This window comes from Streptomyces sp. NPDC058239 (assembly GCF_042882185.1).
In the GTDB taxonomy this organism is placed as follows: Bacteria; Actinomycetota; Actinomycetes; order Streptomycetales; family Streptomycetaceae; genus Streptomyces.
The window spans coordinates 157021-213399 of the sequence record NZ_JBHVWS010000006.1 but is presented as its reverse complement, the minus strand read 5'-3'; the positions used below and the strand labels follow the sequence as shown (position 1 = coordinate 213399).

49 protein-coding genes, 1 tRNA gene and 3 pseudogenes (1 of these 53 only partly in view) are annotated in these 56379 nt (G+C 70.2%); 31 read left to right on the top strand and 22 right to left on the bottom strand.

Annotated elements, in window-relative coordinates:
* Window positions 1–1375: the beginning of a S41 family peptidase gene (locus tag ACFVYE_RS10925; protein WP_389605080.1), read on the bottom strand. It extends 1916 nt beyond the left edge of the window; the window shows 1375 of its 3291 coding nt (coding positions 1–1375); its start codon is at window positions 1373–1375; its stop codon lies beyond the left edge, outside the window.
* Window positions 1376–1546: 171 nt separating this feature from the next.
* Between ACFVYE_RS10925 and ACFVYE_RS10920 the strand changes: the two genes are divergently transcribed.
* Window positions 1547–2119, top strand: coding sequence for a TetR/AcrR family transcriptional regulator (locus ACFVYE_RS10920; protein WP_383961648.1), 573 nt, complete (start codon window positions 1547–1549; stop codon window positions 2117–2119).
* A gap of 116 nt (window positions 2120–2235) precedes the next feature.
* On the top strand, window positions 2236–4467 hold the full coding sequence (locus ACFVYE_RS10915; protein WP_383961651.1) for an MMPL family transporter: 2232 nt from the start codon (window positions 2236–2238) through the stop codon (window positions 4465–4467).
* Window positions 4468–4595: 128 nt separating this feature from the next.
* On the opposite strand, the gene ACFVYE_RS10910 is transcribed toward ACFVYE_RS10915, so the two are convergent.
* Window positions 4596–4961 (bottom strand): SsgA family sporulation/cell division regulator, encoded by a 366-nt coding sequence (locus tag ACFVYE_RS10910; RefSeq protein WP_383961654.1) that lies wholly within the window; start codon window positions 4959–4961, stop codon window positions 4596–4598.
* Between the two features lie 201 nt (window positions 4962–5162).
* Here ACFVYE_RS10910 and ACFVYE_RS10905 point away from each other — a divergent pair, with 201 nt between their 5' ends.
* From ACFVYE_RS10905 to ACFVYE_RS10885, 5 genes are all read left to right on the top strand, one after another.
* A complete protein-coding gene (locus ACFVYE_RS10905; protein WP_383961656.1) occupies window positions 5163–6221 on the top strand; it encodes an energy-coupling factor ABC transporter permease in 1059 nt (352 codons plus the stop codon).
* Window position 6222: 1 nt separating this feature from the next.
* Window positions 6223–6984 (top strand): cobalt ECF transporter T component CbiQ, encoded by a 762-nt coding sequence (gene cbiQ / locus ACFVYE_RS10900; protein ID WP_383961659.1) that lies wholly within the window; start codon window positions 6223–6225, stop codon window positions 6982–6984.
* Window positions 6981–7751 (top strand): energy-coupling factor ABC transporter ATP-binding protein, encoded by a 771-nt coding sequence (locus tag ACFVYE_RS10895; RefSeq protein WP_114244991.1) that lies wholly within the window; start codon window positions 6981–6983, stop codon window positions 7749–7751. The genes cbiQ and ACFVYE_RS10895 overlap by 4 nt, the downstream gene beginning before the upstream one ends.
* A gap of 66 nt (window positions 7752–7817) precedes the next feature.
* Window positions 7818–8981 (top strand): serine hydrolase domain-containing protein, encoded by a 1164-nt coding sequence (locus tag ACFVYE_RS10890; protein WP_383961711.1) that lies wholly within the window; start codon window positions 7818–7820, stop codon window positions 8979–8981.
* Window positions 8978–9778, top strand: coding sequence for an SDR family NAD(P)-dependent oxidoreductase (locus ACFVYE_RS10885; protein ID WP_389605076.1), 801 nt, complete (start codon window positions 8978–8980; stop codon window positions 9776–9778). The genes ACFVYE_RS10890 and ACFVYE_RS10885 overlap by 4 nt, the downstream gene beginning before the upstream one ends.
* Window positions 9779–10169: 391 nt before the next feature.
* On the opposite strand, the gene ACFVYE_RS10880 is transcribed toward ACFVYE_RS10885, so the two are convergent.
* The 3 genes from ACFVYE_RS10880 to ACFVYE_RS10870 all read right to left on the bottom strand — a co-directional run bounded on the left by ACFVYE_RS10880 (window position 10170) and on the right by ACFVYE_RS10870 (window position 13214).
* Entirely contained in the window at window positions 10170–11021 is an 852-nt protein-coding gene (locus ACFVYE_RS10880; RefSeq protein WP_383961665.1) for an EamA family transporter, read from the bottom strand.
* A complete protein-coding gene (locus ACFVYE_RS10875; RefSeq protein ID WP_383961668.1) occupies window positions 11018–11515 on the bottom strand; it encodes a YbaK/EbsC family protein in 498 nt (165 codons plus the stop codon). Before ACFVYE_RS10875 ends, ACFVYE_RS10880 begins: the two co-directional genes overlap by 4 nt.
* Before the next feature lie 61 nt (window positions 11516–11576).
* Window positions 11577–13214: a penicillin-binding transpeptidase domain-containing protein gene (locus ACFVYE_RS10870; protein ID WP_383961670.1), complete on the bottom strand. Its 1638-nt coding sequence runs from the start codon at window positions 13212–13214 to the stop codon at window positions 11577–11579.
* Between the two features lie 253 nt (window positions 13215–13467).
* On the opposite strand from ACFVYE_RS10870, the gene ACFVYE_RS10865 reads away from it, so the two are divergent.
* Window positions 13468–14364 carry an aminoglycoside phosphotransferase family protein gene (locus ACFVYE_RS10865; protein WP_383961714.1) on the top strand — a complete coding sequence of 299 codons (897 nt, stop codon included), beginning with the start codon at window positions 13468–13470 and terminating at the stop codon, window positions 14362–14364.
* Between the two features lie 163 nt (window positions 14365–14527).
* Here the strand turns inward: ACFVYE_RS10865 and ACFVYE_RS10860 are convergent, their stop codons facing one another.
* Window positions 14528–16294, bottom strand: coding sequence for a dolichyl-phosphate-mannose--protein mannosyltransferase (locus ACFVYE_RS10860; RefSeq protein WP_383961673.1), 1767 nt, complete (start codon window positions 16292–16294; stop codon window positions 14528–14530).
* Between the two features lie 53 nt (window positions 16295–16347).
* On the opposite strand from ACFVYE_RS10860, the gene rsmI reads away from it, so the two are divergent.
* The 6 genes and pseudogenes from rsmI (at window position 16348) to ACFVYE_RS10830 (ending at window position 21184) form a co-directional block, all read left to right on the top strand.
* Window positions 16348–17244 (top strand): 16S rRNA (cytidine(1402)-2'-O)-methyltransferase, encoded by an 897-nt coding sequence (rsmI, locus tag ACFVYE_RS10855; protein WP_093893252.1) that lies wholly within the window; start codon window positions 16348–16350, stop codon window positions 17242–17244.
* A gap of 159 nt (window positions 17245–17403) precedes the next feature.
* Window positions 17404–17793: a hypothetical protein gene (locus ACFVYE_RS10850; RefSeq protein WP_383961677.1), complete on the top strand. Its 390-nt coding sequence runs from the start codon at window positions 17404–17406 to the stop codon at window positions 17791–17793.
* Between the two features lie 33 nt (window positions 17794–17826).
* Entirely contained in the window at window positions 17827–18693 is an 867-nt protein-coding gene (locus tag ACFVYE_RS10845; protein WP_383961680.1) for a TatD family hydrolase, read from the top strand.
* Window positions 18694–18884: 191 nt separating this feature from the next.
* Window positions 18885–19340: pseudogene (locus tag ACFVYE_RS10840) on the top strand (ubiquitin-like domain-containing protein); the annotation flags it as partial.
* A gap of 78 nt (window positions 19341–19418) precedes the next feature.
* Window positions 19419–20294 (top strand): 16S rRNA (adenine(1518)-N(6)/adenine(1519)-N(6))-dimethyltransferase RsmA, encoded by an 876-nt coding sequence (gene rsmA / locus ACFVYE_RS10835; protein ID WP_383961683.1) that lies wholly within the window; start codon window positions 19419–19421, stop codon window positions 20292–20294.
* The gene (locus tag ACFVYE_RS10830; protein WP_389605071.1) at window positions 20291–21184 is read left to right on the top strand and encodes a 4-(cytidine 5'-diphospho)-2-C-methyl-D-erythritol kinase; all 894 of its coding nucleotides are present in this window, start codon (window positions 20291–20293) and stop codon (window positions 21182–21184) included. The genes rsmA and ACFVYE_RS10830 overlap by 4 nt, the downstream gene beginning before the upstream one ends.
* 31 nt (window positions 21185–21215) lie before the next feature.
* On the opposite strand, the gene ACFVYE_RS10825 is transcribed toward ACFVYE_RS10830, so the two are convergent.
* Entirely contained in the window at window positions 21216–21848 is a 633-nt protein-coding gene (locus tag ACFVYE_RS10825; RefSeq protein WP_389605131.1) for a lipoprotein, read from the bottom strand.
* Window positions 21849–22039: 191 nt separating this feature from the next.
* On the opposite strand from ACFVYE_RS10825, the gene ACFVYE_RS10820 reads away from it, so the two are divergent.
* From ACFVYE_RS10820 to ACFVYE_RS10800, 5 genes are all read left to right on the top strand, one after another.
* Complete coding sequence (locus ACFVYE_RS10820) at window positions 22040–23857, top strand: ABC-F family ATP-binding cassette domain-containing protein (protein ID WP_383961689.1); 1818 nt, start codon at window positions 22040–22042, stop codon at window positions 23855–23857.
* Window positions 23858–23966: 109 nt separating this feature from the next.
* The gene (locus ACFVYE_RS10815) at window positions 23967–25754 is read left to right on the top strand and encodes a PQQ-binding-like beta-propeller repeat protein (protein ID WP_383961692.1); all 1788 of its coding nucleotides are present in this window, start codon (window positions 23967–23969) and stop codon (window positions 25752–25754) included.
* A 245-nt stretch (window positions 25755–25999) separates the two neighbouring features.
* Window positions 26000–27841 (top strand): PQQ-binding-like beta-propeller repeat protein, encoded by a 1842-nt coding sequence (locus ACFVYE_RS10810; RefSeq protein ID WP_389605069.1) that lies wholly within the window; start codon window positions 26000–26002, stop codon window positions 27839–27841.
* 64 nt (window positions 27842–27905) lie between these two features.
* Entirely contained in the window at window positions 27906–29795 is a 1890-nt protein-coding gene (locus tag ACFVYE_RS10805; protein ID WP_383961697.1) for a PQQ-binding-like beta-propeller repeat protein, read from the top strand.
* 215 nt (window positions 29796–30010) lie between these two features.
* Window positions 30011–30706 (top strand): response regulator transcription factor, encoded by a 696-nt coding sequence (locus tag ACFVYE_RS10800; RefSeq protein ID WP_389605066.1) that lies wholly within the window; start codon window positions 30011–30013, stop codon window positions 30704–30706.
* Window positions 30707–30736: 30 nt separating this feature from the next.
* Here ACFVYE_RS10800 and ACFVYE_RS10795 read toward each other — a convergent pair whose 3' ends face one another.
* Entirely contained in the window at window positions 30737–31024 is a 288-nt protein-coding gene (locus ACFVYE_RS10795; RefSeq protein WP_383972988.1) for a hypothetical protein, read from the bottom strand.
* Between the two features lie 15 nt (window positions 31025–31039).
* Window positions 31040–32710 carry a sodium:solute symporter family protein gene (locus tag ACFVYE_RS10790; RefSeq protein WP_383972990.1) on the bottom strand — a complete coding sequence of 557 codons (1671 nt, stop codon included), beginning with the start codon at window positions 32708–32710 and terminating at the stop codon, window positions 31040–31042.
* 224 nt (window positions 32711–32934) lie between these two features.
* Here ACFVYE_RS10790 and galT point away from each other — a divergent pair, with 224 nt between their 5' ends.
* From galT to galK, 3 genes are read left to right on the top strand one after another with little or no spacing between them, the layout of a single operon-like run.
* Window positions 32935–33978, top strand: a complete 1044-nt coding sequence (galT, locus tag ACFVYE_RS10785) for a galactose-1-phosphate uridylyltransferase (protein ID WP_383972992.1) — start codon at window positions 32935–32937, stop codon at window positions 33976–33978.
* Window positions 33975–34955: a UDP-glucose 4-epimerase GalE gene (galE, locus tag ACFVYE_RS10780; RefSeq protein WP_389605064.1), complete on the top strand. Its 981-nt coding sequence runs from the start codon at window positions 33975–33977 to the stop codon at window positions 34953–34955. The genes galT and galE overlap by 4 nt, the downstream gene beginning before the upstream one ends.
* Entirely contained in the window at window positions 34952–36118 is a 1167-nt protein-coding gene (gene galK, locus ACFVYE_RS10775) for a galactokinase (protein WP_389605062.1), read from the top strand. The genes galE and galK overlap by 4 nt, the downstream gene beginning before the upstream one ends.
* Here galK and ACFVYE_RS10770 read toward each other — a convergent pair.
* Complete coding sequence (locus ACFVYE_RS10770; protein WP_383972998.1) at window positions 36111–36554, bottom strand: GNAT family N-acetyltransferase; 444 nt, start codon at window positions 36552–36554, stop codon at window positions 36111–36113. The genes galK and ACFVYE_RS10770 overlap by 8 nt on opposite strands.
* A gap of 264 nt (window positions 36555–36818) precedes the next feature.
* Between ACFVYE_RS10770 and ACFVYE_RS10765 the strand changes: the two genes are divergently transcribed.
* Window positions 36819–37622 (top strand): LuxR C-terminal-related transcriptional regulator, encoded by an 804-nt coding sequence (locus ACFVYE_RS10765; protein ID WP_383973000.1) that lies wholly within the window; start codon window positions 36819–36821, stop codon window positions 37620–37622.
* Here ACFVYE_RS10765 and ACFVYE_RS10760 read toward each other — a convergent pair.
* Window positions 37581–38078, bottom strand: a complete 498-nt coding sequence (locus tag ACFVYE_RS10760; protein WP_382945813.1) for a MarR family winged helix-turn-helix transcriptional regulator — start codon at window positions 38076–38078, stop codon at window positions 37581–37583. The two genes, ACFVYE_RS10765 and ACFVYE_RS10760, sit on opposite strands and share 42 nt — an antisense overlap.
* A gap of 88 nt (window positions 38079–38166) precedes the next feature.
* Here ACFVYE_RS10760 and ACFVYE_RS10755 point away from each other — a divergent pair, with 88 nt between their 5' ends.
* The 3 genes from ACFVYE_RS10755 to ACFVYE_RS10745 all read left to right on the top strand — a co-directional run bounded on the left by ACFVYE_RS10755 (window position 38167) and on the right by ACFVYE_RS10745 (window position 40822).
* Complete coding sequence (locus ACFVYE_RS10755; RefSeq protein ID WP_389605059.1) at window positions 38167–38964, top strand: trans-aconitate 2-methyltransferase; 798 nt, start codon at window positions 38167–38169, stop codon at window positions 38962–38964.
* Window positions 38964–39329, top strand: a complete 366-nt coding sequence (locus ACFVYE_RS10750) for a VOC family protein (RefSeq protein ID WP_383973004.1) — start codon at window positions 38964–38966, stop codon at window positions 39327–39329. Before ACFVYE_RS10755 ends, ACFVYE_RS10750 begins: the two co-directional genes overlap by 1 nt.
* Window positions 39330–39520: 191 nt before the next feature.
* Window positions 39521–40822, top strand: a complete 1302-nt coding sequence (locus tag ACFVYE_RS10745) for a hypothetical protein (RefSeq protein ID WP_383973006.1) — start codon at window positions 39521–39523, stop codon at window positions 40820–40822.
* 124 nt (window positions 40823–40946) lie between these two features.
* On the opposite strand, the gene ACFVYE_RS10740 is transcribed toward ACFVYE_RS10745, so the two are convergent.
* Together ACFVYE_RS10740 and ACFVYE_RS10735 are read right to left on the bottom strand one after the other, a co-directional pair.
* On the bottom strand, window positions 40947–41633 hold the full coding sequence (locus ACFVYE_RS10740) for a TetR/AcrR family transcriptional regulator (RefSeq protein ID WP_093896460.1): 687 nt from the start codon (window positions 41631–41633) through the stop codon (window positions 40947–40949).
* Window positions 41630–42631 carry an acyl-CoA desaturase gene (locus tag ACFVYE_RS10735; protein WP_383973008.1) on the bottom strand — a complete coding sequence of 334 codons (1002 nt, stop codon included), beginning with the start codon at window positions 42629–42631 and terminating at the stop codon, window positions 41630–41632. The genes ACFVYE_RS10740 and ACFVYE_RS10735 overlap by 4 nt, the downstream gene beginning before the upstream one ends.
* A 276-nt stretch (window positions 42632–42907) precedes the next feature.
* On the opposite strand from ACFVYE_RS10735, the gene ppc reads away from it, so the two are divergent.
* Window positions 42908–45637 carry a phosphoenolpyruvate carboxylase gene (ppc, locus tag ACFVYE_RS10730; protein WP_383973010.1) on the top strand — a complete coding sequence of 910 codons (2730 nt, stop codon included), beginning with the start codon at window positions 42908–42910 and terminating at the stop codon, window positions 45635–45637.
* A gap of 27 nt (window positions 45638–45664) precedes the next feature.
* On the opposite strand, the gene ACFVYE_RS10725 is transcribed toward ppc, so the two are convergent.
* The 7 genes and pseudogenes from ACFVYE_RS10725 to ACFVYE_RS10695 form a co-directional block, all read right to left on the bottom strand.
* Entirely contained in the window at window positions 45665–46135 is a 471-nt protein-coding gene (locus ACFVYE_RS10725) for a hypothetical protein (RefSeq protein WP_383973012.1), read from the bottom strand.
* A gap of 123 nt (window positions 46136–46258) precedes the next feature.
* The gene (pth, locus tag ACFVYE_RS10720) at window positions 46259–46852 is read right to left on the bottom strand and encodes an aminoacyl-tRNA hydrolase (protein ID WP_327367879.1); all 594 of its coding nucleotides are present in this window, start codon (window positions 46850–46852) and stop codon (window positions 46259–46261) included.
* A 117-nt stretch (window positions 46853–46969) separates the two neighbouring features.
* Window positions 46970–47557: a 50S ribosomal protein L25/general stress protein Ctc gene (locus tag ACFVYE_RS10715; protein ID WP_383973014.1), complete on the bottom strand. Its 588-nt coding sequence runs from the start codon at window positions 47555–47557 to the stop codon at window positions 46970–46972.
* A 182-nt stretch (window positions 47558–47739) separates the two neighbouring features.
* Complete coding sequence (locus ACFVYE_RS10710; RefSeq protein ID WP_030976866.1) at window positions 47740–48714, bottom strand: ribose-phosphate diphosphokinase; 975 nt, start codon at window positions 48712–48714, stop codon at window positions 47740–47742.
* Window positions 48715–48834: 120 nt separating this feature from the next.
* Window positions 48835–50283 (bottom strand): bifunctional UDP-N-acetylglucosamine diphosphorylase/glucosamine-1-phosphate N-acetyltransferase GlmU, encoded by a 1449-nt coding sequence (gene glmU, locus ACFVYE_RS10705; RefSeq protein ID WP_389605054.1) that lies wholly within the window; start codon window positions 50281–50283, stop codon window positions 48835–48837.
* 109 nt (window positions 50284–50392) lie between these two features.
* A tRNA-Gln gene (locus tag ACFVYE_RS10700) sits at window positions 50393–50464 on the bottom strand.
* Window positions 50465–50488: 24 nt separating this feature from the next.
* A pseudogene (locus ACFVYE_RS10695) lies at window positions 50489–51348 on the bottom strand (hypothetical protein).
* On the opposite strand from ACFVYE_RS10695, the gene ACFVYE_RS10690 reads away from it, so the two are divergent.
* Both ACFVYE_RS10690 and ACFVYE_RS10685 read left to right on the top strand, forming a co-directional pair.
* A complete protein-coding gene (locus ACFVYE_RS10690) occupies window positions 51235–51477 on the top strand; it encodes a hypothetical protein (protein WP_389605134.1) in 243 nt (80 codons plus the stop codon). The pseudogene ACFVYE_RS10695 and the gene ACFVYE_RS10690 sit on opposite strands and share 114 nt — an antisense overlap.
* A gap of 27 nt (window positions 51478–51504) precedes the next feature.
* Window positions 51505–52818 carry a sensor histidine kinase gene (locus tag ACFVYE_RS10685; RefSeq protein WP_383973018.1) on the top strand — a complete coding sequence of 438 codons (1314 nt, stop codon included), beginning with the start codon at window positions 51505–51507 and terminating at the stop codon, window positions 52816–52818.
* A gap of 174 nt (window positions 52819–52992) precedes the next feature.
* On the opposite strand, the gene ACFVYE_RS10680 is transcribed toward ACFVYE_RS10685, so the two are convergent.
* On the bottom strand, window positions 52993–53526 hold the full coding sequence (locus tag ACFVYE_RS10680) for an SUKH-3 domain-containing protein (RefSeq protein WP_383978995.1): 534 nt from the start codon (window positions 53524–53526) through the stop codon (window positions 52993–52995).
* A 10-nt stretch (window positions 53527–53536) separates the two neighbouring features.
* Window positions 53537–54061 (bottom strand): YwqJ-related putative deaminase, encoded by a 525-nt coding sequence (locus ACFVYE_RS10675; protein ID WP_383978998.1) that lies wholly within the window; start codon window positions 54059–54061, stop codon window positions 53537–53539.
* Between the two features lie 302 nt (window positions 54062–54363).
* Between ACFVYE_RS10675 and ACFVYE_RS10670 the strand changes: the two genes are divergently transcribed.
* Both ACFVYE_RS10670 and ACFVYE_RS10665 read left to right on the top strand, forming a co-directional pair.
* Window positions 54364–55341: an SMI1/KNR4 family protein gene (locus ACFVYE_RS10670; protein ID WP_389605051.1), complete on the top strand. Its 978-nt coding sequence runs from the start codon at window positions 54364–54366 to the stop codon at window positions 55339–55341.
* Window positions 55342–55346: 5 nt separating this feature from the next.
* Window positions 55347–56379, top strand: a pseudogene (locus ACFVYE_RS10665) (hypothetical protein); the annotation flags it as partial.

Sequence of the window (56379 nt, the reverse complement as noted above, 5' to 3'; positions counted from 1 at the left end):
GGCGCAGCGAACGGCCGATCCCGGGGTGCGACCAGGCCAGCCAGGCGCCGTCCGGTGAGAACGCCATGTCGCGGACCGGGCCGTTGACGGAGCGGATCAGTTCGGTGGGTTCGCCGGTGGATTCCTCCTCGTCCGTGTCCAGGAGCAGCAGCCGCCCGTCGTTCGTGGCGATCGCCAGGCGCTCGCCGTCCGGGTCGGAGATCAGCTCCTGGACCCTGCCGACCTGCCCGGAGGCCAGCCGGCGCGGCTCGCGGTCGCCGCTGGCACGCGGCAGGTAGGCGATCTCGATCGCGTCCTCGCCGTCCGCGTCCGTGACGTAGGCGACCTGGCCGCCGCTGCCGAGCATCTCGGGCAGCCGGACCCGGACCCCCGGGGTGTCGGAGATCGTCCGGGCGGGGCCGTCGCGATGGGTGAGCCAGTACAGGCTGCCGCGTACGGAGACGGCGCTGGCCCGGCCCGTCTCGTCCACGGACAGCGAGTCGACATTGCTGGCGGCCGGTACCTGGTACGTACGCCGTCCGGCGCGCGGCCCGCCGAGCCGTACCTCCAGCTTCCGCGGCACCGCGTCCGGCGACTCCAGGTCGTCCACCAGCCACACATCGCCCGCGCACTGGTAGACGACCCGGCTGCCGTCGCTGGACGCGTGCCGGGCGTAGAAGGCGTCGTGATCCGTGTGGCGGCGCAGATCGCTGCCGTCGGGCAGGCAGGAGTACAGATTGCCGACGCCCTCGTGGTCGGAGAGGAACGCGATCCGGCCGCCGACGAACATGGGCGAGTCGAGGTGGCCGCCGATGCCCGGGAGCAGCCGCTTGCCGTGCAGCCACAGCCGCCCCATCGCGCCGCCCCGGTACCGCTTCCACGCGGCCGGCTCGTGCGGCGGCTTGCCGGTGAGCAGCAGGGTGCGCCGCTCGCCGTCGATTTCGGCGACCGCGATGTCGGAGACCGGCCCCCAGGGCAGCTTGCCGCCGGGGCCGCCGTCCGTGGAGACGGAGTAGGCCCAGGAGAAGTACGAGAACGGCTGATTGTGCGAGGACACGGCGAGGATCTGGGAGGCGTCCCCCGGATCGGGGGTCCAGCCGCAGACCCGGGCGTCCGTCGACCCCCAGTAGGTGAGCCGGCGGGCCGGGCCGCCCCCGACCGGCGCGAGATGGATCTCGGGGTCGAGGCTGCGCCAGGTCGTGTACGCGATACGGCTCCCGTCCGGGGAGAACCGTGGGTGGCTGACTCTGGTCCGGTCGACGGTCACCCGCCACGCGCGGCCGGGCCGCTGCCCCTCGGCAGCGAGGGGAGCGACCCAGAGGTCGTCCTCGGCCGCGAAGCAGAGCAGATCCTCGTGGAGGTGCGGGAAACGGAGATACGCGACGTCGTCACTCACCCTCCAATGCTTTCCGCGCTGGAGGGCCCCGGCAACTTGTGGTGCGGAACACAAGCGAAACGATTTCGTTTCGCTGGACGGGCGGAGTACCGTCGAGGTGTACGAAACAGTTTCGTTCGATTGACTGCTGTACGGGAGTCACGAACAGAAGCGCGAACAGGAGGTCGTCACATGGTGCGCACCCGGCTCACGCCCGAGCGCGAGAGCGAGCTGTACGCCGCCGTGCTCGACCTGCTCCGCGAGGTCGGCTACGACGCCCTGACCATGGATGCCATCGCCGCCCGCACCCGTTCCAGCAAGGCCACCCTCTACCGCCAGTGGGGGAGCAAGCCCGAGCTGGTCGTCAAGGCCCTGCGGCACGACAAGCCGGTGTCCCTCGCAGAGATCGACACCGGATCGCTGCGCGGCGACTTCCACGCCGCACTGAGCCGCAGCGACGACTGCCAGATGGAGAAGAACTCCGCGCTGATGCGGGGCCTGAGCCATGCCGTCCACAACAATCCCGATCTGCTCCAGGCCCTGCGCGAACTGCTGATCGAGCCGGAGATGACCGGCCTCGACACCCTGCTGCGCCGAGCCGTGGACCGGGGTGAACTGCGTCCGGACCATCCGGCGCTGAAATATGTACCGCACATGCTGATCGGTGCCTTCACCGCTCGGCAGCTGGTCGAGGACCGCGCGGTCGACCAGGCGTTCCTCACCGACTACGTCGACTCCGTGATTCTCCCCGCCCTCGGCGTCTGACCTCCGTCCCCTTCGCACGTCCCCTCCCCAAGCCCCACCTGACACGCCGCTCTCGTCGTCGGGCTGGTTCCTCACGCCCTTTTCCACTCACACGACCTGACCGGGAGTACGTCTCCGTGGCCACATTCCTCTACAAGCTCGGACGGCTCGCCTTCCGGCGCCGCCGCTATGTCGCCCTGATCTGGGTGGCACTGCTGGCACTCGCCGGATTCGGCGCGGCCTCCGCGTCCACCGCCACCTCCAGCTCCTTCTCGATCCCGGGTACGGAGGCGCAGAAGGCCTTTGACCTGCTGGAACAGCGCTTCCCCGACTCCAGCGCCGACGGCGCGACCGCACGTGTCGTCTTCAAGGCCCCCGACGGCCAGAAGATGACGGACCCGGCGAACAAGGCCGAGGTGAACAAGATCGCCGGCGAGCTGAAGTCCGGCTCGGACCAGATCGCCTCGGTCACCGACCCGTACACCGGCAACGCCGTCAGCAAGGACGGTTCCACGGCGTACGTCTCCGTGTCCTACAAGGTCAACTCGATGGAGCTGACCGACGCGACCCGGGACGCCCTCGAGGACGCGGGCCACACGGCGCAGAAGAGCGGGATGACCGTGGAGATCGGCGGTGACGCGCTCCAGGTGATGCCGGAGACCGGGGCCACCGAGATCATCGGTGTCGCGATCGCGGCGGTGGTGCTGGTCATCACCTTCGGCTCGCTGATCGCCGCCGGGCTGCCGCTGCTCACCGCCCTGATCGGGGTCGGCATCGGTGTCTCGACGATCACGGCACTGGCGAACGTACTCGACCTGGGCTCCACCACCTCCACCCTCGCGATGATGATCGGCCTCGCGGTCGGCATCGACTACGCGCTGTTCATCGTCTCCCGTTACCGCGCCGAGCTGGCCGAGGGACGAGAGCGTGAGGAAGCGGCCGGACGGGCCGTCGGCACGGCCGGTTCCGCGGTCGTCTTCGCCGGTCTCACCGTCGTCATCGCCCTGGTCGGCCTCGCGGTCGTCAACATCCCGATGCTGTCGAAGATGGGCTTCGCCGCGGCCGGCACGGTCGCGATCGCCGTCCTCATCGCGCTCACCCTGGTCCCGGCCTTGATGGGCTTCGCGGGCAAGCGGGTCATGGGACGCAAGGCGCGCAAGGCCGCCGAGGCGGAGAGCCGGCCCGAGGCGAAGCCGAACATGGGCACCCGCTGGGCGCGGTTCGTACTGCGCAAGCCGGTGTGGGTGCTGCTGGTCGGAGTCATCGGCCTCGGTGCGATCGCCGTACCGGCCGCGTCCCTGGAGATGGGCCTGCCCGACGACGGCTCCCAGCCCACCAGTACCACCCAGCGGCGCGCCTACGACCTGCTCTCCGACGGCTTCGGCCCCGGCTTCAACGGGCCGCTGATGGTCGTCGTCGACACCGCGGACAGCTCCGACGGCAAGACCGCCGCCAAGCAGGTCTCCGACGAGATCTCCGGCATCCCGGGCGTCGTCGCCGTCACCCCGGCCCAGTTCAACAAGGCCGGCGACACCGCGATGATCACCGTTGTCCCGAAGGACCGGCCGAGCTCCACCGAGACCGAGAACGTGGTCCACGCGATCCGTGACACGGGCAAGGACATCAAGTCCGACACGGGCGCCGAGGTCCTGGTCACCGGCTCCACGGCGATGAACATCGACTTCTCGCAGAAGATGAACGACGCGCTGCTGCCGTACCTGGCGCTCGTCGTCGGCCTGGCCTTCCTGCTGCTGATGCTGGTCTTCCGGTCGGTGCTGGTGCCGCTGAAGGCGGCCCTCGGCTTCCTGCTCTCGGTCGTCGCGGCCCTGGGCGCCGTCGTCGCGGTCTTCCAGTGGGGCTGGCTCGGCTCGCTCTTCGGCGTGGAACAGACCGGACCGATCATGTCCATGATGCCGATCTTCATGGTGGGTGTGGTCTTCGGTCTCGCCATGGACTACGAGGTCTTCCTCGTGACCCGGATGCGGGAGGCGTACGTCCACGGCGAGAAGCCCGGCCAGGCGATCGTCACCGGCTTCAAGCACGGCGCCCGGGTCGTCACGGCCGCGGCCGTGATCATGATGGCGGTCTTCGCCGGCTTCATCGGCTCCAGCGAGCAGATGATCAAGATGATCGGCTTCTCGCTCGCCATCGCCGTCTTCTTCGACGCGTTCGTCGTCCGGATGGCGATCGTGCCCGCGGTCCTCGCCCTGCTCGGCAAGCGCGCCTGGTGGCTGCCGCGCTGGCTGGACCGCCTCCTGCCGAACGTGGACGTGGAGGGTGAGGGGCTGCGCAAGGAGCTCGGCGAGGCACCGTCCGACGGCGAAGGTCACGGTGACGCCCAGGGCGAGCGCGAGCTGGCCCGGGTCTGATTCCTTACGAGCCCCGGGGCCCGCGTCTGAGCGGAGCGCGGCCCCGGACTGCGCCGGTTGCCTGTGGGGACGGGGGCCGGGGCGATGATGAGCCCCCGTGCGAGCGGCACGGGGGCTCATTCATGCCGTCACGCCCGGGTGGTCGCCGTCCGCACGGCCTCGGGGCTGCTCTCGTCGTGGATGCGGTGCAGGAAGCGGATCATCGACGCGTTGTCGAACTGCACCACCTCGACGCCGTCCGCCGAGTGTTTCTCCACGATCAGCTGCGCCCGGCCCAACGGCCATATCCGGATGGCGCCGCGCCTGGCCGGGGAGCGCATCCCGCCCTCCAGCAGATCGCGGCCGAAGGCCCAGTCGGTGCCGCCGGGGAAGGCGACATGGACGGTTCGCGGGTCGGAGCCGGCGTCGTACCGCAGGTCGACGGGGACTGCGAAGGTGTCGGTGGCCTCGGTGATGAGCCGGGCTTCGGTGTGCTCTTCGATCACGAGGGACATGGCCGACTCCTCCTGTTTGTCTATTCCTGCCCTCCAATGTTGCATATTCTGGCCGGTTGGCGCGGCGAGGGTGCCGGGGAGGCCGGGGTCGCACAGCTGTTATGTATGCGCTCTTGCGAATGGTTCGCAACAAGGACCTATCATTGAGAGGTTCATGACCCCGCGCAGCTACGCAGTAACGCAGGAAGCGGAGCCTCCTCCATGCATGTACCCGACGGATTCATCAACGCCCCCGTCTCCGCCGCCGCCGGTGTCGTCGCCGCGGGTGCCGTCGCCGTCAGCCTGCGGGGCGCCCGCCGTGAACTCGACGAGCGCACCGCTCCGCTGGCCGGCCTGGTCGCCGCGTTCATCTTCGCCGTACAGATGCTGAACTTCCCGGTCGCCGCGGGCACCAGTGGCCATTTGCTGGGCGGTGCGCTCGCCGCGATCCTGGTCGGGCCCTACACAGGGGTGCTCTGTATATCCGTCGTACTGCTCATGCAGGGCATCCTCTTCGCCGACGGCGGCCTCACCGCGCTCGGCGTGAACGTGCTCGACATGGGCATCACGACCACCGTCGTCGCGTACGCCCTCTTCCGCGGGCTGGTCGGCGTGCTGCCGCGCACCCGTCGCTCCATGACGGCCGCGTCCTTCGTTGCCGCCCTGGTCTCCGTACCGGCCGCGGCCTGCGTCTTCACGCTGATCTACTGGATCGGCGGCACCACCGACATACCGATCGGCAAGGTCTTCACCGCCATGGTCGGGGTCCACGTACTGATCGGTATCGGCGAAGCCGTGATCACCGCCCTGACCGTCGGCGCCGTCGTCGCCGTACGTCCCGATCTGGTCCACGGCGCCCGTGGACTCACCGCCCCGCTGAAGCTCCGGGTCGACGGCGAGCTCGTCGACGCCCCCGCCCGGCAGTCCGTCGCCCCCGTCGCCGCCCGCTCCACCCGGGGAATCTGGGCCACCGGCCTGGTCACCGCCCTCGTCCTGGCGGGCTTCGTCTCCTTCTACGCCTCCGCGAACCCCGACGGCCTGGAAAAGGTCGCCGCCGACCAGGGCATCGACAAGAAGACCGAGGAGCACGCCGCCAAGGACTCCCCGCTCGCCGACTACGGCGTCAAGGACGTCTCCGACGCCCGGATCTCGGGCGGCCTCGCCGGAGTGATCGGTGTCGGTGCCACGATCGTGGTCGGCAGCGGAGTCTTCTACGTGGTCCGCCGCCGTCGCACGCCGGACGCGCCCGTCGGCACCCCGCGCACCGAAGAGACCGTCTGACATGGGTGCCGGACACGCCCACAGGCTCTATCGGCACGGGCACTCGCCCGTCCACGATCTGCCGCCGCACTGCAAGCTCGCCGCCGCCTTCTGCTTCGTCGTGGTCGTCGTCTCGACGCCGCGCGAGGCGGTGTGGGCGTTCGCGCTGTACGCGGCACTGATCGGCGCCGTCACCGCACTGGCCCGCATCCCCGCAGGATTCCTGCTCAAGCGGTTGCTCATCGAGGTGCCGTTCGTCGCGTTCGCGCTGCTCATGCCGTTCGTGGTGCCCGGCGAGCAGACCCACGTCCTCGGCCTCTCCGTCAGTGTCCCCGGCCTCTGGGGCGCCTGGAACGTCCTCGCCAAGGGCACCCTCGGCGTCGCCGCGTCCGTGCTCCTCGCCTCCACCACCGAACTGCGCTCGCTGCTGCTCGGCCTCCAGCGACTCAAGCTGCCGCCGCTGCTCGTCCAGATCGCCTCCTTCATGATCCGGTACGGCGATGTGATCACCGACGAGATGCGCCGGATGTCGATCGCCCGCCGCTCCCGCGGTTTCGAGGCGCGCGGGGTACGGCAGTGGGGTGTCCTGGCCAAATCGGCGGGCGCGCTCTTCATCAGGTCGTACGAGCGCGGCGAACGCGTCCACCTCGCGATGGTCAGCCGCGGCTACGCCGGTTCCATGCCGGTCATCGACGAGGTGACGGCCTCCAGGACCCAGTGGGCGCACGCCTCGGCACTCCCCGTACTCGCCCTCATCATCTGTCTGCTGGGATGGACCGTATGAGCATGCCCACCGCCCCCGCGCCGTCCCTAGAGGTCAGCGGCCTCGCCTATGCCTACCCCGACGGCCACCAGGCGCTCTTCGGGGTGAACCTGACGGTCGCCCGAGGCGAACGCGTCGCCCTGCTCGGCCCGAACGGAGCCGGCAAGACCACCCTCGTCCTCCACCTCAACGGCATCCTCGACGCCGGTGCGGGCACCGTCCGGGTCGCCGGTCTCCCGGTCGAGAAGCGCAACCTCGCGGAGATCCGCCGCCGCGTCGGCATCGTCTTCCAGGACCCCGATGACCAGCTCTTCATGCCCACCGTCCGCGAGGACGTCGCCTTCGGTCCCGCCGCCTCCGGGCTGCGCGGCGCCGAACTGGAGGAACGCGTCACCGAAGCCCTGCGGCAGGTCGGCATGGAGGAGTACGCGAACCGGCCGCCGCACCACCTCTCCTTCGGCCAGCGCCGCCGCGTCGCCGTCGCCACCGTCCTCGCCATGCGGCCGGAGATCCTGGTGCTGGACGAGCCGTCCTCCAACCTGGACCCGGCCTCACGGCGCGAACTCGCCGACATCCTGCGGTCCCTGGACGTGACTGTGCTCATGGTCACGCACGACCTGCCGTACGCCCTTGAGCTCTGCCCGCGGGCGGTCGTCCTGAGCGAGGGCGTCATCGCAGCCGACGACCGTACCCAGGATCTGCTCTGCGACGAGGAGTTGATGCGCACCCACCGTCTGGAGCTGCCCTTCGGCTTCGACCCGCGTTCCGTGACTGTGAACATGGGGTGACCCGCCCCGCGTCCGACCTGCGGCGGGATGCACCATGGGGGGATGAGCGGGAGCGCAGGAACAGGCGTGGACGTACGGGGCACCGTGGCGGCCGGATTCGAACCGGTCCGGGATGCTTTCGTCCGTAACTTCGAGCAGCGCGGCGAACGCGGCGCGGCCGTCGCGGTCTACCGGGACGGGCGCAAGGTCGTCGATCTGTGGGCCGGTACGAGAGACGTCGACGGCGTCGAACCGTGGGCCGTCGACACCGTGCAGATCGTCCGCTCGGCGGGCAAGGGCATCGCCGCCGCCGTACCGCTGATGCTGCACCAGCGCGGTCAGGTCGACCTCGACGCCCCGGTCGGCACGTACTGGCCCGAGTTCAAGACGGCCGGCAAGGAACGTGTGCTTGTCCGCCACCTCCTCGCCCACCGGGCCGGCATCCCCGCCCTCGACTGCCCGCTGACCCCCTCCGAGGCGGCCGACGGGATCTCCGGGCCACAGGCCGTCGCGGCCCAGCGCCCTCAGTGGGAACCCGGCACCGACCACGGCTACCACGCCCAGACCTACAGCTGGCTCATAGGCGAACTGGTGCGCCGGGTCACCGGCCGCACCGTCGGCCGCTGGGTCGCCGAGGAGATCGCCCGACCGCTCGGCCTGGACTTCTGGTTCGGCCTCCCGGCGGACGAGGCACACCGGGTGGGCCGGATCGGGCCCGTCGAACCCCCGGCCGACGCGGGCAACGGCGGCGTCCTGAGGATGCGCCCCAAGCGGTCCGTCGTCGAGGCGTACCGCGACCCGGAGTCCCTCACCCGCCGCGCCTTCGGGGCCATCGACCCCCTCCCCGACGAGAACGACCCCGCCTACCGGGTGGCCGAACTCCCCGCCTCCAACGGCATCGCCACCGCCCGCGCGCTGGCCCGCTGCTACGCCGCGATGATCGGCCCGGTCGACGGCCACCGACTGTTCGCCCCGGCCACGCTCACCCTCGCCCGCACCGAGGAGTCGGCGGGCCCGGACCGGGTCCTGGTCGTCAGCACCCGCTTCGGCCTCGGCTACATGCTGCACGGCCCGGCGGCCCCACTGCTGGCCCCCGGCTCGTTCGGCCACCCCGGCCGGGGTGGCTCGCTCGGATTCGCCGACCCCGAATCCGGTATCGCGCTCGGCTATGTGACGAACGGTCTGCAGAAGGGAGTCACCGCCGATCCCCGTGCCCAGGCCCTGGTCAGGGCAGTACGGTCGGCGCTATGACTCCTCCTCACTCTGCTGGTTCACGGTTCGACGGTTACGGCGTACTCATCACCGGAGCAGGCCAGGGCATCGGTGCGGCCACGGCCCGCCGGCTGGCCTCGGAGGGCGCGTGCGTCCTGGTCACCGACCTGGACGGCGACCGCGCCGGACGCACCGCCGCGGAGATGCGCGAGACGGGCGCGACGGCCGAGTCGCTGCCCTGCGACGTGGGCGACCGGGCCGCGATCGAGGCCGCGGTGGCCCACGCCGTCGCCGCCTTCGGCTCCCTCGACGTGCTGGTGAACAACGCGTACGCCTGTGCCCCCGACGCCCCGTTCTTCGAGGACGAGCCCGACGAGGTCTGGGAGCGCGACCTGGACATCACACTCACCGGACCGTACCGCTGTGCCCGCGCCGCCCTCCCGCACCTGGTGGCCTCGGGCCGGGGCGCGATCGTCAACATAGGCTCGGTCAACGGCGAACAGGACTTCGGCAATCACGCCTACAGCGCGGCCAAGGCGGGCCTGGGCAGCCTGACCCGTACCCTGGCGGGCCATGCGGGACCGCGCGGCGTACGCGTCAATCTGGTCGCACCCGGCACGATCCGCACCGACGCCTGGGCGGGCCGCGACGCGGAACTGTCCCGGGTGAGCGGCCTCTACCCGCTCGGCCGGGTCGGCGAGCCCGACGACATCGCGTCCGCCGTCGCCTTCCTCGCCTCGCGCGACGCGGCCTGGATCACGGGGACGACGCTGCGCGTGGACGGCGGGCTGACCGCGGTCAACTCGGGCTTCCGGCAGGCGGTTTCGGGGGAGTAGGCGGCCTCCCGGCTGATCCGGGGTCGGTCGTCCCGTCGTCGATGCCGACAGGTCCTGGCCCCGGGCGCGCGGGGCGTCAGCCGCCCAGCCGGTACGCGGCCCAGCGGTCCGCCGCGCCCCGCAGCCGCCGGTCTGCTGGTGGATCGCTGTGTGGATTCCGTCGGGGAGCTCGTCCCAGTATTTCCTCGGCATGGCGCGGAGTTCAGGTGGGGTGCCGCACGGACGTGACACATCGGGATGCGGGTGTCACGTCCCCGCGAAGGGGTGAGGGCGGGCCGGGGGCACCTGACCCGTGCTGCACGGACGTGACACATCGGGATGCGGGTGTCACGTCCCCGCGAAGGGGTGAGGGCGAGCCGGGGGCACCTGACCGTGGCGCCGCCCCTCCCACTCAACTCGAGTGCAGCATCAGCCCGATGCCGACCACCATCAGCCCCGCTGCCGCGATGCGCGGCGCGCCGAAGCGCTCCTTGAAGAACACCGCGCCTATGGCTGCGCCGACGATGATCGACGACTCGCGGAGCGCCGCGATCGGGGCCAGCGCCGCCCGCGTCTGGGCCCACAGGACGAGGCCGTACGCCGTGACCGACAGAGCCGCGCCCAGCAGCCCGCGTGCGGCGAACGGCTTCAGCCGGTGGGCGAGTTGGCCCCGGTGGCGGTACAGCGCATAGGCCGGGAGGGCCAGACCCTCCAGGATCATCAGCCAGGCGATATAGCCGAGCGAGGTACCCGAGGCACGCACCCCGACCCCGTCGATCGTGGTGTACCCGGCGATCGCCAGGCCGGTCGCGACGGCGGCGACCAGCGCCGGCCAGTCCGGGCGTCTGCCGGAGCCCCGAATGCCCCAGAGGGCGAGCCCGACCAGTCCCGCCGAGGCCACCGCGACGCCTGTCGTGGCCCAGGCATCGGGGTGTTCACCGACGAAGACGGCGGCGAGGACCGTCACCACCAGCGGGGCCGTGCCCCGGGCGATCGGGTACATCTGACCGAAGTCGCCCAGGGTGAACGAACGCATCAGCAGCAGCATGTACGCCACATGCAGCGCGGCCGAGACGATGATGCAGGGCCAGGCCCCGGCGGCCGGCAAGGGGACGAAGCAGGCCGCCGACGCGCCGATCAGCAACCCGCCCCCGGAGATCAGGGTGAAGGAGAGAAGCTGGTCCTTGATCGCATGCGCGATCGCGTTCCAACTGGCGTGCGTGACCGCGGCGATCAGGACGGCGAAGGCGACCAGCGGTGTCACTCGGACTGCTCGCGCACATCCACCACGGCTCCGCCGGCGTGCCCGATCAGCGTCTTGGGGTCGAGGGGGAACACGGTGTGCGGGGTGCCGGCCGCCGCCCACACCACGTCGTGGTCCAGCAGACCGCGGTCGGCCAGCACCCGGGTCTTCGTGCGGTGCCCGAAGGGCGGCACGCCACCGATCGCGTACCCGGTCGTCTCCCGGACCAGATCGGCCCCGGCCCGCTTGACCTTCCCGGCCCCCAGTTCCTCGCGTACGAGCTCGACATCGACGCGCGAGGAGCCGTCCATCAGGACCAGCACCGGGACGCCGTCGGCCTCGAAGATCAGGGACTTGACGATTTCGCTGAGCTCGCAGCCGATCGCGGCAGCGGCTTCGGCGGCGGTCCGGACGGCCTCGGGGAACCGGCGGATCTCGACCTGTAGCCCCAGCTCCAGCAGGGCCTCGGCGAATCGGGGGTGGGCTCGGGCAACGGTGGTGTCGTTCGTGCTCATGCCCTGCACGCTAGCGAACACCGCGCGGGCCACGCGACGAGGTTCCATGCGCGGGGGCGCGTCATGAACCCGCTCGCAGTACCGCCGCCACCACCGGTCCCGCCGCGTCCCCGCCGTGGCCGCCGGACTGGACGACCGCCGCTGCGGCCAGGTCGTTGCTGAAGCCGGTGAACCAGCTGTTGGACGTGGCCTGGCCGTCCACCTCCGCCGAGCCCGTCTTGGCGCCCTTGTCGCCTCCGACCGAGGCCATCGCGGCCTTTCCGGTGCCCCAACTCGCGGTCTGGCGCATCATGTTGATGAGCTGCTGGGAGACGGACGGGGACAGCGACCGGGAGGCAGTGGCGATCTGCCGGCCGTCCAGGGACCGGTCCACGAGGATCGGCTGGCGGAAGGTGCCGTTCTTTGCGGTGGCGGTGATGGACGCCATGTTGAGGGCGTTCATCTGGACCGTGCCCTGACCGATGTACTGGGCGGCCGCCTCGCCTTCGGTCTCCTCGGGCACGCTGCCGTCGAAGGACAGGATGCCGGTCTTCCAGTCCAGGCCGATTCCGAAGACGTCGCGGGCCTCCTTGGCGAGCGCCGCGTCGTCCTTCGTGTCGTCGATCAGCTTGATGAAGGCGGTGTTGCAGGACCGGGCGAAGCTGGTCGTCAGAGTGCCATCGGGAATGGAGAAGTCGTCCAGGTTCTTGAAGGTGCGGTTGTAGTACGTCGCGGTCGGCGGGCACTCGATCTTCTGGTTGGCCGAGGCGAGGCCCTTCTCGATCAGCATCGCCGCCGTCACGATCTTCATCGTCGAACCGGGCGCCTGCTTGCCCTGCATCGCCGCGTTGAATCCGGTGGCCGGATTGTTGGCGACCGCGCGGATCGCGCCCGTGGACGGCCGGACCGCGACCACCGAGGCCTGACTGAACTTCTTCACGGCCACCTCGGCCGCCGCCTGGGCGTTCGCGTCCAGCGTGGTCTGCAGCCTGCCCGGCCTGCCCTTGGTGAGCGTCAGCAGGGTCTTGTCCGGGCCGCCCGCGTCCGCGCTCTCGATCCAGGTCTCGATGCCCGCGGTGCCGCCGGCCTTCTCCCCGTACTTCTCGCGCAGTGCGTCCAGGATCGGCCCCAGGGAGGGGTACTTCTCCTTGGTGAGCACCTTGTTGTTGTGGTCGACGGCCTCGATCGACGGCGTCGACGCCTCACCCGTCTTGAGCGACGCACCGGCCATGAGATCCGGGTGGATGACGGTGGGGGCCCAGTCGACCAGCGGTCTGCCAGTGGTCAGGCCGCGCACCACGGTCAGTGCGGAGGAGTACGACCAGGGCTTGGACTTCCCCTCGAACGACACGGTCGCCTTCACCGTGTACGGCACCTTCGTGCCGACCGCCGGGCCCGGAGTGATCACCGCCTCGGTGACATGGGCGCTCTCGCGGTAGCCGGTCAGGGCCTGCTCGGCCTCGGCCGCGTTGTTGGTGAGCTGGGACGCGGCAGCCGCGTCGCCGCTCGCCCAGGCCTTGAGGAACTTCTTCGACGCGTCGTCGATCTCCGCCTTGGTGACCGGCCCCGTCTTCACTTCGGCGGAGGTGGACTTGCTGTCCGTACCGTCGCCGCCACCGCCGTTCAGGCCGTCCAGGACGTTGTACGCCCCGTAGCCCACCCCGCCGACCACGACCGCGAACACTCCGCCGACTATCGCAACCTTCGCTCCACTGCGCATCCCTGCAGTCCCCCTCCCCAGGAGTTCCCCTTGAACGCGTTCAAGGGGATGCTGCCGGGCACACTACGGGACGGTGGTGACAGTCGAGATGGTTGTTATAGGAACGCGATACATGTGGCATGAGTACGACGGTCGTCCTCACCCTCCCGGCGGCGGTCCATCCCGGGTGGTGCGGTCCTGGCTGGATGAATGCAGGATGCTGTCCCGGCTGATCAGGTCCGGCTGCCCGTGCCGTCGATGGTTGAGTGAGATCATGGACAGCTTCGAGATCGATGAGAACTTGGTGCGCTCTCTGGTGCGAGAGCAGCATCCGGACCTTGCAGAGTTGGACCTGCGTGAGGTGGTCGGCGGTTGGGACAACCAACTGTGGCGTCTCGGAGACGAGTTGGCCGTGCGCATGCCGCGCACGGAGCGCGCACCGTCCCTCCTGCGCAACGAGCACCGGTGGCTGCCCGCCCTGGCCCCGTGCCTTCCACTACCGGTCCCGACCCCCATACGGATCGGTGAACCCTCCGCACGCTTCCCGAGGCCATGGACCATCGCGACATGGGTTCCCGGCGAACCGGCCGACCGCGCCCCGATCGGCCACGACCGCGCGGCCGACACTTTGGCGGGCTTCCTCAAGGCGCTCCATGTGAAGGCGCCCGCCGAGGCACCGGTCAGCCCGGATCGCGGCGTTCCCCTCGAAACGCTCACGGACACCTTCGGAAAGACACTCGACGGCCTCGCCTCCGAAGGCGTTGCCGGCGACCTCCGGAATGTCCAGGACGTCTGGGACGATGCCCTTGCGGCTCCCGATTGGGAGGACCCGCCGGTATGGCTGCACGGCGACCTTCACCCGGCAAATGTCGTCGTCGCGAACGGGACACTCTCGGGCGTGATCGACTTCGGTGACATGTGCGCAGGCGATCCGGCGGTCGATCTCGCGGCTGCGTGGGTGCTCCTTCCCGCGGGGGCGGCTGCACGGTTCTTCGACGCGTACGCGCACGCGGACGAGGCGACGATCCGGCGCGCACGAGGGTTGGCTGCCCTGAAGAGCCTCGTCCTCATCCTCATCGGTCAGGCCGGGGAGCGGGGCCTGCCGGGTGGCAAGCCGACATGGGGACCCGCGGGCCGGGCGGCGCTCGACCGTGTTCTGGCATCGCTCTAGGAGGCCGGCGGACTTCCACGTTGCCCAACTCCCGGACACCCAGGTCACCCGGGACCGCAAGCGAATCGGCCGACGGCCGGGCCGCCTGCGGGCCGTCCAGGGTGGCCGGCAACCACCAAGAGGCCGCAGTCATCGACTGCGGCCTCTTGGTGCTCCAGCCCAGCTAGATCCAGGTATCCAGCCACATCCGGTCCCGCCAGGACCCGTCGGGAATGGGTGTTCCTGTGTAGATGGGCCAGAAATAAATGAAATTCCAGATGATCAGCAACACCAGCACGCCTGCTGCGATCGTCCCCAGCATCCGCCGCCGTTCCCCCGACGGATCGCCGGTCGCCGGGCCGAGTTCCCGTTCGGCCCCGGTCCCCGCCGCCGGACCCAGTATCGCGCCGATCATCATCGTGACCGCCAGACAAAGGAACGGCACGAACACGACCGCGTAGAAGAGGAAGATCGTCCGCTCCTGGTAGAAGAACCAGGGCAGCCAGCCCGCCGCCACACCGCAGACGATCGCCCCCGCCCGCCAGTCGCGCCGGAAGAACCAGCGCCACAGCACGTACACCAGGGCGAAGCACGCCGCCCACCACAGCAGCGGCGTCCCGATGGCCAGCACCTCGCGGGAGCACTTGCCGGTCTCCGACGCCGCGCAGCCCGGCTGCTCCTCCCAGAAGTACGAGACGGGCCGGCCGAGCACGATCCAGCTCCACGGATTGGACTGGTAGGTGTGGCCGGACGTCAGATTCACATGGAATTCGTAGACCTGGTACTCGTAGTGCCACAGGCTGCGCAGCCAGTCCGGCAACCACGTCCAGCTGCCGCCCCTGCCGTCGGTCTGGGCCCAGTTCCGGTAGTAGCCCTTGTCGGTGACGATCCAGCCGGTCCAGGAGACGAGATACGTGAGGATCGAGACGGGGACCGTCGAGACGAACGCCGGCAGCAGATCCCGCTTCAGCACGGCCGTGTACGGGTGAACCGCACCCGCGGTCCGGCGCGCGCCCACATCCCACAGCACCGTCATCAGACCGAAGCCGACCAGGATGTACAGGCCGTTCCACTTGGTGGCAAAGGCCAGCCCCAGCATCAGGCCTGCGACGAGCCGCCACGGACGCAGGCCCAGCCGCAGATTCTCCGCGACCTCGGCATCCGGGCGCAGCACACCCTCCTCGTCGACCGGCAGCGCGGCGGCGAGGCGGCGCCGCGCCCAGTCGCGGTCGATCAGCAGAGCGCCGAACGCCGCCAGCACGAAGAACATCAGCACCAGGTCGAGCAGCGCGGTGCGACTCATCACGAAGTGCAGACCGTCGACGGCGAGCAGCGTGCCGGCCAGGCACCCCAGGAACGTCGAGCGGAACATCCGCCGCCCGATCCGGCACAGCATCAGCACCGACAGCGTGCCGAGCACGGCCACCATGAACCGCCAGCCGAACGGCGTGAAGCCGAAGATCTGCTCACCGATCCCGATGATCCACTTGCCGACCGGTGGGTGCACCACATAGCCCGGATCCACCGGGACCTGCACCTTCGACGGATCGTCGAGGATCAGCTTGTCGATGTCCTTGGGCCAGTTCCCCTCGTACCCCTGGTTGATCAGCGCCCAGGAATCCTTGGCGTAGTACGTCTCGTCGAATATCAGCGCGTGCGGGCTGCCCAGGTTCCAGAACCGCAGCACCCCGGCGACCAGTGCCACCAGCAGCGGGCCGCCCCAGGCGGACCACCGCACCAGGCGCTCGGCCATGGGCGGAGAGATCCCGAGCACCGCCCACAACTGGGCGCCGGGGCGGGTGTACGGCGGAACCAGCCGTTCACGCAGCCCGATTCCGGGCCGGGGCGAATGGCCGAAGCGGCGCAGCCGCTGCTGCCAGGATGTCGGCTCTTCGCCGTGCGGTTCCCCGGCGTCTTGGCCCTGCCGGGCTTCGGGCGCAGTACTCGTCACCGCGCCATCGTAGGGAACGCGTCTGTGCGAGCGCTGTCGCCCGTGCTGGGAGGATGACTCATGTGACTGGAACGACTGGAACGCTGGTACTCGCAGGAACCCCCATCGGCGATGTGGCGGACGCCCCGCCGCGCCTCGCCGCCGAACTGGAGACGGCCGATGTGGTCGCCGCCGAGGACACCCGGCGTCTGCGCCGCCTCACGCAGGCGCTCGGCATCCACACCACGGGGCGGGTCGTGTCCTACTTCGAGGGCAACGAGTCGGCCCGTACGCCCGAACTCGTCGAGGCACTGACCGGCGGCGCCCGCGTCCTGCTGGTCACGGATGCCGGGATGCCGTCCGTCTCCGATCCCGGCTACCGGCTCGTGGCCGCAGCCGTGGAGAAGGACATCAAGGTCACCGCGGTCCCCGGCCCGTCCGCGGTACTCACGGCTCTCGCCCTGTCCGCGCTGCCCGTCGACCGTTTCTGTTTCGAGGGCTTCCTTCCGCGAAAGGCGGGCGAACGGCTCGGCAGACTGCGCGAGGTCGCCGACGAGCGCCGCACCATGGTCTTCTTCGAGGCCCCGCACCGGCTCGACGACACCCTCGCGGCGATGGCAGAGGTCTTCGGCGCCGACCGCCGGGCCGCCGTGTGCCGGGAGCTGACCAAGACGTACGAGGAAGTGAAGCGCGGCCCGCTGGGCGAGCTGGCGGTCTGGGCGGCCGAAGGGGTACGCGGCGAGATCACCGTGGTCGTCGAGGGCGCGGCCGACTCCGGACCCGAAGAGCTGGACGCCGCGGAGCTGGTACGCAGGGTGCAGGTGCGCGAGGAGGCGGGGGAGCGGCGCAAGGAGGCCATTGCCGCTGTTGCCGCAGATGCGGGGCTGCCCAAGCGCGAAGTCTTCGACGCGGTCGTCGCGGCAAAGAATGCGGCGCGAACCGGCCCAGCAGAGGGCAAAGGACTGTCGTAGAAGGCAAAGCGCGAGCCGTGCACCGGGCCTTTCTGCCACGAGAAGGCCAAATCCGCTCCAACACTCGACAGGGCCTGATGCGCTCCCGCCGGAGACGGCGTCCACTGGCACAAGGGACGCATTCTCCGGAGTGCTTGTCCGACGGACGAAGGAGCAGGCATGAGCGAGAGCGCAGCAACCACCGTGCACGAGGCGTATGCCTTCGCCTGCATGAGGTGCGGATACGGCTGGGAGCAGGCCTACGAGATAGAGCACCACGTCGACGGCTCCAACAACGATTTCGTCATCTACAAGGCGGACGGCGAACGGGTGCCCTCACCCCTTTCCACGCCGACCTGCACGAACTGCGGCGGACACGTGGTCCGGATCATGCGGGCCGGCCGGGTCTCGACCGTCCAGCGGCTGCTCCACAACCCCACGTCGACGCGGCCGGCGATCGAGGACATCGGCGCCCGGGAGGGCGAGGCCGTGGCCGCCACCGTCGCACCTGCGGGTGCGGGGCATCACTGGCACCTGTCCGACCTGCTGCACCCCTTCCACCGCAAGTAAGGTCACCGGCGCGGTCCTCGTACGATCGTCGTCATGAGTCGTTCCGAAGCCCCGCCGCTGCCCGAACCCCTCCGGGTGCCGGTCGCCGATTCGCACACCCACCTGGACATGCAGGACGCAACTGTCGAGGAGGGCCTGGCCAGGGCCGCGGCGGTCAATGTGACCACCGTGATCCAGGTGGGCTGCGACGTGGCCGGTTCGCGCTGGGCCGCCGAGACCGCCGCCGCGCATGCGAACGTGCACGCGGCGGTGGCCCTGCACCCCAACGAGGCGCCGCGCATCGTGCACGGCGACCCCGACGGCCGGTCGCGGCAGGGGGCGCGTGAAGGGGGCGGCCAGGCGGCACTGCACGAGGCCCTCACGGAGATCGACGCGCTGGCCGCACTCGACCACGTACGCGGTGTCGGCGAGACCGGGCTCGACTGCTTCCGTACCGGCCCCGAGGGAATGGCCGCGCAGGAGGAGTCCTTCCGGGCCCACATCGAGATCGCCAAACGGCACGGCAAGGCGCTGGTCATCCACGATCGCGAGGCACACGCGGATGTGCTGCGCATCCTCGCCGACGCGGGTGCCCCCGAGCGGACCGTGTTCCACTGCTACTCCGGCGACGCCGACATGGCCCGGATCTGCGCGGACGCCGGGTACTTCATGTCCTTCGCGGGCAATGTCACCTTCAAGAACGCCCAGCCGCTGCGTGACGCACTGGCCGTAGCGCCGATGGAACTGGTTCTGGTCGAGACGGACGCACCGTTCCTGACCCCCGCACCGTACCGCGGACGGCCTAACGCGCCCTACCTCATTCCGGTCACGCTGCGTGCCATGGCGGAGGTGAAGGGCGTGGACGAGGACACCCTGGCGTCGGCCATCTCCGACAACACCGCCCGCGCATTCGACTACTGACCGGTACGGGCCGGTGGCGGCCGACTCCGCGGCTACGGTGTGTAGTTGAGTCGTTTTGGAGAGTCGTCGATGCTCCGCTATCGTCCCGGGCGCCATCAGGCGAGCCGGCCGATCGGATCCTCTGGAGCGTCGTGAGCAATTCGAAGGGCAGTCACCGTGCAGCACGCGGCAGGGGGCGTACGGCGGTGGCGATGCCGCCCGCCCGTCTTCCGGCCGCCGCATCCGTATCCGTACCGCTCCATGAGCAGCTGACGCTCGCCGCCTGGGCGGTACGCGCCCCGACCGTCGTCGATACGCCCCTGCTGCCCGGCCGGCCGGCCCTCCCCGGCACCAACGGCGGCCGGGCGGCGGCGCGCCGGGCCGGGCGGCGGCGCAAGGTCCCCGTCCGCCCCGAGAGCCTGCGCCGTCTCGTCCCGCAGGCCCTCGTCGTCGCGTTCCTGGCCGGCGGCACCACCGCGTTCGTGGCCTGCGACAAGGCGGTGACACTCGATGTCGACGGCACGCCCCGCACCCTGCACACCTTCGCGGACGACGTCGACGAACTCCTCGCCGACCAGGGTGTCACCGTCGCCGCCCACGACACCGTCACCCCTGCCCTCGGCAGCCCGCTCGCCGACGGCGACGAGGTCGTCGTCCGGGCGCGGAGGTAGCGGAGGCGGCGGAGCGGGAGGCCGTACGCGCAACGGGGCGAGCCCCCGGCCGCGCCGCGGCCGTAGGCTTACCGGGTGAGCACCACTGAGCCCGATGCCCTCCTGGGCCCCGCAGACATCCGCGAGCTGGCCGCCAAGCTGGGCGTACGCCCGACCAAGCAGCGCGGTCAGAACTTCGTCATCGACGCCAATACGGTCCGCAGGATCGTGCGGACGGCGGAAGTCCGCCCGGACGACGTCGTCGTCGAGGTCGGTCCGGGGCTCGGCTCGCTGACCCTGGCGCTGCTGGAGGCGGCGGACCGGGTCGTCGCCGTCGAGATCGACGACGTGCTGGCGGGCGCCCTGCCGGCCACGGTCGCCGCCCGGATGCCGGGGCGTGCCGACCGGTTCGCCCTGGTGCACTCCGACGCGATGCTGGTCCGGGAGCTGCCGGGCCCGGCGCCGACCGCGCTGGTCGCGAACCTTCCGTACAACGTCGCCGTGCCGGTCCTGCTGACCATGCTGGAGCGCTTCCCGTCCATCGAGCGGACCCTCGTCATGGTCCAGGCCGAGGTCGCCGACCGGCTGGCCGCCAAGCCGGGCAACAAGGTCTACGGCGTGCCGTCGGTGAAGGCCAACTGGTACGCGGACGTCAAGCGGGCCGGGTCCATCGGCCGCAATGTCTTCTGGCCCGCCCCGAACGTCGACTCCGGTCTGGTCTCGCTGGTCCGGCGTGCCGAGCCGATCACGACGAGCGCGAGCAGGACCGAGGTCTTCGCGGTCGTCGACGCGGCCTTCGCCCAGCGCCGCAAGACGCTGCGGGCGGCTCTGGCCGGCTGGGCGGGCTCCGCGCCCGCCGCAGAAGCGGCCCTGGTCGCGGCCGGGATCTCGCCGCAGGCCCGCGGCGAGGCGCTGACGGTCGAGGAGTTCGCCGCCATTGCCGAGAACAAGCCCTCCGGGAGTGGCGAGTGAGCGTCACCGTCCGCGTACCCGCCAAGGTCAACGTCCAGCTCGCGGTCGGCGCCCCGCGCCCCGACGGTTTCCACGACCTGGCCAATGTCTTCCTCGCCGTCGGCCTGTACGACGAGGTCACCGTCACCCCCGCCGACGAACTGCGCATCACCTGCTCGGGCCCGGACGCCGCCCAGGTCCCGCTGGACGCGACGAACCTCGCCGCCCGCGCCGCGATCGCGCTGGCCGAGCGGCACGGCATCGCTCCCGATGTGCACATCCACATCGCCAAGGACATCCCCGTCGCGGGCGGCATGGCGGGCGGCAGCGCCGACGGTGCGGCCGCCCTGCTGGCCTGCGACGCCCTCTGGTCCACCGGCGCCACGCGGGACGAGCTGCTCGCCATCTGCGCGGAGCTGGGCAGCGACGTCCCGTTCAGCCTGGTCGGCGGCGCGGCTCTCGGCGTCGGACGCGGCGAGCAGCTGACCGCGATCGACGTCGGCGGAACCTTCCACTGGGTCTTCGCGGTCGCCGACGGCGGGCTCTCCACCCCGGCCGTCTACGGCGAGTTCGACCGGCTCACGGCCGGTACGGACGTCCCGGATCCCGCCGCGTCCGCCGCGCTCCTGGACGCGCTGCGGACCGGTGACGCGACGGCTCTCGCGGGTGCCCTGAGCAACGACCTCCAGCCCGCCGCGCTCTCCCTGCGCCCCTCCCTCGCCGACACCCTCGCCGCGGGCACCGAGGCCGGCGCCCTGGCCGCCCTGGTCTCGGGCTCCGGGCCGACCACCGCGTTCCTGGTGGCGGACGCGGAGTCGGCGCGGAAGGTGGCCGAGGCGCTGATCACCTCGGGGACATGCAGGAACGCACGGGCCGCGGTGTCCCCGGCGCCGGGCGCCACGGTCCTGTGAGCCGGGCCGGCCGGGCGGCACCGCCGCCCGGTCAGCCGAGCCGCACGCTCTTCTTCGCCAGCTCGTACGCCGGGAGCATCGCCTCGTGCTCCTCGGAGTCCATCCCGCCCAGATGGACCACGACCGGCCCGTCCGGGGTGGCGACGGCGAAGGCCCGCTCCTTCTTGAGCTCGTCCAGCAGCTTGCTCCTGACCGTGTATCCGACCTCGGCCGCGGCCAGGTCGCCCGCCCTGGTCCCGGTGTACGTGACCTTTCCGGCGCCGTCCTCGTCGGCGATGAACGCCTCCAGGACCTGACGCGGGGTGCGGTCGGACTTCTTGCCCTGCCACACCCGCAGATAACCGATGTTCCCCGCCGGCTTCGCGTCGATCTCGCAGACCATGGTGACCCCGCCCTGCACGCCGAGTGCGGCCCCGAGCTCGGAGTCCGGATCGACGTGGACGGCCTTCGGCTTCCACGATGCCGCGAGGTCGAAGGCCACGGGCAGCGGGCAGGCCGAGCCGGAGCCGCCGACCGTGCCTGCCTTGACGGCGGTCTTCCCGGCCGCCCCGGCCTTCTGCGACGGCTTCCCGCCGGCCGGCTTCTCGGCCACGGACCCCGCATCCTGCGACGCCGACGAACAGCCCGCCAGCGCAAGCGTCGCCAGCAGGGCCGCCGGAACCATGCCCCGCACCGGCCCTCGGACGGCATTGCGCACGGTGCCACGCACCGTCGAAGTCCCCACTGAAGTCCCCACCCCTGAGATGTTCGAAGATCTTCCGACCGGGGCCCCGCCCCTTGATCGATTGCCGCACGCTATCGCAGCCGCGAGCCGACTACCCTGGGACGTCGATCGATCCCCCAGGCAGGAGTGAAATGGCCGTCAATCTGGTCAATGTCGAGCAGGTCAGCAAGGTGTACGGCACCCGTGCCCTGCTCGATGGTGTGTCCCTCGGTGTGTCCGAGGGGGACCGGATCGGTGTCGTGGGCCGTAACGGCGACGGCAAGACGACCCTCATCCGGATGCTCGCCAGGCTGGAGGAGGCGGACAGCGGCCGTGTCACCCACAGCGGCGGGCTGCGCCTCGGCGTCCTCACCCAGCACGACTCGCTCGACCCCGAGGCGACCATCCGCCACGAGGTGATCGGCGACCTCGCCGACCACGAGTGGGCGGGCAGCGCAAAGATCCGCGATGTGCTCACCGGACTCTTCGGCGGGCTCGCCCTGCCGGGCTTCGAGCACGGCCTGGACACCGTCATCGCCCCGCTCTCCGGCGGCGAGCGGCGCCGGATCGCGCTGGCAAAACTGCTCATCGCCGAGCAGGACCTGATCGTCCTCGACGAGCCGACCAACCACCTCGACGTCGAGGGCATCTCCTGGCTGGCCGGCCATCTGCGGGCACGTCGCTCGGCGCTCGTCTGCGTCACCCACGACCGCTGGTTCCTCGACCAGGTCTGTACGCGCATGTGGGACGTCCAGCGCGGCACGGTCCATGAGTACGAGGGCGGCTACAGCGACTACGTCTTCGCGCGGGCCGAGCGGGAGCGCATCGCCGCGACCGAGGAGTCCAAGCGGCAGAACCTGATGCGCAAGGAGCTGGCCTGGCTGCGCCGCGGCGCCCCCGCCCGTACCTCCAAGCCGCGCTACCGCATCGAGGCGGCCAATGAACTGATCGCCGATGTGCCGCCGCCGCGCGACACCAGTGAGCTGATGAAGTTCGCCAACGCCCGGCTCGGCAAGACCGTCTTCGACCTGGAGGACGTGACCGTCCAGGCAGGCCCCAAGACGCTGCTCACCCACCTCACCTGGCAGCTCGGCCCCGGCGACCGGATCGGCCTGGTCGGGGTCAACGGTGCGGGCAAGACCTCGCTGCTGCGGGCGCTCGCCGACGCGTCCCGTACGCAGGGCGACGCGCAGCCCGCCGCCGGGAAGGTCGTCGTCGGCAAGACCGTCAAGCTCGCCTACCTCTCCCAGGAGGTCGCCGAGCTCAACCCGAACCTGCGAGTGCTGGAGGCCGTGCAGCAGGTGCGCGACCGGGTCGACCTCGGCAAGGGCCGGGAGATGACCGCGGGCCAGCTCTGCGAGCAGTTCGGCTTCTCGAAGGAGAAGCAGTGGACCCCGGTCGGCGACCTCTCGGGTGGTGAGCGGCGCCGGCTGCAGATCCTGCGCCTGCTGATGGACGAGCCGAACGTCCTCTTCCTCGACGAGCCCACCAACGACCTCGACATCGAGACCCTGACCCAGCTGGAGGACCTCCTCGACGGCTGGCCCGGATCGATGGTCGTGATCTCTCACGACCGGTTCTTCATCGAGCGGACCACGGACCGGGTGATGGCGCTGCTCGGCGACCGCACGCTGCGGATGCTGCCGCGGGGCATCGACGAGTACCTGGAGCGCAGGCAGCGGATGGAGGAGGCGGCCACCCCCTCCGCCGCACCCGCGGCGGCGAAGGAGAAGGCCGTGTCGGCCGCGAGCGTCTCCCCGCAGGCCGCACGTGCGGCGAAGAAGGAACTGCAGAAGGTGGAGCGGCAGCTCGACAAGATCTCCACACGCGAGACCACGCTGCACGCACAGATCGCGGAGCACGCCACGGACTTCGAGAAGGTGGCGAAGCTCGACGCGGAGTTGCGCGAACTGGTCGCGGAACGCGACGAGTTGGAGATGCGCTGGCTGGAGCTGGCCGAGGACTCCTGACCGCTTCGGTGCGTCAGGTGTGACGGCTGGGGCTCGTGGGACGGGTGATAGAAAGAAGCCTTGCCCGGCGCGGAAGCCGGACCCGTCCGCACGAAGGGGGGACGTGCTGATGACCCAGCCGCCCGGCCAGCAACCGCCACAGGGGGGCTTCGGGGCTCCGTACGATCCCCCGTCCGGTCCGTACGGGCCTCCCACCCAGCCGTCGGGCCAGGCCGCCGGTCCGTACGGGCCTCCCACACAGCCGCCGGGTCCGTACGGCCCGCCCACGCAGCCGCCCGGTCCGTACGGGCCGCCGCCAGCTCAGCCCGGCCCGTACGACGCGCCCACCCGGCCCGGCCCGTACGGCGTGCCGTCGCAGCCGGGGCTGTACGACGCACCGACGCAGCCCGGTCCCTACGGTGTGCCGTCGCCACCGCAGCCCGGTGGCCCCGCGGGCAGCGGCGGCGGAGGGTTCTTCCGGGGCCGGCGCGGGGCGGTCGTCGGTGCCGTGCTCGCGGTGGTGCTGCTGGCGGGCGGTGGTGTCTGGCTGGCCACGAGCGGGGGCGACGAGACGAAGCCCACGGCGAAGAAGAGCGCCGGCCCCGAGCCGGACGCCTCGTCCACCGGCAAGGGCAAGCCCGATGACAAGGGCAAGGATCAGGGGCCGAGCGACCTCCGTGCCGAGGCCGACGGGATCAACGCCAAGCGCAAGCCGGGCGAGGCGAAGGTCCTCTGGCTCCAGGAGGGCGGCGTCGACCTGCCGCGCAACGGCGCGAACGTGTACGGCCCCTGGATCGTCGGCGACACCGTCGTCAAGGCGATGTTCCACACCGTTTCCGGCTACTCCGTCGCCGACGGCAGCCAGAAGTGGAGCCTGCGCCTGCCGTCCGCCATGTGCGCGGCCCCCTCGCAGGCCACCGCCGACGGCAAGATCGTCCTCGGGATCCAGACCGGTCACGGCGACCAGGCGGTCTGCAGCGCGCTCCAGATGGTCGACCTCACGACCGGCAAGGCCGGCTGGTACAAGACGTTCAAGCGGCAGGGTGCCTGGGACCTGCTCTCCAACCCCGCGATGGCGATCAACGGCGACACCGTGACCATCGGGCGCAAGACCAGGACGGACGCCTTCCGGGTCAGCGACGGCAAAGTGCTCTTCGGGCAACTTCCGGGCAACTGCCAGCCGTTCGGCTTCGCGAGCGGCCCCGTGGCGATCGCCGCGGCCAGCTGCCAGACCGCGGCCGACGACCACAAGGAACAGCTGGTGGAGCGGATCGACCCCGCCACCGGCAAGGTCCTGTGGAAGTACAAGGTCAAGAAGGGCTGGGAGATCGCGCAGTTCTACTCGGTCAGCCCGCTGGTCGTCTCCCTGAACAAGGGGGACCAATGGGCGATCATCATGCTCAACGCGGACGGCACCTACCGCTCCCAACTGGTCGGCGGCGACGAGAACTACAAGACGCAGTGCGACACCGACGTGGCCTCCGACGGCAGGAACCTCGACAACTGCCTCGGGGTGGCGGCCGACGACAAGACGGTCTATCTGGCGACCAAGCCAGGTGAGTCCGACCCCACGAACAAGGTCGTCGCCTTCGACCTGGCCGGCGGGCAGACGAAGTGGAAGGCCGCCGCCCCCGCCGGGCAGACCCTGATGCCGATGCGGGTGGAGGGCGGCAGGCTGCTCATGTACCTGTCGGCGGCGAAGAACAAGGGTGGCGGCATCGCGTCCCTCCCGCCGACCGGCGGCACACCGCAGATGGTGGTGCGGCACCCGGCTGCCGGGGCGGAGGCCGAGCGCGCGCTCTTCGACACCCGGGTCGCCTACATGAACGGGCGTTCCCTCCTCCTGAGCACGAGCCTCAGCGGGATCGAGGACGGGGACGAGAAGCGGGCGAAGTCGCTGGCGGTCTTCGGCAACTGACGGTCCGAGGCGTAACGGAGGCATCACGGGGCGGTTCTCCCTTGGGAACAGGGGGCGGACCGCCCCGGTGCCCGAGGTCTCGCGGGTGGTACAAAGAAGCCCCGCTCGACTGACGTAACGCCGCGGGATCCATGCCTGATTCGCTCCTTTCCGGGAAGTTCAGGGGGTTTCGGCCCCGTGGCGCTCCATGGAATCGCGGGGGAGAACGGAACGGGCACCGGACCGCACGAAGGGGGGACGTGCTGATGACCCAGCCGCCCAGCCAGCAACCGCCGCAGGGAGGCTTCGGCGCACCGCAGGAGCCGCCGCAGGGGAGTCCTCAGCCGCCCCAGAGTCCGCCGCCGAGCGGTCCGCCGCAGACCCCGCCGCCCGCTCCGCAGTCCCCGCCGCCCGGCTCCGGCTACCCGCAGACGCCCGGTCAGGCACCGGGCCAGGCCCCCGGTTACGGCTACCCCCAGCAGCCGGGCCCGTACAACCAGCAGCCGGGCCCGTATGCCCAGCAGCCCGGTCCGTACAACCAGCAGCCGGGTCCGTACGGGCAGCAGCCCGGTCCGTACGATCAGCCGACGCAGCCCGGTTACGGCTACCCGCAGCAGCAGTACCCCGGCGCACCGGCCCCCGGCGACCCCGGTGGTCGGGGCAGCGGCAACTCCCCCAAGCGCAAGCCCGCGTTGATGATCGGCGCCGCGGCCGTCGCGCTCCTGGTGATCGGCGGCGGCATCTTCATCGCCACGAGCGGGAGCGACGACGACAAGAAGCCCATCGCGGAGAAGAGCGGCGACGCCAAGCCGAGCAGCTCGCCCTCCGTCAACGAGGGCAACGGCAACGGCGACGGCCGCGAGGCCGATGACAACCTCAACGCCGGGCGCAAGGAGGGCGAGGCGAAGGTTCTCTGGCTGCAGAAGAACGACGTCGACCTGCCGCGCAACGGCTCGGACGTGTACGGCCCCTGGGTCGTCGGCGACACCGTCGTCAAGGGCATGTATCGCGCGATCTCCGGCTACTCCGTGGCCGACGGCAAGCAGAAGTGGACGCTGAAGCTGCCCGCCGACCTGTGCGCGGCCCCCTCGCAGCCCACCACCGACGGCAAGATCGTCATCGGGGTCGAGAACGGCACCACCGACAAGGCGGACTGCGCGGACCTCCAGATGATCGACCTAGACACCGGCAAAGCCGGCTGGAAGAAGTCGGTCAAGCAGAGCGGCCTCTGGGACATGATGTCGGATATCTCGCTGGCCATCAGCGGCGACACCGTGACGGTCGGGCGCACGGGCAACTCCAATGCCTACAGGGTCAGCGACGGCAAGGAACTGTTCGGCAAGCAGCCGGGCAACTGCCAGCCGTTCGCCTTCGCCGGCGGGCCCAAGCTGATCGCCGCTTCCAGCTGCCACACCGATGACGTCGACAATCCGCAGCATCAGATCCAGGAGATCGACCCGGTCACGGGGAAGCCCAGGTGGACGTACCGGATCAAGCGCGGATGGGAGATCGACCGGGTCTACTCGGTGAGCCCGCTGGTGGTGTCCCTGAAGAAGGACAAGGAGTGGAGCATCCTCGCGCTGAAGGAGAACGGCTCGTTCCGCTCCGGAGTCGTCAGTGACAAGGGCGACAAGTTCTCGCCGGACTGCGGCACCGCCTTCGCCATCTTCGGCAAGTCCCTGGAAGGTTGCACCGGTGTCGCCGCCGACGCCAACACGTTCTACATGTCGACCTCGCCGGACTCCAGCGGCACCGCCCGTACGAACAAGGTCGTGGCATTCGACCTGAACACCGGCAAGTCCAAGTGGAAGGCCGCGGCGCCGGCCGACAGCATGGTGAAGCCGCTGCGCATGGAGGGCGGCAATGTGCTGCTCTACGTGGAGGCCGGATACAGCAAGGGCGGCGGGATCGCCACCCTCGCACCGACCGGTGGCACGCCGCAGATGGTGCTGCGGCACCCGGTGTCGACGGCCGAGATCGAGAGCTCCTTCTACGACTCGAAAATCGTCTACGCGGACGGCCGTTCCTTCATCGCGAGCGGACGGGTCAGCGCGAGCAACGACGAGGAGGAGCTGGAGACGAAGACCATGATGGCCTTCGGCAACTGACAGCTCACCAAGGCTTTCGACGGCCCAGACCCACCAACTCCCTTTCCCCAGAGGTACGTACGCCATGACGCAGCCCCCCCAGCCGCCCAACGAGCCGCCCCAGGGCGGATTCGGTGCCCCGCAGGACCCCCCGCCGGGCGGGTTCGGCGCACCGACCCCGCCGCCCGCCGACCCGTTCGGCAAGCAGCCGGCCACCCCGCCCGCGGGCGGATTCGGCACCCCGCAGACCCCGCCGCCCGCGGGCCCGCCGCAGCAGCCGGGCCCGGGTTACGGCTATCCGCAGGGTCAGCCGCCGCAGCCGGGCTACGGCTATCCGCAGGGTCAGCCCCCGCAGCCCGGATACGGCTATCCGCAGGCGCCCGTGCCCGGACAGCCGCAGCAGGGTTACGGATTCCCGCAGGGCCTGCCGCCCGGCCAGCCGCCGCAGCAGGGGTACGGCTACCAGACCACCCCGATGCAGCAGCCGTACCCGCCGCAGCAGAACGGGAACGGGAGCAAGAAGTTCAGCACCCAGATGCAGATCATCGTCGCCGCGTCGGTCGCCGTCGTGCTGATAGTCGGCGCGGGCGTCTGGTTCTCCTCCAGCGGCGGTGACGACGGCAAGAAGGACAAGGCGTCCCAGTCCAGCGGCACCACCGAGGGCAAGGGCGGCGGCCAGGGCGGCGCTGTCGGTGGCGGCGGCAAGGAGAAGGCACCGGCGGACCCCAAGTCCAAGGTCGCCTTCCAGCTGCCGGAGCCGAAGGTCAACGACGTCACCACGGTCGATGGTTCCTGGCTGACCGACAAGGCGTATGTGAAGACCGGCGTGAACGAGATCGTCGGCTACGACCTGGCCAAGGGCACCAAGCTGTGGTCCATCCCGCTGGCGGGCCAGCTCTGCGCCGCCTCCCGGCACATGTCCAAGGACTACAAGACGGCCATCGCCTTCGAGGCGGCCAAGCCGACCAAGGCCAAGAAGTACCAGCCGTGCAACCAGGTCGGTGCGATCGACCTGAACACCGGCAAGCTGATGTGGAGCAAGTCGGTGACCGCCGCCACCAGCGGTGACGAGCCGGTCAGGTACGACGGGATCACGCTCAGCGGCACCACGGTCGCCGCGGCCGGCACCGAGGGCGGCGCGGCGTTCGACCTGAACACCGGCGCCGAGCGCTGGAGGCCCAAGGTCTCCACCGACGGCTGCTACGACGCGGGCTACGCCGGTGGCGAGGCGCTCGCCGTCGTTCGCAAGTGCGGTACGTACGACGACCCGCAGCTCGTCGTCCAGGCGCTGAACCCGACCACCGGCGCCCCGCTCTCCTCCTACAAGATGCCGCCCGGTGTCGACTACGCGAGCATCGTCTCCACCAAGCCGCTGGTCGTCGCGGCCGACGTCGGCGACACCGCCGGTGACGGCAGCGGCATCTCGGACTTCTTCTCGATCGACGCCTCCACCGGCAAGCTGCTCACCAGGATCGCCGCGGACGGCGAGAAGTACGCCGCGAGCTGCCGCTCCACCGAGGTCGAGAGCTGCCGGAAACTGGCCGTCGGCAACAACCGCATCTACGTGCCGACCGAGGACCACGAGGGCACCGGCGACTACGGCGACACCAACGAGATCGTCTCCTTCGACCTGACCACGGGCAAGCCGACCAGTGACCGGGCCGACGCGGGCGAGCGCTACACGATGTTCCCGCTCCGCATGGACGGCGGCAACATCATCGCGTACAAGACGCCCCCGTACGACAAGGGCGGTCAGATCGTCTCCATCGACGGCGCCACCTTCAAGCAGACCGTGCTGATGGAGAACCCGAGCGAGGAGTCCGTGCGCGACGCGGAGAGCAGCTTCTCCGGGGACTACTCCGAAATGCTCTACTCCGCCGGCCACCTGTTCATATCCCAGATGATGCTCAGCAAGCCGAGCGGGAGTTCGCTGGACGACAGGGATTACCTCGCCGTCTCCTTCGGCACCAGCTGATCCGTACGCAGTACCTGTGACCCGGCCCTGCCGGTCGATCATTCGACCGGCAGGGCCGATCGTTTTCCGCCCGTCGAGCGGCCCTGAATGGCACATAATCCGACACTCCGGGGGCCTTCTGCCGGGTAAGGGGTCCGGAACGTCGAACAAGCGTGTAGCTTGCCGGGTCAGGGCGGGCCGGGGGGCCTGGTGCCGGTTCTATGGGGGTGTGCTCGATGGGCGTGCGGCTCATGGTGGTCGATGATCACCGACTGCTCGCCGAGGCGCTCGCCTCGGCGTTGAAACTGCGGGGCCACCGGGTGCTCGCGGCGGCCGCGCCGACTTCGGGGTCGGCGGAGCTGGTGGTCAGCAGGGCTCCGGAGGTCTGCCTGTTCGGCACCGCGGCACCTGCCGAACCCGGCGCCTTCGACCCGATCGTACGGATCCGGCGCGAGCGCCCTCAGGTGGCCGTGGTGGTGCTCGGCCCCGTGCCCAGCCCGCGCGGGATCGCGGCGGCTTTCGCGGCAGGTGCTGCGGGATATGTCCGGCACGACGAGCGCATGGAGGGCGTCGAACGGGCGATGGTCAAGGCGCGAGCGGGAGAGGCCGCGGTGGCGCCGCAACTGCTCCAGGGCGCCTTCGCCGAGCTGCTCAATCCGGTCGCGGCGCCGGACGACGAGGGGCAGCGGCTGCTGCAGATGCTCACCCCGCGCGAGGTCGAGGTCCTGATCCGGGTCGCCGAGGGCGAGGACACCCGGCTGATCGCGGCCGGGATGCGGATCGCGTCGAGCACCGCGCGTACCCATGTGCAGCGGGTGCTGATGAAGCTGGGCGTCGGCTCCCGGCTGGAGGCCGCGGCGCTCGCGGCCCGCACGGGGCTGCTGGACCGGGCGCTGCCGCTGGACAAGCAGGGGCCCGACGGCATCGGGTGATGCCGCCGGGCCCTTGCTGAAGGCGGTACGTCAGCTGTCCGCCGGGTCCGGGCCGTCGGCCGGCGCCTGCGCCGGGCGCAGCTTCAGCCAGACCAGGAAGAACAGCCCGAGGACCAGCATGGCCAGGCCGGTCCACAGGTTGATGTGGACGCCCTGAGCCTTCTTCAGGTCCGCGTCGGACGGGTTGATCCCGGCGATGGTGACGATCACGCCGTAGACCACGAAGAGGCCGCCGATGATCCGCCGGATGTCGAAGAGACGGGCCGCGGTCGCGGACTTCTGCTCCAGTTCGGAGACTTCCTTGTGCAGGTCGGACATGGTGAGTTCCTCCGATCAGAACGAGTAGGGGACGTAGCACAGGGCGGCGAGGACGATCGCGCCCCAGCCCAGCAGGGCCGGCTTGCGGTACCAGGCGCTGTCGCCCTCGGCCGGTGCCTCCTCGGCGTCCGGGGACTCGGTTCCGTAGACCAGACCGGCCAGTTCGGCCTCGGGCTTCGGGGCCGTGAAGAGCGTGACGGCGACCATGACCACCGCACCGGCGACGAAACCGACGATCGCGGAGACGAAGTTGGCGCCCTGGTCGGTGGGGATGTCGATGATCCCCTGCTTGTAGATCACGAAGTAATTGACCATCGCGGCGGTGGTGCCCGCGACCAGACCCCAGACGCCGGACTTCATCGAGGCCCGCTTCCAGAACATGCCGATGATGAAGACCACGAACATCGGGACGTTGAAGAAGGAGAACAGCGTCTGGAGGTAGCTCATGATGTTGGAGAAGCTGGCGGCGATGAAGGCCGTGCCGATGGAGGCCAGCACCCCGATCGCCGTGATCAGCCGGCCGAAGCGCAGGTAGTACGCGTCCGGCTGGTCCTTCTTCACGTACCGCGCCCAGATGTCGGTCGTGAACACCGTGTTGAACGACGACACGTTCGCCGCCATGCCGGCCATGAACGCGGCCAGCAGACCGGTCACCGCGATGCCGAGCACACCGTTGGGCAGCAGCTCCTGCATCAGCAGCGGGATCGCGTCGTTGTAGGTCAGGTCGGAGCCGGGGGTGCCGATCTTCGGTACGAGAACGGCGGCCACCAGACCCGGGATCATCACCAGGAAGACGATGAAGATCTTCGGGAACGCGGCGATCAGCGGGGTGCGCTGGGCGGCGGAGAGGTTCTTCGCGGACAGGGCGCGCTGCACCTCGGCGAAGTTGGTCGTCCAGTAGCCGAAGGAGAGCACGAAGCCGAGGCCGAGGATGATCGTCAGCCAGTTTGCGCCGAGCGGGTTGGCGTCGCCGATGCCGGTGCCTCCCCAGGCGGAGAGGAAGTCGGAGCCGTGGCTCTTCTCCAGCGAACCGGTCAGACCGTCCCAGCCGCCGACGCGCTTGAGGCCCAGCAGGGTGAGCGGGATGAGCGCGGCGAGGATGACGAAGAACTGCAGCACCTCGTTGTAGATCGCCGAGGAGAGACCGCCGATGGTGATGTAGATCAGGACGAAGAGGCCCGCGACGACGATCGCGACCCACTGCGGCCAGCCGAGGAGCGCCTCCACGACGATCGACAGGGCGTACAGGTTGACGCCCGCAATCAGGATCGCGGCGAAGGCGAAGAGTATGGAGCTCAGCAGGTGCGCGGACTTGTCGAAGCGCTGGAGCAGGAACTCCGGTACGGACCGGACCTTCGACCGGTAGTAGAACGGCATCATCACCAGGCCCAGGAAGACCATGGCCGGGATGGCACCGATCCAGTACCAGTGCACGACCGCGACACCGTACTGCGCGCCGGTCGCCGCCATGCCGAGGATCTCGGTGGCACCGAGGTTGGCCGCGACGAAGGCGAGCCCGGTCACCCAGGCGGGGAGTGACCGCCCGGAGAGAAAGAAGTCGAGGCTCGTCCTCACGCTCGCCCGTGCGGCAAAACCTATGCCGAGGACGACGACGAAGTAGATCGCCAGGATCGTGTAGTCGAGCCCGTTCGTGGGGAGCCGAAGCCCTTCGGCCAGGTAGTGCATGTGGGGGTACTCGCTTCGTTGCGCGAACTGAACTCGAAGGAAACTACGCCCTTGTGTTCAAAAACTGAACACTTTTCCTGGGGTTCTTTGTTTGATTGTGATCGCTTGACCGATAAATCCAGGCAGGTGGCGCCAGAGATCCTGCTCACATGTGCCACGTCGGCGTCATTGACGCGTCTGTTGACTTGTGGTTCATTGTGTTTGGTTATGTTTGGAGGAACCTGGTGAAGAAGACGGTTACGACGCTCGCCGACGGCCGGGAGCTGCTCTACTACGACAGCCGTGACGACGCCGTGCGTGACGCCGTCGACCGTCGGCCCCTCGACGCCGTCTCGACCTCGTCCGAGATCCGCCGTGACCCGTTCCTGGGTGACAGCGTCGCCATCGCCTCGCACCGCCAGGGACGCATCTACCACCCGCCGGCCGACGAGTGCCCGCTCTGCCCCTCGCGGGACGGCCGGCTGAGCGAGATTCCCGAGGCGGACTACGACGTCGCCGTCTTCGAGAACCGCTTCCCCTCACTCGCCGGTGACTCCGGCCGCTGCGAGGTCGTCTGCTTCACCTCCGACCACGACGCGTCGTTCGCCGACCTCACCGAGGACCAGGCCGCCCTGGTCCTGGAGGCATGGACCGACCGCACCGCCGAACTCGCCGAGCTGCCGCAGGTCAAGCAGGTGTTCTGTTTCGAGAACCGGGGCGCCGAGATCGGCGTCACGCTCGGCCATCCGCACGGGCAGATCTACGGCTACCCCTTCGTCACCCCGCGCACCGAGCTGATGCTCCGTTCGATGGAGGCCCACCGCGCCGAGACCGGCCGCAACCTCTTCGACGACGTCGTGGCCCGCGAGGAGAAGGACGGCTCGCGGATCGTCATCAGCGGCGAGCACTGGGTCGCCTTCGTGCCGTACGCGGCGCACTGGCCGTACGAGGTCCACCTCCACCCCCGCCGCCGTGTCCCCGATCTGAGGGAACTCGACGAGGCCGCGCGCACAGAGTTCCCACAGATCTATCTGGAACTCTTGAGGCGATTCGACCGGATCTTCGGCACCGGCGAGCCGCCGACCCCGTACATATCGGCCTGGCACCAGGCGCCGTTCGGTGTCCCGGGCAGGCAGGACTTCGGGCTCCATCTGGAGCTTTTCACCATCCGACGTACCTCCGGCAAGCTGAAGTTCCTCGCGGGTTCCGAATCCGGCATGAATGTGTTCATCAACGATGTGCCGCCGGAGGCCGCGGCCCAGCGACTGCGAGAGGTAGCGAGCGAGTGAGCAAGCCCCAGAAGAAGTACCTGGTCACGGGTGGCGCGGGTTATGTCGGCAGCGTGGTCGCCCAGCATCTGCTGGAGGCCGGTCACGCGGTCACCGTCCTCGACGACCTCTCGACCGGGTTCCGGGAGGGGGTTCCGGCCGGGGTCGAGTTCATCGAGGGCCGCATCCAGGACGCGGCGAAGTGGCTGGACCCCTCCTACGACGGGGTGCTGCACTTCGCCGCGTACTCGCAGGTCGGCGAGTCCGTCGTGGACCCGGAGAAGTACTGGGTGAACAACGTCGGGGGCTCCGTGGCGCTGCTCGCCGCGATGCGGGACGCCGGGGTGCGGACCCTGGTCTTCTCCTCCACAGCCGCGACCTATGGCGAACCGGTCACCACCCCCATCACGGAGTCCGACGCGACCGCGCCCACCAACCCCTACGGCGCCACCAAGCTCGCCGTCGACCACATGATCACCGGCGAGGCGGCCGCGCACGGACTGGCCGCCGTCTCGCTGCGCTACTTCAACGTGGCCGGGGCGTACGGCAGTTGCGGGGAGCGGCACAGCCCCGAGTCGCACCTCATCCCGCTGGTCCTCCAGGTCGCCCTCGGGCAGCGCGAGTCGATCTCCGTGTACGGCGACGACTACCCGACCCCCGACGGCACCTGCGTCCGCGACTACATCCATGTCGCCGATCTCGCCGAGGCCCACCTGCTGGCCCTGGACGCGGCCACCGAGGGCGAGCACCTGATCTGCAACCTCGGCAACGGCAACGGCTTCTCGGTGCGCGATGTCATCGAGACCGTCCGCGAGGTCACCGGCCACCCGGTCCCCGAGACCGCGGCCCCGCGCCGCGCCGGTGACCCTGCCGTGCTGGTCGCCTCCGCCACCACCGCCAGGGAGCGGCTCGGCTGGACGCCGTCGCGCGCGGACCTGACCGGAATCGTCTCCGACGCCTGGACGTTCGCCCGCCGAGAGGAGCCCACCGCCCCATGACCGAGAACAGTGAGCTGACTGCCGCCTTCACCGAGCTGTACGGGAGTGCCCCCGAAGGGGTCTGGGCGGCACCCGGCCGAGTGAATCTGATCGGCGAGTACACCGACTTCAACGACGGTTTCGTGATGCCGCTCGCGCTGCCGCACACCGCGCGGGCCGCCGTCGCCCGCCGCACCGACGGCGAGCTGCGGCTCCACTCGACCGACGTACCGGGCGGTGTCGTCCGGCTCCGGGTCGACGAGCTGGCCCCGCACCAGGGGCACGGCTGGGCGGCGTACCCGGCCGGAGTCGTCTGGGCGCTGCGCGAGGCCGGTCACCCCGTCACCGGGGCGGACATCCAGCTGACCTCCACCGTTCCCACCGGCGCCGGGCTCTCCTCCTCCGCGGCCCTCGAAGTCGTCACCGCGCTGGCTCTGAACGACCTCTTCGAACTGGGACTCTCAGCCTCGGAGCTGGCGGTCATCGGCCAGCGCGCCGAGAACGCGTTCGTCGGCGTGCCGTGCGGGGTCATGGACCAGATGGCATCCGCCTGCTGCACCGAGGGCCACGCGCTGTACCTCGACACCCGCGATCTCACCCAGCGCCAGGTCCCCTTCGACCTGCCCGCCCACGGGCTGCGGCTGCTGGTCGTGGACACCCAGGTCAAGCACGCGCTCGGCGACGGCGCGTACGCCGAGCGGCGGGCAGGCTGCGAGGCGGGGGCCGCCGCGCTCGGCCTGCGAACGCTGCGCGAGCTGCCGTACGAGGGTCTCGGCGCGGCCCTGGACACCCTGGCCGCGGCCGGGGTCGACGAGTCCGTGGTGCGTTATGTACGCCATGTGGTCAGCGACAACGAGCGGGTGGAGCAGGTCATCGCGCTGCTCGACACGGGCGATGTGCGGGGCGCGGGCCGGGTCCTCGACGCGGGGCACGTCTCGCTCCGCGACGATCTGCGGGTCTCCTGCCCGGAGTTGGACCTGGTGGTGTCGGCGGCGGGCGAGGCCGGGGCGCTCGGTGCGCGGATGACCGGCGGTGGCTTCGGCGGCTCGGCGATCGTGCTGGTGGACGAGGCGCAGGCGGACACGGTCGCCAAGTCCGTGCTGGAGGCGTTCGTTTCGGCGGGGTACGCGGCGCCGCGGATCTTCCCCGCCGTTCCTTCGGCGGGTGCCCGACGCCTCAGCTGAGGTTCTTGGTCAGGATGAATTCGGTGATTCCGGGCGGGTAGTTCTCGACCTGCCCGCTCACCTCGTAGCCCCGCTTCCGGTAGAAGTCCGGAGCCTGGAAACCCCAGGTCTCCAGCCGGGAGCGGGTGCAGGCCCGGTCGGCCCCGGCCACCCGTTCCGCCTCGGCGAGCAGCCGTGAGCCGAGGCCGCAGCCGCGGTGGCGGGCGTCGACCCAGAGCTGGTCCACATGAAGCCAGTACGCCCAGGTGCGGCCGGTCAGGCCACCGGCGACGGCGCCCAGCTCGTCAAGCACCCACACTTCCAGGGGGAGTTCCTGCCCGGCGGGGTCGGTGCGCAGCACGCGGAGCTCAGGGGAGCCGGCTGTGTTGTCCTCGCGCAGTCGCCGGCCGAGCAGGGTGCGCCGCCCTTTGTCCACTTCTGTCTCAAGACGGAACATGTGACACAGCCTACGGAGCAGAGCCTGTCAGTTCTGCGAATTGTCTTCCGCACCGGCGCCCCGGCCGTACCCTGATGCACAGCACCGGTGGGGGCCGGTGCTGATTCAGGGGTACGAGACAGTCGGGTACGGCGCCCGGGGCGGGTTGCAGTCGAAACACGGCGGCGGCCGTGGGACTGCGGTCCATTTCCCCGATCCGGGCAGCCGTACCCGCGCCGTTCCGTCCCTTCGGCGGGCCGGGGGTGGCCCAGCAACAGACGCAGCATGGGGGTGCCTGTGGTTCGTATCCGGGTTCTCGTGGTGGACGACCACCGCATTTTCGCCGAGTCGCTCGCAGCGGCGCTCGCGGCCGAACCGGACGTCGATGTGGCGGCGGCGGGCAGTGGCCCCGCCGCGCTGCGATGTCTGGAACGGGCGGCCGCCGAGGGGCGAGGCTATGACGTGATGCTGATCGATGCCGAACTGGGCATCCTGGCCGCGGCGAAGGAGCGCCGGACACCCGTACCGGTCCCGCGCAGCGGTGAGAACGGCCCGGTGGACGGCATCTCGCTGGTCGCCGGGGTCCGTTCCGGCCGGCCTTCCGTGCATACGGTGGTGCTCGCCGAGAAGGACGACCCGCACCGGGCCGCGCAGGCGCTGCAGGCCGGGGCCTCGGGCTGGGTCGCCAAGGACTGCTCACTGCAACGGCTGCTCACGGTCATCCGGGGGGTGCTGCGCGACGAGACACATCTGCCCCCGGCCCTGCTCACGGGCGTGCTGCGGGAGCTGACGGCAGCGCGCAAGCACCGCACCGAGAGCGAGGAGCTGGTCGAGTCACTGACCCCTCGGGAGCGCGAGGTGCTGCGCTGCATGGTGGCGGGCCTGGGCCGCAAGGCGGTGGCGGAGCGGCTCTACCTCTCCCCGCACACGGTGCGTACGCACATGCAGAACGTGCTGGGGAAGCTCGGCGTGCACTCCACGCTGGCCGCGGTCGCGCTGGCCCGGCGGGCGGGTGTCGGCCCGGTCGATCTGGAACCGGCCCGGGTCCTAGCCGGGGATGTTGTCGAACGGAGCGGTCAACTGGCGTAGCAGTCCAGCCAGTTCACCGCGCTGCTGGGTGGAGAGCTCGCCCAGGATGGCGCGCTCCTGGGCGAGCAGGCCGGCCAGCGACTGGTCGGCCTTGTCGCGCCCCTCGGCGGTGAGCCGGACCAGCACGCCGCGGCGGTCGCTGGGGTCGGGGAGCCGCTCGACGAGGTTCTTCTTGGTCAGCCGGTCGATGCGGTTGGTCATCGTGCCCGAGGTGACCAGGGTCTGGGTGAGCAGCTGGCCGGGGGACAGCTGATAAGGATCACCCGCACGGCGCAACGACGTGAGTACGTCGAACTCCCACGGCTCCAGATTGTGCTCGGAGAAGGCGATCCGGCGGGCCCGGTCCAGATGGCGGGCCAGGCGGGAGACGCGGCTGAGTACCTCGAGCGGTTCCACGTCGAGGTCGGGGCGCTCGCGGCGCCATGCAGCGACCAGTCGGTCGACCTCGTCCTCCATGTGGATCAGTGTAGAGGGTCTGTCGACATGAAGTCTCTTGAATTCAAGTGTCTTGACATCAAGAGACTTTCGCCGTGATCCTTGTTCCATGACCGCACCGACCTGGGATCCGCAGCAGTACCTGCGCCACGCGGACCATCGCACCCGCCCCTTCCACGACCTCCTGGCCCGCATCGCCGAGCCTCCGGCCGCCCCCGCGCCCCGTGTCGCCGACCTCGGCTGCGGAGCGGGAAACGTCACCGCACTCCTCGCCGACCGCTGGCCGAAGGCCCGGATCACCGGCTACGACAACTCCCCGCAGATGCTGGAGCGGGCCCGGGCACACGCCGGCCCCCTCCTGGGCTTCGCCGAGGCCGACGCCACGACCTGGACCCCCGCGGAGCCGTACGACCTGATCGTCTCCAACGCCCTGCTCCAGTGGGTCCCGGACCACACCGCCCGCTTCCCGGTCTGGCTGGACGCGATCACCCCCGGCGGCACGTTCGCCTTCCAGGTCCCCGGCAACTTCGACCAGCCCAGCCATGTCCTGATGCGGGAACTCGCCGGGTCCCCGCGCTGGCGCGACCGTCTGGCCGGCGAGCTGCGCCACGCCGACGCGGTGCTCAGTCCCGCCGCCTACCTCGACACGCTGACGGCCCCCGGGATCACGGCCGACGTCTGGGAGACCACGTATCTGCATCTGCTGCCCGGAGAGGACCCGGTGCTCGACTGGGTGAAGGGCACCGGCCTGCGCCCCGTCCTGACAGCCCTCGCCGACGGCCCCGAGGCCCGCGAAGCGTTTCTCGCCGAATACCGCGACCAGCTCCGCACCGCCTACCCCAAGGGCCCGCACGGCACGGTGTTCCCGTTCCGCCGGATCTTCGCCGTGGCCCGCAAGGAGATGTGATGATCGCCGCCGTCGACCACGTCCAACTGGCCGCCCCGGCAGGCTCACAGGACATGCTGCGCACGTACTACGTGGACACCCTCGGCATGACGGAACTCGCCAAACCCCCCGCACTCGCGGCCCGCGGCGGCTGCTGGTTCCAGGCCGGCCCGGTCCAGCTCCACCTGGGCATCGAATCCGACTTCCGCCCGGCGAAGAAGGCTCACCCGGGCCTGCGCGTCACGGACATCGAGGCATACGCGGCGCGACTGGAGAAGCGCGGAGCCGAGGTGCGCTGGGACGACGAACTGCCGGGGCACCGGCGCTTCTTCAGCCACGACCCGGTGGGGAACCGGCTGGAGTTCCTGGAGCCGGTGGGCCACTGAGCGACCCGGCGCGTCCAGCGCCTTCCGCGTGAAGGAGCACTTCTGCGGCTCGGCGTCGCGGTCGCGGGCCTCGGAGGCCGGCCGTCGTCGCGGGCGCTCCGACCCGTAAGTTCCCTGAAGGCAAAGGGTATTGCCCCCACCGTGCCCTTCCGTCCCTGGGCCCCGCGCCCGCGTCCACCTAGCGTGGCTCCATGCGTACCCACGAGAGCGCCGGGCAGACACACAGCACGCCGCCCGCGTCCCCCGTACGGAACAGCCGCGGCCCTCGCACCTTCGCGGACCTGCAGAGCACCATGGGCAACGCGGCCGTATCGCAGCTGATCACGGTGTCCCGGATGATGACCGAGGACGATTTCAAACAGAGCACGGCGTCCTTCGGGCCGCGCGGCCGCTCCGAGATCACCAAGGTGGACGAGGCGCTCAAGGCGTTCTACGTCCTGCCGGACGCCAGACCGGGCGCCCGGCTGCTCGCCCTCAAGGACATCGTCAAGGCGTGCAGCGACTACGCCGCCCACAAGGCCGAGGGAGGGTCGCGCGTAGGGGGCGCCCAGCAGCTCGGCCGGCAGGCCGCGGCGGCGCAGGGACAGCTGGACCCCGAGGCGGTCTTCAGGGACCTGCTGACCGAACTCGACCGCATGATGAGCGAGGGGAAGAACCCGGACCTCGACATCCGCATGCCGGCCGGTGAGGCCCAGAAGGCGGCGCAGGCCGTCCCCGCGGACCGGTTCCACGCGATGATGGGCGACTTCGTCCGGAAGCTGGGGGCGCTCCGTGAGGACTCGGCGCTACCTGAGGAGACGCGCGCCGTCATCGGGGAACTGATGGCCGTGGTGCCCCTGGTGACCGTGATGCAGTACCCGCAGGGCGGCATGCCGGGCATGAAGCTCAACCCGGCCACCGACGGAGGCGGCCCGGCGTTCACGTTCAACGTCGACACCCAGGCCAGGGGCGGCACCTCCTTCCTGCTGGGGCACATCGCCCACGAGCTGACCCATGTCGCGGCCCACCAGGCGTTCGGCAGCAGCCCGGTGATGGAGCTGGTGCAGTCCGGGGCGACCGATGCGGAGGTCGCGGCGCTGGCGGCCGAGCGCAAGCAGGCGCTCAGCGATCTGAAGGCGGAGCTGGCCGGAAACCCCGAGTTCGACGAATTCCAGCGAGGGATGCTGGAGGAAAAGCTGGTCTACGGCGCTCAGCCGCACAAACTGGAGCGGTACGCGGAATCCTTCGCGAAGCCCGGCAAGGACAAGCCGGCCAAGATCACCCCCGAGCAGAAGGACCGCCTGGTCGGCTGGGGCAAGGCGGCCGGAGACGCGTCCGGCACGCTGGTCGAGTACGACACCGTGCTCAACCAGATGCTGATCTATCTGCACATGTGGCAGACCAGCCAGGACAACCCCTTCTACGTGCGGCTGCGGGCGGTGGCCCAGGCGGCGTACGAGCGCCGGAGCCGCGCCCGCCGGTCCACCGGCCGGCCGGCGGATCAGTCGTCGTAGAACGCTTCGCGGGTCCGGTACCCGGGCATCGAAGGCCGCACACAGCCCTGTGCCGGCTGTACCCGGCGACGCGCTTGCCGCGCTCCTCGGCGGAGTCCCCGGCCGGCCCCGGCACGCCGGCCCCTCAGCTCTTGCGGTGCCCTACCAGCCGCGGCTTCGACTCCAGGTTCTCCAGGCCGTGCCAGGCCAGGTTCACCAGATGGGCCGCGACCTCCGCCTTCTTCGGCTTGCGGGCGTTGACCCACCACTGGCCGGTCAGGGCGACCATGCCGACCAGCGCCTGGGCGTACAGCGGGGCCAGCTTCGGGTCGAAGCCGCGAGCCTTGAACTCCAGGCCCAGGATGTCTTCCACCTGGGTGGCGATGTCGCTGATGAGGGAGGCGAAGGTACCCGTCGACTGGGCGACGGGGGAGTCGCGGACCAGGATGCGGAAGCCGTCCGTGTACGTCTCGATGTAGTCGAGCAGGGCGAACGCCGCCTGCTCCAGGAGTTCGCGGGGGTGGCCCGCGGTCAGGGCACCGGTGACCATGTCGAGGAGCTGGCGCATCTCGCGGTCGACCACCACGGCGTACAGACCCTCCTTGCCGCCGAAGTGCTCGTAGACGACCGGCTTGGAGACGCCGGCCCGAGCCGCGATCTCCTCGACCGAGGTGCCCTCGAAGCCCTTGTCGGCGAAGAGGGTCCGGCCGATGTCCAACAGCTGCTCGCGGCGTTCCTTGCCGGTCATCCTCACCCGGCGGGTGCGCCGGACGGAGGGGGGACGGTTGTTCTCGCTGCTGGTGCTGGAGTCGGTCGCCACGTCGTCAATCATGCCGCGTCGGCGCGTGCGGGGTCGCGGCGGGAGTCGATACGGCGGGAGTCGATCCGGGCGGAGTCCGGCCAGCGCACGTCGTACGCCCAGCCCAGTTTCTCGAACCAGCGGATCAGCCGGGCACTCGAATCGATCTGGCCCCTCAGCACTCCGTGGCGCGCGCTCGTCGGGTCCGCGTGGTGCAGGTTGTGCCAGGACTCGCCGCAGGACAGGACCGCGAGCCACCACACGTTGCCGGACCGGTCACGGGACCTGAAGGGGCGCTTGCCGACCGCGTGGCAGATGGAGTTGATCGACCAGGTGACGTGGTGCAGCAGGGCCACCCGTACGAGAGAACCCCAGAAGAAGGCGGTCGCCGCACCCCACCACGACATCGTCACCAGACCGCCGACCAGCGGCGGGAACGCCAGCGACACGATCGTGAAAGTGAGGAAATGGCGGGAGATCCCGCGGATCGCCGGGTCCTTGATCAGGTCGGGGGCGTACTTCTGCTGCGGGGTCTGCTCCTCGTCGAACATCCAGCCGATGTGCGCCCACCACAGGCCCTTCATCAGAGCGGGGAGACTCTCACCGAAACGCCACGGCGAGTGCGGGTCGCCCTCGGCGTCGGAGAAGCGGTGGTGCTTGCGGTGGTCGGCCACCCAGCGCACCAGCGGACCCTCCACGGCCAGCGAACCCGCGACGGCCAGAGCGATGCGGAGCGGGCGCCTCGCCTTGAAGGAGCCATGGGTGAAGTAACGGTGGAAGCCGATCGTGATGCCGTGGCAGCCGATGAAGTACATCGCCACGAGCAGACCCAGATCGAGCCCGCTCACGCCTCGGCCCCAGGCCAGCGGCACCGCGGCGACCAGCGCCACGAACGGCACCACGATGAACAGCAGAAGGGCGATCTGTTCGATCGACCGTTTGTTGTCCCCGCCGAGCGTGGCGGAGGGAAGGACCTGACCGTCGGGCGCCGATGGCTGGGTGTCGTCGATCACAGCGGGGCTGGTGTTCATGGGGAGTCCCCTGGGGATGAGGAATACGACGGATAGCTCTGGCTACGCATCCGTAACCTACGGCTACGTAAGTATGGCAGCGCGGAGGCCCGCTGCACGAGAGCGCGACGGGCCTCCCGTGAAGGGGAAACCCGATCGGGGCGCGAGCGGTGCCGACGGCGTGGACACCTATCCTGGTGGGGTCGGACAGCGCGGTCCGCACTCTGCTTCCCGGGGTGTCGTCAGCACCAGGCCCCGGAGATCCCCGTGCTCAACCACTGCAAGGAGCCGCACACTGTGAGCAGTGCCGACCAGACCCCCGCCGCCAGCCCCGAGCTGCGCGCCGACATCCGCCGCCTCGGTGATCTGCTGGGCGAGACCCTCGTACGCCAGGAGGGCCAGGAACTCCTCGACCTCGTCGAGCGGGTCCGCGCCCTGACCCGCACCGACGGTGAGGCCGCTGCCGAACTCCTCGGCGACACGGACCTGGAGACCGCCGCACAGCTCGTGCGCGCCTTCTCCACCTACTTCCACCTCGCCAACGTCACCGAACAGGTCCACCGCGCCCACGAGATGCGTGACCGGCGCGCCGCCGAGGGCGGTCTCCTCGCCCGTACCGCCGACCGGCTGAAGGACGCGGACCCGGTCCACCTGCGCGAGACCGTCAAGAACCTCAACGTACGGCCCGTCTTCACCGCACACCCGACCGAGGCCGCGCGGCGCTCCGTACTGAACAAGCTCCGCCGCATCGCCGAGCTGCTGGAGACGCCCGTCATCGACGCCGACCGGCGCCGCCAGGACCTGAGGCTCGCCGAGAACATCGACCTCATCTGGCAGACCGACGAGCTGCGCGTGGTCCGGCCCGAACCGGCCGACGAGGCCCGCAACGCCATCTACTACCTCGACGAGCTGCACACGGGCGCCGTCGGAGACGTACTCGAAGACCTGGCGGCCGAGCTGGAGCGGGTCGGCGTCGAACTGCCCGCGGGCACCCGCCCCCTCACCTTCGGTACGTGGATCGGCGGCGACCGCGACGGCAACCCCAACGTGACACCCGCCGTCACCCGGGAGGTGCTGATCCTCCAGCACGAGCACGGCATCACCGACGCGCTGGAGCTCGTCGACCACCTGCGCGGGCAGCTCTCCAACTCCATCCGCTACACCGGCGCCACCGACGAGCTGCTGACCTCGCTCCAGGCCGACCTGGAGCGCCTCCCCGAGATCAGCCCGCGCTACAAGCGGCTGAACGCCGAGGAGCCGTACCGCCTCAAGGCCACCTGCATCCGGCAGAAGCTCGTCAACACCCGCGAGCGCCTCGCCGGCGGCACCCCGCACCGCCCCGGCTGCGACTACCTCGGCACCGCCGAGCTCATCGCCGACCTGGAACTCATCCAGACCTCGCTGCGCGAGCACCGCGGCGGCCTGTTCGCCGACGGGCGGATGGACCGCACGATCCGCACACTCGCCGCGTTCGGTCTCCAGCTCGCCACCATGGACGTACGCGAGCACGCGGACGCCCACCACCACGCCCTCGGCCAGCTCTTCGACCGGCTCGGCGAGGAGTCCTGGCGCTACGCCGACATGCCGCGCGACTACCGTCAGAAGCTGCTCGCCAAGGAGCTGCGCTCGCGCCGCCCGCTCGCCCCGACCCCGGCCCCGCTGGACGCCGCGGGCGAGAAGACCCTCGGCGTCTTCCACACCATCAAGGAAGCCTTCGAGCGGTTCGGCCCCGAGGTCATCGAGTCGTACATCATTTCGATGTGCCAGGGCGCCGACGACGTCTTCGCCGCCGCTGTCCTGGCCCGCGAGGCCGGACTGCTCGACCTGCACGGCGGCTGGGCCAAGATCGGCATCGTGCCGCTCCTGGAGACCACCGACGAGCTGCGCGCCGCAGACGTCATCCTCGACGAGATGCTCGCCGACCCGTCGTACCGCCGCCTCGTCTCGCTGCGCGGCGATGTGCAGGAGGTCATGCTCGGGTACTCCGACTCCTCCAAGTTCGGCGGCATCACCACCTCGCAGTGGGAGATCCACCGGGCGCAGCGCCGACTGCGTGACGTCGCGCACCGCTACGGCGTACGGCTGCGGCTCTTCCACGGCCGCGGCGGCACCGTCGGCCGTGGCGGCGGCCCCTCGCACGACGCGATCCTCGCGCAGCCGTGGGGCACCCTCGAAGGCGAGATCAAGGTGACCGAGCAGGGCGAGGTCATCTCCGACAAGTACCTCATCCCGGCGCTCGCCAGGGAGAACCTGGAGCTGACCGTCGCGGCCACCCTCCAGGCCTCCGCGCTGCACACCGCGCCCCGCCAGTCCGACGAGGCCCTGGCCCGCTGGGACGCGGCGATGGACACCGTCTCCGACGCCGCGCACGCCGCTTACCGCAAGCTGGTCGAGGACCCGGACCTGCCCGCGTACTTCTTCGCCTCCACCCCCGTCGACCAGCTCGCCGAGCTGCACCTCGGGTCGCGCCCGTCGCGGCGTCCGGACTCCGGCGCCGGTCTGGACGGGCTGCGGGCCATCCCGTGGGTCTTCGGCTGGACCCAGTCACGGCAGATCGTGCCCGGCTGGTACGGCGTCGGCTCCGGACTCAAGGCGCTGCGCGAGGCCGGTCTGGACACCGTTCTGGACGAGATGCACGAGCAGTGGCACTTCTTCCGGAACTTCATCTCGAACGTGGAGATGACGCTGGCCAAGACCGACCTGCGGATCGCCCGCCACTATGTCGACACACTCGTCCCGGACGAGCTGAAGCATGTCTTCGCCGACATCGAGGCCGAGCACGCGCTCACGGTCCAGGAGGTCCTGAGGGTCACCGGCGGCTCCGAACTGCTCGGCACCAGCCCGGTGCTCCAGCAGACCTTCGCCATCCGGGACGCCTACCTGGACCCGATCTCCTATCTCCAGGTCTCGCTGCTGGCCCGCCAGCGCGAGGCGGCGGCACGCGGCGAAGAAGCGGACCCGCTGCTCGCCAGGGCCCTGCTGCTCACCGTGAACGGTGTCGCCGCGGGTCTGCGCAACACCGGCTGAGCCCCCCGGACGCGGGTGCGGCCCTGCTCACAGGGCGATGAACGTCGCCACCAGCAGGGTCGCGCCCGCGACCCCGGTGCCCCAGGCGATCCGGGGCAGCCGCAGACCGCCGCCGATGACCAGGGCGGCCAGCAACAGCGCACCACCCAGCGGCACCCAGGCATGCAGGAAGCCGGGTGTTCCGGTGCGTACGACATCGTCCGTGCCGGGCTTCACGACGACGGGGAAGCGATCACCCCTCCGCGCCGCGACGGACTTCTCGATCGTCACCCGGGGGCGCGCGGCGGCCTGACCGGACGGTGTGAACGGTCCGGTGCAGACATCGGCACCGCAGCCCGTGACGGTCATCGTGCCGTGCTCACGGCCCTTGGCCAGAACGATGTGGTGCGCCGAACTCCAGGAGGACACCACGCCCGCGACGAGCAGCAGCAGGACGACACAGCCCATGGCGGCGCTGCGGGCGTAGACCAGGGCGCGGTGGGAGGAGCTCCGCTTCATGGGGAGCGATCTTTGGGCAGATCAGCGCCCTCGGTCAACTTGTGGCCGAAAATCGCCGGGGTACCGGCGGGAATGTCAGAGTTGTACACGCTGTCGATGCAGGAGCCGCACGCGTTGCGGACATCAGGAGTTGTACGCGCTCTGCGCGCGCTCCAGACCCTCCGCGAGCAGGCACTCCACCGAGTCGGCGGCCCGGTCCACGAGGTAGGCGAGCTCCTTGCGCTCGGTGGACGAGAAGTCCTTCAGCACAAAGTCCGCGACCTGCATCCGCCCCGGCGGCCGGCCGATCCCGAACCGGATCCGGTGGTAGTCGGCGCCCATCGACTTGGTCATCGACTTGAGCCCATTGTGCCCGTTGTCGCCGCCGCCCAGCTTCAGCCGGAGCGTCCCGTAGTCGATGTCCAGCTCGTCGTGGATCGCCACGATGTGGTCGGTCGGCACCTTGTAGAAGTCGCGCAGCGCGGTGACGGGGCCGCCGGAGAGGTTCATGTACGACATCGGCTTGGCCAGGATCACCCGGCGGTTCTCAGGCCCCGGCGGGCCCATACGGCCCTCGACGACCTGAGCCTGGGCCTTCTGCGCACGCTTGAACTTCCCGCCGATCCGCTCGGCAAGGAGGTCGGCGACCATGAAACCGACGTTGTGCCGGTTCGCCGCGTACTCGGGACCGGGGTTGCCGAGGCCCACGATGAGCCAGGGTTCGGTGGCGTCGGACATCTGCGCTCGGTCTCCTCGCGTACGGATGGTTCCGGATGGCCCGGTTACAGGGAAACGGGGCGGCGGGCCCTCGAAGAAGGAACCGCCGCCCCGTCAGTGAAGCAGGAAAGGCGAGGCTCAGCCCTCGGCGCCCTCGGCCTCGGCGGCCTCGGCGGCCGGCTCCTCGGCCTGCGCGGCGACGACCTGGAGCACGACGGCGTCCTCGTCACCGGCCAGCACGGAGCCCTTGGGCAGCGGGATGTCCTTGGCGAGGATCGAGTCGCCGGCGTCCAGGCCCGCGACGGAGACCGTGACGGACTCGGGGATGTGAGTGGCCTCGGCCTCGACGAGCAGGGTGTTCTGCACGTACTCCAGGAGGTTGCCGCCCGGGGCCAGCTCGCCCTCGACGTGCACGGCGATCTCGACGTTGACCTTCTCGCCGCGCTTGACGGTCAGCAGGTCGACGTGCTCGATGTTGCCCTTGAGCGGGTTGCGCTGCACGGCCTTGGGGATGACCAGGGCGTCCTTGCCGTCGATCTCCAGACCGATCAGGACGTTGGCGGTCTTGAGCGCCATCATCAGGTCGTGGCCCGGCAGGTTGATGTGAACCGGCTCGGCACCGTGGCCGTAGACGACCGCGGGAACCAGGTTGGCACGGCGGGTGCGACGGGCAGCGCCCTTGCCGAACTCGGTACGGACCTGGGCGGCGAGCTTGACCTCAGCCATGACTGCACTCCTCGTATGGTGACGAAACTTGGACGGTCACCCGGCCCACGACAGGCCTGCTACGAAGAGCGCGTCGATAACGGACCGCCGTACACATGAGTACGGCCTCCCTCGCCGAGCAACTCGCTGAGTCTACCCGGCGGGGAGGCCGCACCCAAAGTGGATCTTTTCCGCAGTGCTGCTTACTGCTCCTCGAAGAGGCTCGTCACCGAACCGTCCTCGAAGACCTCACGCACCGCGCGGGCGATCGTCGGGGCGATCGAGAGCACCGTGATCTTGTCGAGCTCCAGCTCACCCGGGGTCGGCAGGGTGTCCGTGAAGACGAACTCGCTGACCTTGGAGTTCTTCAGACGGTCCGCGGCCGGACCGGAGAGCACACCGTGCGTGGCCGTCACTATGACGTCCTCGGCGCCGTGCGCGAACAGGGCGTCGGCGGCGGCGCAGATGGTGCCGCCGGTGTCGATCATGTCGTCGACCAGGACGCAGACCCGGCCCTTGACGTTGCCGACGACCTCGTGGACGGTCACCTGGTTGGCGACGTCCTTGTCACGGCGCTTGTGGACGATCGCCAGCGGGGCATCCAGGCGGTCGCACCAGCGGTCGGCGACACGCACCCGGCCGGCGTCCGGGGAGACGATCGTCAGCTTCGAACGGTCGACCTTGGCACCGACGTAGTCGGCCAGGATCGGCAGCGCGAAGAGGTGGTCGACCGGGCCGTCGAAGAAGCCCTGGATCTGGTCGGTGTGCAGGTCGACGGTGAGGATGCGGTCGGCACCCGCCGTCTTCATCAGATCGGCGACCAGACGGGCCGAGATCGGCTCACGGCCGCGGTGCTTCTTGTCCTGGCGGGCATAACCGTAGAACGGCACGATCACCGTGATGGAGCGGGCCGAGGCGCGCTTCAGCGCGTCCAGCATGATGAGCTGCTCCATGATCCACTTGTTGATCGGAGCGGTGTGGCTCTGGATCAGGAAGCAGTCGGCGCCGCGGGCGGACTCCTGGAAGCGGACGTAGATCTCACCGTTGGCGAAATCGAAGGCCTTCGTCGGCACGAGGCCGACACCCAGTTGGTGCGCAACCTCCTCGGCCAGCTCGGGGTGGGCGCGGCCGGAGAAGAGCATCAGCTTCTTCTCGCCGGTCGTCTTGATCCCGGTCACAGCACAGTCTCCTCAGACGTGTTCCTGGCGCTGCACGCATGTGTCCCGATGTGCAACGAGCCAGCCGAAATGGGGTGAGCATCTATCACGGTACGCCGTGCACGGCGCACCTGTTTCCGGTCAGCTTTCGCCATCGTGCTCCGGGGCGGCGGCCTGAGCTGCCTGCGCGGCGGCACTTCCCGGACGCTTGCGGGCCACCCAGCCCTCGATATTCCTTTGCTGGCCGCGGGCGACAGCCAGCGAACCGGACGGTACGTCCTTGGTGATGACCGAGCCGGCCGCGGTGTAGACACCGTCCCCGACCGTGACGGGCGCCACAAACATATTGTCCGACCCGGTACGGCAGTGTGAGCCGATCGTCGTGTGGTGCTTGGCCACGCCGTCGTAGTTCACGAAGACGCTGGCGGCACCGATGTTGGTGTGATCGCCGATCGTCGCGTCGCCGACATAGCTCAGGTGCGGGACCTTGGTGCCCTCGCCGATCGTGGCGTTCTTCATCTCCACGTAGGTGCCGGCCTTGGCCTTCGGGCCGAGCTGGGTGCCGGGCCGCAGATAGGCGTACGGGCCTACCGTCGCGCCCTCGCCGACCTCGGCCCGGTCCGCGACCGTGTTGTCCACGCGCGCGCCCGCGTGCACAACGGTGTCCGTGAGCCGGGTGTTGGGGCCTACCTCGGCGTCCTCGGCGAGATGCGTGCTGCCGAGCAGCTGGGTGCCCGGGTGCACGATCGCGTCCCGCTCGTAGGTGACGGTGGCGTCGATCAGTGTGGACGCCGGGTCCACGACGGTCACACCGGCGAGCATGGCCCGCTCCAGCAGCCGCTGGTTCAGCAGCCGCCGGGCCTCGGCCAGCTGGACCCGGTTGTTGATGCCGAGGATCTCGCGGTGGTCGTCGGCGACACAGGCGCCGACCCGGTGTCCGGCCTCGCGCAGGATGGAGAGCACATCGGTGAGGTACTCCTCGCCCTGGCTGTTGTCGGTGCGGACCTTGCCGAGGGCGTCCGTGAGCAGCCGGCCGTCGAAGGCGAAGACCCCGGAGTTGATCTCCCGGATCGCACGCTGGGCATCGGTGGCGTCCTTGTGCTCGACGATCTCGGTGACCGCACCGCTGGCCGGGTCGCGGACGATCCGGCCGTACCCGGTGGAGTCCGGGACCTCGGCGGTCAGCACGGTGACGGCGTTGGAGTCGGCCGTGTGGGTGGCGGCGAGCGCGGTGAGCGTCTCGCCGGAGAGCAGCGGGGTGTCGCCGCATACGACGATCACGGTGCCCTCGACGGTCCCGCCGAGCTCGTCGAGACCGACGCGCACCGCGTTTCCGGTGCCCTTCTGCTGGGCCTGGTAGGCGGTCCGCAGCCGGTCGTCGACGGCGGTGAGATGCGCGCTGACCCGCTCGCTCTCGTGGCCGACGACCACGACGAGGTGTTCCGGGTCCAGTTCGCGGGAGGAGGCGACGACATGTCCGACGAGCGAGCGCCCGGAGATCTCGTGCAGAACCTTGGGGGTCTTCGACTTCATGCGGGTGCCCTCACCCGCTGCGAGGACGACGACGGCTGCCGGGCGGTCGGAGCTCACGGAAATGCCCTTCGGCTTCGGGTGGTGGACATCCGAAGGATACCGGGGGGGTATGGGGTGGACATGCGTGCGGGCCCCGACCGGTGAGGTCGGGGCCCGCACGCATGGGCTCCCCCGCCAGGACTCGAACCCGGACAAATAGCACCAAAAGCTACTGTGCTGCCAATTACACCACGGGGGAATAAAGCCAACTAACCGGACATTTTCATCTGGCTGCCGGATCAGCACCCAACACTATGCCGTACCAAGCCCCTTCGATGCGACGGTAAAGCTCCGCGCTTTGGGTCACATAGATGATCAAGCACCCTCGGTATGCCTCGGCGGTGTTCTTGCGTGTCGTTCTCGGACTGTGCTTCTTGAGGGTTGCCCTTTGGGGCGCGGACGTGCCGACGCCCACCAGTTCGCTCCAGAAGCGCTCGGCCTCGGCAACGTCTGCGGACTCATGGATGCTGACTCGGAAGCGCAGGCGCTCGCGTGAGACTCCGAGGAGTTCGAGCCAGCGTAGATACAGCCTGATCACGTTGGGGTCGCTGTTGATGAACTGGAGGTTCTCCCGACGGCTATAGGGCTTGTCCTTGGATCCTTCGGCCCAGTAGAGGGTGACGCCGGCGATGAAGAGCTCTCGGTCCGAGAGCTGCCCGATGGAGTCACGCGCGAGACGTTTGGTCTCCTGTCGTTCCCTTTCCTGTGCGGCGCGTAGATCTGCCAGCCGGCGTTCATGCGTGCCAGATGTTCCGCCGCTGTGAAGCGGGGCTCCGGCTTGGGCAGATCCCGCACCCACAGCGAGATCGAACTCTTCGAGCAGCCCAGCTCCACCTGTATCTGGTCATATGTCATGCCCTGGCGCCTCAGCTCCCGTGCCTTCTCCCGTAGGTCGTCCTTGGCTCGCGGGCGCTTCGTCCACTCCGGGGCGGGCTCGCCTTTCACGAGACGGCTCAGAATCTCGTTGTTGTGGACGTGGAGCCGGTTGCGGATCTGGCGGCGACTGAGGCCCTCGCGGCGCAGGGCGATGGCCTGCTCGCGGAGACCCTCGAAATCGGCGTACCTGCCTGTGGTTTCCGTCATACGGTGAGCGTCGTCTGGAATGCGAACGTCCGGGTTCAAAGTGCGCTGGATTCGCCATTTCGGGCGATCGTCGATCGTTTTGTCCCGCGTTCGAACGCACCACGTGCTGTCCAGGTCGCCCGAAAATGAGGTGCGCCCGCCCGTAGGCTGGACGGCATGACCGCAACGGGGGCATACCGGGAAGCCGCGGGTACGACCACCCGCGGCTATTGGTGGTGGGAACGGCGGCGCAGTGTCGCTCTGGACGTGGGGCTCGCGCTCCTGTCGGCGCTGGAATGCGCTCTGGAAGGGGTGGAGTTCGCCGGGGGCACGGGGCTGCCGGTGCCGGTCGGCGTCGTGTTCGGGCTGCTCGCAGGGGCCGTGCTGGTGGTGCGGCGGCGCTGGCCGATCGCCGTGGTGCTGGTGTCGATCGCGACGACGCCCGCCGAGATGGGCTTCCTGATGGGCCTGGTCGGCCTCTACACGCTGGCCGCCTCCGACGTACCGCGAAGAATCACCGCGGTGCTGATGGGGATGTCCTTCATGGGGACGTTCATCGTCACGTACGTACGGCTGCGGCAGAGCGTCTCCGAGCAGACCGACTTCGGGCGCGACGACTGGTACGTACCGCTGCTATCCCTCTTCATGTCGCTCGGGCTCACCGCACCGCCCGTGCTGTTCGGCCTCTACATAGGGGCCAGGCGGCGGCTGATGGAGAGCCTTCGGGAGCGGGCGGACTCGCTGGAGCGGGAGCTGTCGCTGCTCGCCGACCGGGCCGAGGAGCGGGCCGAGTGGGCGCGTACGGAGGAGCGCCACCGGATCGCCCGCGAGATGCACGACGTGGTCGCCCACCGGGTCAGCCTGATGGTCGTGCACGCCGCCGCGCTCCAGGCCGTCGCGCCGAAGGATCCGGCGAAAGCGGTGCGGAACGCCGCCCTGGTCGGCGACATGGGCCGTCAGGCGCTGACGGAGCTCCGCGAGATGCTCGGGGTGCTGCGTAGCGGGGAGCCCGCGGTGGCCCCGTCCGCGAAGCTGCCGCTGGCCTCGGTCGGCCGGGCGGCGGCAGCCGTGGCGGCGGCCGCCACGGAGGACGGGCCCCGGCTGCGCGAGGTGGAGACCCTGGTCGGGGAATCCAGGGCGGCCGGCATGACCGTGGAACTCTCGGTGGACGGCGAGGCCCGCCCGTACGCGCCCGAGGTCGAGCAGACCGCGTACCGGGTGGTGCAGGAGGCCCTGACGAACGTGCACAAGCACGCGGCGGGCGCGAAGACGTGGGTGCGGCTTGCGCACCGGGGCGCGGAAGTCGCGATGCAGGTGGAGAACGGCCCGTCGGACGCCGCCACGGCGGACGCGGGGCTGCCGAGCGGGGGCAACGGGCTGGTCGGTATGCGGGAGCGGGTGCTGGGCCTCGGTGGCGTCTTCGTCTCGGGCCCGACGGATGCGGGCGGCTTCCGGGTGTCGGCGGTACTGCCGGACCGGGGGGCGGCCTGACCCGCCCTGCGGCCTCGCTTCGTCCTCGATCGCCGGGCGGGCAATTCCGGCCCGCCCGGCGATCGAGTTTGAGGACGGAACCGGGCCGGTGGGTTGACGGGGCGGGATCGTGACCGGTCATGGCGGGGTGCCGTCTTGCCCTCAATCGCCGGGTGGGCCGGAGAATCAGGTTGCTCAGCCCGAGACGAGGCGCTCCGGCTGGATGCCGCCGACCAGTGTTGCCAGCGCTTGGTCGATGTCCGGGCCGAGGTACCAGTCCCCGGTGTGATCGATGCTGTACACCCGTCCCTGCGTGTCGATCGCGAGGACAGCCTGCCCGTCCCCCTCCTCGCCCAGCGGGCTGACTTCGGTCTCCAGCGCCCGGCCGAGGTCGCCGAGAGTGCGGGCGAGATGCAGTCCGCTCAGCGGATCGATGCGCACCGGGGCCGGTGCGATCTGCCGGCCCGGCGCCGACGCCGTGATGTGCAGGCCGCCGAACTCCGCCCATGCCTCCACGGCCGCCGGGAAGACAGCGTGCTGATGGCCGGCGGGCGACGCGTGCGAGCGCAGTGCGTCGGCCCACTCCTCGGCCTGCCGGATGTCCCAGCGGCCGGGCTGCCAGCCCGCGGCGCGCAGGGCGGCGTCGACGGCGACGGGGAAGCGGGTCGAGGAGTGGCGGTCGCGGACCGCGGGGCCCGTCTGTTCGGGTAGGTCGGTTCGGTCGTGCATCGGCGCGCGGTCAGCCCTTCTCGGCGGTGGTCGCCGCCCCGGTGGTCGTGAGGTCGACGGGACGTACGCCGAAGTGGGCGAGCATCGCCTCGCAGGAGCGGCACGGCGGTGCGTAACTGCCGTGCATCGGGTCGCCGTCCTCACGGATGCGCCGTGCGGTGAGCCGCGAGTGCTTCAGGGCGCGGCGGGCCTCGCCGTTGGTCAGCGGCTTGCGCTGGGCCCGCTTGGAACGGCCGGCTTCGGCCGCGGTGAGCTGCCGGGAGAGCAGTATCGCCTCGGGGCAGCGGCCGGTGAAGCGTTCACGCTGGCCGCTGGTGAGGGTGTCGAGGAAGTCCTGGACCAGTGGGTGCAGTACGGGCGGCTGGTCGCCCTTGCCCGCTGTGCAGGTGAGCGTCTCACCGCGTACGGACAGCGCTGCGGCCACCGCGGGCAGGATGCCGTCGCGGCGGTGGTGCAGCCGGGGTGTGAGGCCGGTTCCGGTGTTGCTCCAGCTGAGGCGCGGATCCCCGGATGTGACTGTTTGTGCGCTGTGCATGGTGCTTTTCCCTCCCGTGCCCGCAGCGGTAGCTGCGCGATGTGCACGCCCCCGAGTTGCGGTGACAGCCTGCCAAATGTCCCGGCTGGTGGGGAAGCTGGGGCGGGGAAATGCGCCTTTGTGTCGCTCGGCAGTGGCAGGAGCATCGCTTGTCCGTCACGTCGCTGTGACGGTTCGTGACGGAAGAGGAGGGGGTGGTGTAGGGGCGAGACCCGCTCTTGCGCCACCGCATAGGCTGTGCCCGGACCGCCCCCTTGGGCAGGTCGGTCCTCACCAGTCAGACGCAGCAGGGGGCAACCGCCATGACGACAGGTCGGCTCGGGCAGCAATCCGCGCCACCGAACGCGGCCTACGCCGGGCAGCTCGTGCATTTCCCGGACCCGGTCCGGGCGTCCCGCCACCCCAGAGGTGTGCGTATGGACGAGAGGGGCAGCCCGGACTTTGCGCCGTACGCGCGCGCCGCCGCCGAGATCGCCGAGCCCCCGCAGGGCTTCGGCGTCGACGAACTGAGGCTCACCGACTACGTCTCGGCCAATGCGGCGCTGGCGGCGAGCGGTCATGAGCTGTGGGACACGATTCCCGCCGTGGCCACCCCGCACGGCTGGACCTGGCACCACGTACCCGGCGGCCGGCGCATGGAGCTGATTCCGGTCGAGGTCAAGGCGCTGCTCAGGCATCACGGTGGCCTCGCCGCCACCGCGGTCGACCAGAACAAGCGCGGCACCCGCCCGTTGCAGGAGACCCGGCCCGCGCATTTCCGGCTGCCCAAGGGCGCCGTCGCGGTGAGCGAGCAGCAGATCCTGGGGGTCGAGGAGGACCTCGGCTACCGGCTGCCCGGTGCCTACCGTTCCTTCCTCAAGGCGGCGGGCGGCTCGGCCCCGGTCGGTGCGGCGCTCGACGCGGAGCTCGGTCTCCTGGTCGACCAGCCGTTCTTCACGGTGCGCGAGGAGGCCGCCGTGAACGACCTGGTGTACGTCAACAAGTGCCTGCGGGATCACCTCACCAAGGACTATCTGGGCGTCGGCTTCGTCCAGGGCGGCATCCTCGCGGTGAAGGTGAAGGGCGATGGTGTCGGCTCGGTCTGGTTCTGCGCGTACGACGATGCCCGGGACCAGGACGGCTGGAGCGTGCAGGAGCGGGTGGACCGGCTGCTGCTGCCGTGCGGCGGTGACTTCGACGCCTTCCTGCAGCGTCTGGCGGGCAATCCGCCGGAGCTGGAGACCGTGGCGAACCTGATGGTGGACGGCGGCTTCGCGCGGGCCGTCCCGGTGGAGGGGTGAGCGCGATGGTGACCTTTGCGCAGGCGCAGGAGCGTGCGGACGAGTGGATCAACGGCGATGTGCCCACGTACCAGCACCGCGAGGTGCGGGTGCGGGAGTTCGAACTGGGCTTCGTGGTGTGGGGCGAGGACCGTGCCGAGGGTCCTGTCTCGGACGGCGGCCGGCAGCGGCTGGTGATCGCCAGGGACAGCGGTGAGGCCACCCTGTGGCCGGGGCTGCCGGTGGGCGAGGTGATCCGGCGGTACGAGGAGGAGTACGGCGCACTTGATGCGGCACCGGCTGCTCCGGAGCAGCCGCAGCGCATCGATCTGAATCAGACGTCCTTCCTGTTGAGCCCCCCGGAGTGGCTCCAGGAAGCGGCCGACAAGCTGGGCATACCGGACCGTCGGGCGGACCGGGACGGGGACGCGGCCTCTGCGGCCCCTTCGGCCACTGCGCCTCCCGTCGCTCCTGCTGTTTCCGCGCCTGCGCAGGGTTCGCCGGGCGGGCCTGTCGCGTACGAGCCCACCGCCAACGACGGCGTTCCGGCATCCCTGCCGAACGTGCCCGTCGGGTCGACGCCCTGGGCCGGGACCGACACCAACGCGGGCTCCGACGACGGTGCGGTGCCCCTGCCGGCCACGGTGTTCGCACCGCCGCTCTCGGGCTCCGACGACGACGGCACCCCGCCGCCGGTCGTAGCGGCCGATGCGCCGACCGCCCTGATGTCCGGTGGCAGCCGGCTGCCCCCGACGGCGATCGGCCCCGGCCTGGACGAGCGGGGAGTCGGCACGCCCGCACCCGGAACACCTGCCCCGAGTGCTCCCGGCCCCGGTGCCGGTGACATCGCGGATGCGGCCACCAGCAAGGCCGTCGTGCCCCCGCGCGGTGCACGTGGGGGCGGTTCGACGACCCCGCCGCCGCCCGGTGCCCCCGGCACCCCGGGCGCCGGGCCGGGTGCGCCCGTGCCCCCGCCCTCGGGACCGGGTGCGCCCGGCGCTCCGGCGGGCGGGTACCTGCCGACGCAGCTCGTCCCCCAGCAGGGCCCGCCCGGGGCTC

Excerpts from the sequence above, each read along its gene's own strand:
- ACFVYE_RS10920 (WP_383961648.1), top strand. The coding sequence starts at position 1,547 with ATGGTGCGCACCCGGCTCACGCCCGAGCGCGAGAGCGAGCTGTACGCC.
- ACFVYE_RS10910 (WP_383961654.1), bottom strand. The coding sequence starts at position 4,961 with ATGTCCCTCGTGATCGAAGAGCACACCGAAGCCCGGCTCATCACCGAG.
- ACFVYE_RS10905 (WP_383961656.1), top strand. The coding sequence starts at position 5,163 with ATGCATGTACCCGACGGATTCATCAACGCCCCCGTCTCCGCCGCCGCC.
- cbiQ (WP_383961659.1), top strand. The coding sequence starts at position 6,223 with ATGGGTGCCGGACACGCCCACAGGCTCTATCGGCACGGGCACTCGCCC.
- ACFVYE_RS10895 (WP_114244991.1), top strand. The coding sequence starts at position 6,981 with ATGAGCATGCCCACCGCCCCCGCGCCGTCCCTAGAGGTCAGCGGCCTC.
- ACFVYE_RS10885 (WP_389605076.1), top strand. The coding sequence starts at position 8,978 with ATGACTCCTCCTCACTCTGCTGGTTCACGGTTCGACGGTTACGGCGTA.
- ACFVYE_RS10875 (WP_383961668.1), bottom strand. The coding sequence starts at position 11,515 with ATGAGCACGAACGACACCACCGTTGCCCGAGCCCACCCCCGATTCGCC.
- ACFVYE_RS10870 (WP_383961670.1), bottom strand. The coding sequence starts at position 13,214 with ATGCGCAGTGGAGCGAAGGTTGCGATAGTCGGCGGAGTGTTCGCGGTC.
- ACFVYE_RS10865 (WP_383961714.1), top strand. The coding sequence starts at position 13,468 with ATGGACAGCTTCGAGATCGATGAGAACTTGGTGCGCTCTCTGGTGCGA.
- rsmI (WP_093893252.1), top strand. The coding sequence starts at position 16,348 with ATGACTCATGTGACTGGAACGACTGGAACGCTGGTACTCGCAGGAACC.
- ACFVYE_RS10850 (WP_383961677.1), top strand. The coding sequence starts at position 17,404 with ATGAGCGAGAGCGCAGCAACCACCGTGCACGAGGCGTATGCCTTCGCC.
- ACFVYE_RS10845 (WP_383961680.1), top strand. The coding sequence starts at position 17,827 with ATGAGTCGTTCCGAAGCCCCGCCGCTGCCCGAACCCCTCCGGGTGCCG.
- ACFVYE_RS10825 (WP_389605131.1), bottom strand. The coding sequence starts at position 21,848 with ATGGTTCCGGCGGCCCTGCTGGCGACGCTTGCGCTGGCGGGCTGTTCG.
- ACFVYE_RS10820 (WP_383961689.1), top strand. The coding sequence starts at position 22,040 with ATGGCCGTCAATCTGGTCAATGTCGAGCAGGTCAGCAAGGTGTACGGC.
- ACFVYE_RS10815 (WP_383961692.1), top strand. The coding sequence starts at position 23,967 with ATGACCCAGCCGCCCGGCCAGCAACCGCCACAGGGGGGCTTCGGGGCT.
- ACFVYE_RS10810 (WP_389605069.1), top strand. The coding sequence starts at position 26,000 with ATGACCCAGCCGCCCAGCCAGCAACCGCCGCAGGGAGGCTTCGGCGCA.
- ACFVYE_RS10805 (WP_383961697.1), top strand. The coding sequence starts at position 27,906 with ATGACGCAGCCCCCCCAGCCGCCCAACGAGCCGCCCCAGGGCGGATTC.
- ACFVYE_RS10800 (WP_389605066.1), top strand. The coding sequence starts at position 30,011 with ATGGGCGTGCGGCTCATGGTGGTCGATGATCACCGACTGCTCGCCGAG.
- ACFVYE_RS10795 (WP_383972988.1), bottom strand. The coding sequence starts at position 31,024 with ATGTCCGACCTGCACAAGGAAGTCTCCGAACTGGAGCAGAAGTCCGCG.
- ACFVYE_RS10790 (WP_383972990.1), bottom strand. The coding sequence starts at position 32,710 with ATGCACTACCTGGCCGAAGGGCTTCGGCTCCCCACGAACGGGCTCGAC.
- galK (WP_389605062.1), top strand. The coding sequence starts at position 34,952 with ATGACCGAGAACAGTGAGCTGACTGCCGCCTTCACCGAGCTGTACGGG.
- ACFVYE_RS10770 (WP_383972998.1), bottom strand. The coding sequence starts at position 36,554 with ATGTTCCGTCTTGAGACAGAAGTGGACAAAGGGCGGCGCACCCTGCTC.
- ACFVYE_RS10765 (WP_383973000.1), top strand. The coding sequence starts at position 36,819 with ATGGGGGTGCCTGTGGTTCGTATCCGGGTTCTCGTGGTGGACGACCAC.
- ACFVYE_RS10760 (WP_382945813.1), bottom strand. The coding sequence starts at position 38,078 with ATGGAGGACGAGGTCGACCGACTGGTCGCTGCATGGCGCCGCGAGCGC.
- ACFVYE_RS10755 (WP_389605059.1), top strand. The coding sequence starts at position 38,167 with ATGACCGCACCGACCTGGGATCCGCAGCAGTACCTGCGCCACGCGGAC.
- ACFVYE_RS10750 (WP_383973004.1), top strand. The coding sequence starts at position 38,964 with ATGATCGCCGCCGTCGACCACGTCCAACTGGCCGCCCCGGCAGGCTCA.
- ACFVYE_RS10745 (WP_383973006.1), top strand. The coding sequence starts at position 39,521 with ATGCGTACCCACGAGAGCGCCGGGCAGACACACAGCACGCCGCCCGCG.
- ACFVYE_RS10740 (WP_093896460.1), bottom strand. The coding sequence starts at position 41,633 with ATGATTGACGACGTGGCGACCGACTCCAGCACCAGCAGCGAGAACAAC.
- ACFVYE_RS10735 (WP_383973008.1), bottom strand. The coding sequence starts at position 42,631 with ATGAACACCAGCCCCGCTGTGATCGACGACACCCAGCCATCGGCGCCC.
- ACFVYE_RS10725 (WP_383973012.1), bottom strand. The coding sequence starts at position 46,135 with ATGAAGCGGAGCTCCTCCCACCGCGCCCTGGTCTACGCCCGCAGCGCC.
- pth (WP_327367879.1), bottom strand. The coding sequence starts at position 46,852 with ATGTCCGACGCCACCGAACCCTGGCTCATCGTGGGCCTCGGCAACCCC.
- ACFVYE_RS10715 (WP_383973014.1), bottom strand. The coding sequence starts at position 47,557 with ATGGCTGAGGTCAAGCTCGCCGCCCAGGTCCGTACCGAGTTCGGCAAG.
- ACFVYE_RS10685 (WP_383973018.1), top strand. The coding sequence starts at position 51,505 with ATGACCGCAACGGGGGCATACCGGGAAGCCGCGGGTACGACCACCCGC.
- ACFVYE_RS10680 (WP_383978995.1), bottom strand. The coding sequence starts at position 53,526 with ATGCACGACCGAACCGACCTACCCGAACAGACGGGCCCCGCGGTCCGC.
- ACFVYE_RS10675 (WP_383978998.1), bottom strand. The coding sequence starts at position 54,061 with ATGCACAGCGCACAAACAGTCACATCCGGGGATCCGCGCCTCAGCTGG.
- ACFVYE_RS10670 (WP_389605051.1), top strand. The coding sequence starts at position 54,364 with ATGACGACAGGTCGGCTCGGGCAGCAATCCGCGCCACCGAACGCGGCC.